This window comes from Actinomyces sp. W5033 (assembly GCF_051303165.1).
Genome location: NZ_JBPPGD010000005.1, coordinates 96,673 through 153,686, shown reverse-complemented (window position 1 = coordinate 153,686; position 57,014 = coordinate 96,673). Strand labels below are relative to the sequence as shown.

Genomic DNA, 57,014 nt, shown 5'->3' with positions numbered 1-57,014 from the left:
ATGCGTATCGCCACCGTCAACGTCAACGGGATCCGTGCCGCCGCCCGCAAGGGCATGGCCTCCTGGATCGAGTCCTGCGCCCCCGACGTCCTGCTCCTGCAGGAGGTCCGCGCCGACGAGGAGACGGCCGCGGCGCTCCTGCCCGGCTACGCCTGCGTCGTGTGGCCGTGCCGGATCAAGGGACGTGCGGGGGTGGCCGTGGCCGTGCGCGAGGACGCCCCCCTCACTGCGGGACAGGTCCGTTACGGAGTCGCCGCACCCGGTGCCGAGGAGCCCGACGTTGACTCCGGGCGCTGGCTCGAGGTGGAGCTCCTGCCCTCAGGGGCCGGGCCGGGGAGCGCCCCCACCCTCACCGTCGTGTCCGCCTACCTGCACTCGGGCCAGCTCGGCACCGAGAAGATGGACCAGAAGTACGCCCACCTCGACCTTGTCGACGCGCGTATGGCGGCACTGCTCGCCCGGGCGGCTGAGGGCGGGCCCCAGGTCCTCATGGCCGGTGACCTCAACGTCGTGCGCTCGCCGCAGGACATCAAGAACTGGCGGCCGAACCACAACAAGGTCGCCGGGGTCATGGACGAGGAGATCGCCCACCTCGAGTCCTGGTTCTCCTCGGGCTGGATCGACGTCGCCCGCGCCCTCGCCCCTGAGGAGCAGGGCCCCTACACGTGGTGGTCGCAGCGGGGCCAGGCCTTCGACAACAACGCCGGCTGGCGCATCGACTACCAGGTGGCCACGCCCGCGCTGGCCGGGCACAGCACCGCCGTGCGGGTGGATCGCGCCGCCTCCTACGCCGAGCGCTGGAGCGACCACGCCCCCCTCGTCGTCGACTACGTCCTGTAAGGGGCGCGAGCATGGGTCTCCTCGGCCGTCGGCGCACCAGCGGCCCCACGCCCCCGCCCTCCGGCGCCCAGGCCGACGGCGCCGCCCGCCTGCGCACCATCCGCGCACGCGTGTCGGGCCAGGTTCAGGGGGTGGGATTTCGCTGGTACTGCACCGAGCAGGCGCAGCAGCTCGGGCTGGTGGGCCGGGTGAGCAACCTGTCCGACGGCGACGTCGAGGTGCTGGCCCAGGGTCCGGCGGACGCGGTCTCGCAGCTCGTGGCCTGGCTCTACCACGGCCCGCGCTGGGCGCGCGTCGACGACGTCCGGATCGTCGAGATGGAGCCGGGCAGCCTGCTGTGGCGGGACTTCCGGCCGGGCAACTGAGCCCACCGGGCGTCCGGCCCTGCCGGGAGCGGGCTCCCACGCAGGGCCGGCCCAGCCGGAGACCGGCTCCCGAGCGGGCCCGGCAGGGTCTCAGCCGGCGAGCCGCTCGGCGGTCTCGACGACGTTCGCCAGCAGCAGGGCACGCGTCATCGGTCCCACTCCCCCGGGGTTCGGGGACAACCAGGAGGCGACGCGATCGACGCCCTCGGCCACGTCCCCCATGATGCGGCCCTTGCCCGTGGCCGGGTCCACCACGCGCGAGACACCGACGTCCAGGACGACGGCGCCCGGGCGCACCATGTCCGCCGTGACGATCCCGGCGCTGCCGGCCGCCGCGATGACGGCGTCCGCACGGCGCACGTGCTCGGCCAGGTCCGCCGTGCCCGTGTGGCACACGTCCACGGTGGCGTTGACGTCCTTGCGCATGAGCAGCAGCCCGATGGTGCGGCCGACGGTGACACCGCGCCCGATGACGCACACGTTCTTGCCCGCGAGGTCGATGCCGTGGCGCGTGAGGAGCTCGACGCAGCCACGCGGGGTGCACGGCAGCGGCGAGGTGATCGGCTCGCTGCCGCGCAGGACGAGACGCCCAAGATTGGTCGGGTGCAGGCCGTCAGCGTCCTTGTCCGGGTCGATGCGCTCGAGCACCGCGTTGGTGTCGATGCCCCTGGGCAGCGGCAGCTGGACGATGTAGCCGGTGCAGGCCGGGTCCGCGTTGAGCCGGTCGATGGCCGCCTCGACCTCGGCCTGGGTGGCCGTGGCGGGCAGGTCCACGCGGAGGGACTCGATACCGACCTCGGCACAGTCGGCGTGCTTGCCGGCCACGTAGCGCACGCTGCCGGGGTCCTCACCCACGAGCACGGTGCCCAGCCCCGGCACGAGACCGCGCGCACGCAGCGCGTCCACCCGCTGCCTCAGCTCGACCTTGATGGCCGCGGCCGTCGCGGTCCCGTCGAGGACCTGGGCGGCGCCCGCCCAGGGGGCTCTCACTGCTCGAGCCCGTCGTAGAGCGGGAAGGCCTCGGTCAGGGCCTCGACGCGGGCCCGCAGGCCGGCCAGCAGCTCGTCGTCGGCCCGGTCGGCGGCGCCGGCGACGAGGACGTTGGCGATGATCTCCGCGACCTCGGTGAACTCGGCGGCGCCGAAGCCACGGGTGGCCAGCGCCGGGGTGCCGATGCGCAGTCCGGAGGTGACACGCGCCGGACGCGGGTCGAAGGGGACGGCGTTGCGGTTGACGGTGATGCCGGCGAGGTGGAGAAGGTCCTCGGCCTGCTGGCCGTCGAGGGCGGCCTCGCGCAGGTCCACGAGCACGAGGTGGACGTCCGTGCCCCCGGTGACGAGGCTGATGCCGGCAGCCTTGACGTCGTCGGCACGCAGGCGCTCGGCGAGGATCGCGGCGCCCTCGACGGTGCGCGCCTGGCGGTCGCGGAACTCGTCGGTCTGGGCGATGCGCATGGCGACGGCCTTGGCGGCGACGGCGTGCATGAGGGGGCCGCCCTGCTGGCCGGGGAAGACCGCGGAGTCAAGCTTCTTGCCCAGCTCCTGGCCACGGCTGGACAGGATCATTCCGGAGCGCGGACCGCCGATGGTCTTGTGCACGGTGGTGGACACGACGTCGGAGTGGGGAACGGGGTTGGGGTGCAGGCCGGCGGCGACGAGTCCGGCGAAGTGCGCCATGTCGGTCCACAGGTAGGCGCCGACCTCGTCGGCGATGGAGCGGAAGGCCTCGAAGTCCAGGTGGCGCGGGTAGGCGGACCACCCGGCGATGATGACCTTGGGACGCTCACGCAGCGCGGCCTCGCGCACCTGGTCCATCTCGATGCGGTGGGTGGTCTCGTCCACGCCGTAGGCGGTGGCGTGGTAGAGGCGGCCGGAGAAGTTGATCCGCATGCCGTGGGTGAGGTGGCCGCCGTGGGGCAGGGCGAGGCCGAGGATGGTGTCGCCGGGGGCGGCCAGGGCGTGCAGGACTGCGGCGTTGGCCTGGGCGCCGGCGTGCGGCTGGACATTGGCGTAGTCGCCGCCGAAGACAGCCAGGGCCCGCTCAATGGCCAGGGACTCGGCGACGTCGACGACCTCGCAGCCGCCGTAGTAGCGCTTGGCGGGGTAGCCCTCGGCGTACTTGTTGGTGAGCACCGATCCCTGCACCTGGAGGACGGCGCGGGGCACGAAGTTCTCCGAGGCGATCATCTCGAGGGTGCCGCGCTGGCGGGCGAGCTCGCCGTCGAGGACGGCGGCGATCTCGGGGTCGAGCTGCGCCAGGGGCATGTTGTTGAGGGCCGTGGGGGCGGTCATGGTTCTCCTTGGTGTCCGGACGTCGCCGGCGTCGCGCGCCGGCAGCTGCGGCATCGGCCCAGGCGGGCGACCAACTGCTCCGTGCCGGTCTCCCGGCAGCGCCGCCGCTCCCCGGTGGTTGGCCCACCTGCGCCAGTCGCGACGACGTGCCCATGCTAGCCTCCGGCGCGTGCCGCCGCGTACCTGCGCCGGCACGCGGGTGCCTCGTGGCCCGAGGGCGCCCGGTGACCCCGAGACCGTCGGTGTCCACCGGGCGCAGGCGGGTACCACGGACCTGGGCGTCACGGCCGGGCGCCCCGGCGAGGCAGACCGCCGAAGGCGGCTACCCTGCGGCCATGACCATCACCGCCGCCCCCGCTGAGGCCGTCGCCGTGGCCGACGCCCAGCACCTCGTCCTGACCCTGTCCTGCCCGGACCGCCCCGGCATCGTCCACGCCGTCACCGGCGCGCTCGCCCGCCGCGGCGGCAACATCACCGAGTCCCAGCAGTACGGCGACAACGAGACCGGCCTGTTCTTCATGCGCGTGACAGTCCTGACCCGTGTGCCGCGCAGCGAGCTCGAGGCGGACCTCGCCGAGCTCGCCGCCACCTACGAGATGACCTGGGCCCTCGATGAGGCCGACCGCCGCGTGCGCACCCTGCTCATGGTGTCCAAGGAGGGGCACTGCCTGTCCGACCTGCTCTTCCGCGCCAAGAGCCAGGGCCTGCCCATCGACGTGGTCGGCGTCGTCGGCAACCACGAGACGCTGCGCGATGTCGCCGAGTTCTACGGTGTCCCCTTCCACTGCGTGCCCGTCACCCGCCAGACCAAGGAGGCAGCGGAGGCCGAGCTGCTGCGCCTCGTCGAGGAGCTGGGAGTCGAGCTCGTCGTCCTGGCCCGCTACATGCAGATCCTCTCGCCCGCCCTGTGCGAGCGGCTGCACGGCAACGTCATCAACATCCACCACTCCTTCCTGCCCTCCTTCAAGGGCGCCAAGCCCTACCACCAGGCGCATGAGCGCGGCGTCAAGCTCATCGGTGCCACCGCCCACTACGTCACCGAGGACCTGGACGAGGGCCCCATCATCGAGCAGGACGTCACCCGCGCCTCGCACGCCGACTCGTCCCTCGTCCTGCAGCGCAAGGGCCAGGACGTCGAGCGCAGGGTCCTGGCGCAGGCGGTCAAGTGGCACGCGGAGCACCGGGTGCTGCTCAACGGCCGGCGCACCGTCGTCTTCTCCTGAGGCCTCGGCCGGGATCAGCGGGGCGGGCGCCTGGGCGCTAGCCTCGGGCCATGACGGCCCTTGACATGCTCATTGACGTCCTGTCCCGCTCCCGCGAGCGCTTCGACCGCGCCCTCGCCCTGCCGCTGCCCGACGACACGCAGGACTGGCACCACACGCCCGAGGAGGCCGCCCAGGTGGTGGTCGCTGACCTCGCTACCCTCGTCGCCTACCTTGACGGCGCCTACGCGCTGGCCAGCTCCTACCTTCGCGGCCTGACACCACAGGTGCTCGACGAGGTCGTCGACCGCTCCTGGGAGCCGCCCGTGACCCGGGCGGTGCGGCTCGCCTCCGTCATTGACGACGCGGCGCAGCACTCGGGGCAGGCCGTCTACACCCGCCGCCTGCTGGGGCTGCCCAGCTGACGCAGGCTCGCGGCCGCGCTTGCCGGGCCCGTTACCCGGCCGGTGACGTCACGCACCGTGTGGGGCCGCAACCCGCGTTGCACGCTCATGTGACGCGGGGGTGCGCCGGATCCGCGTGATTCCGCAGATGCTCAGTTCGGGCTCTTCACATGCCGAGGCTCCCATGTGCACGGGAGAACCTCATGCACATGGGAGCCAGAGGACCGGTGTTCAAGGTCAGAGCGAGCTCCCCGGAATACCGGGCAAATCCTCAGGTTCTCGACGTCACTCCAACACCATGAGCGTGCGCGCGGCCCAGCTGGCACCGGCGGCTGGTGCGGTGACGGCCGCGCCGCCGGGCCTCACTCCACCTCCTGGCCACGGCGCAGGACGGTTACGGGGCGCAGATCGGCGTCGGTGACGACGAGGTCAGCCCTCATGCCCGGCTCGAGGGCACCCACGGAGTCGTCACCGAGGATCTCGGCGCCCTGGCAGGAGGCCGCGAAGACGGCGTCCACAAGGTCAACCCCGCCCTTCCATGTGGTGCGCACGACGTCGAGGAGGTGAGAGGTGCCGCCGGCGATCGTGTCCGTGCCCGCGACGTAGGCGACGCCGTCCTCCACCTTGACGGCCTGGGGACCCAGGACGTAGTCACCGTCAGCCATGCCGGCCGCCGCCATGGCGTCGGTGACGAGAACGACGTTCTCTCGGCCCAGCGTCTCGAACATGTCGAGCACGATGGCCGGGCTCAGGTGGGTGCCGTCGCCGATCATCTCCAGGACGCAGTCACCGCCGACGGCCGCGGCCAGGAACTCCGGCACCGGGCCGGGCGCACGGTGGTGCATGGGACGCATGCCGTTGAACAGGTGGGTGGCCGTCGAACGGCCCGAGCGCACGGGCAGCCCGGCCTCGACGCGGGCCTGGATGCGCTCGGAGGCGTCGGCCATGCCGGCGCGCACCGGGGCCGCCTCGGAGTCGGTGTGGCCGAAGGACGGAAGGGCCCCGCCCTCGATGAGCGCGGCGACGACCCCGTCGTCGCCCGTGACTCCGGGCTTCTCCGGGGCGATGGTCATGGTGGCGACGTGGCCACGGCCGAGCTCGATGAGCTCGCGGGTCAGGGCGGCGTCGGGGTCGATGATGTAGGTGGGGTCCTGGGCGCCGCAGCGCTCGTGGGAGACGAAGGGGCCCTCGAAGTGGATGCCGGCGAGCTCGCCGGCGTCGCACAGGTCTGCCAGGACCTTGGTGCGCTCCTTGAGGACCTCCGGGGCGGCGGTGACGCAGGAGGCGACGAGGGTGGTGGTGCCGTGGCGGCGGTGCTCGAGGACGCTGACCATCGCCTGCTCGGGCGTCTCGGCGTTGGGGAAGGACTCGCCACCGCCACCGTGGCAGTGCACGTCAACGAGGCCGGGCAGGAGGTAGCCGCCCTCAGGAGCGGGGGTGGCGCTGGCCAGGGCCTCGGCGAAGCCGAAGCGCTCGGCGTCCTCGCAGGGGCCGACCCAGGCGATGTGGGAGCCGGACAGGACGAGAAGGCCGTCCTCGATGATCTGGAAGGGGGTGACGACTCGGCCAGTGAAAGCGACGGTGCTCATGGCACGAGCATACGCCCCAGACCGCCAGTTGTCTGACGTCTGACACCCTGTGATGGATATGAGATTCCCCGGAGCGGGAGCCCCGAGCCGCGCGGGTGCCTGCGCTCAGGACGCCATCCGTGCGTCCATGCGCCGCACCGCCCTGTCGACATCGGCCTCCAGGCGCGCCGAGCGCCGCGCCGACCGCTCCCAGATGAGCCCCTGCCCCACCGGCCGCACCGCCACCACGCGCCCACGGTCCACCAGCAGCGGCCGGAATATCCCGTTGGCCGCCGGGCAGATAAGTCGCTCGCCCTGCTCATCCGTGAGGCAGGAACGGTCTTTGTACCCCACGTGCAGCTCATCGAAGGAGGCGAGGAACAGCGTGGCAGCGGCCTGGCGGCGCGAGCCCGACAGGAGGTCCGGCAGGTCCTCGCGCAGGTACATGGTGGTGCCACGCTCGCGCGCCGACGGCGCCCCAGCCCCGTCTCCCGCCATGACGAGGGCGCCGCGGGGCCCCTCCTCCACCCGCGCGCGGGCCAGGGGCACGAGCCCTCGCTCCACCGGGGACGGCTCCCCAGCCGCGTAGCCGACGGCCCTCGTCACCTCGACAGCGTCCTCCAGGGCCTGGGCGGCCTGCGTCAGGGGCAGGGCGGTCCAGCGCGCCAGGTCCGCGGCCGTGACCGGGCCATGGCTCGTGGCGTAGCGGCGGGCGATCTCCGCCAGCGCCGCGCGGTGGCCGGAGCCTCCCCGGGCGCAGCCACCGCTGCCGCCCGGCCCTGACTGTGGTCCCGGCAGGCGCGTGGCGTCCACCACCAGGTGCTCGTTGCCGGCCCGCGGCCCCTGGACGAGGACGCCCTGCCAGTGAAGGCGCAGCAGGAGGTGTCGGCGCCGCCGAGAGCCGGCTGTGACAGAGCCCGGCCCGTCGCCCGGCGCCAGCAGCCCGGCCTCCTGCCAGGCCGCCATGAGCCGGGCCCGGGGCACCGGCCCCTGCTCAACGATGAGCGCCAGGGCGGTCTCAGCCGCCCGGTCCACCTGCGCGGGCGTGAGCCCCAGCTGGGCCTCGCGGGCGTATGCCTGGCTCTCGTAGCGGTGCACCAGGGCCTCGCGCAGCCAGTGGTGGTCCTCAGCCGTGGTGATGTGCACGGTGCCGCGCATGGGCCAGGAGCGCACAAGGCGTCCGCAGGCGAAGGCCGCCTCGACATCCGTCATCCCCGTGCCCGTGGTGCGTGAGAGCAGGGCGTGGGGGACCGCGGAGACCTGCTGGCCCTGGATGGCCAGCTGGCGCCGCACCGCCTCGGTGACCTCGGGCGCGCTGGTGGCGCTCACGAGCCCCTGGGCGACGATCCGCAGGAGGGAGACCTCGCGCAGGGTGGCCGAGGGCAGTGAGGTCAGCGATCCGGTTGAGGTGGCGTTCACGGGGCTCCTGTCGGCAGGTCGGCGCCTGGGAGGTCGGTGGCCCTCAGAACAGGCGGGCCGTGGGGTCGTCGAGGCCTCGCATGGCGTCGTAGTCGAGCACGACGCAGCGGATGCCGCGGTCCTCTGCCAGCACCCGGGCCTGCGGCTTGATGGTCTGGGCGGCGAAGACCCCGCGCACCGGGGCGAGCAGGGGGTCGCGCTCGAGCATGCCGAGGTAACGGGTCAGCTGCTCGACCCCGTCGATGCCGCCCACGCGCTTGACCTCCACCGCCCAGGCGCCGCCGTCGGCGTCGCGCACGAGCAGGTCGACGGGGCCGATGGGCGTGGGGTGCTCGCGGCGCACGGTGCGCCATCCGGCGCCCAGCACCTCGGGCTGGTCCGCGAGGAGCTCCTGCAGGTGGGCCTCCACCCCGTCCTTGGTCAGGCCGGGGTCGACGCCGAGCTCGACGCTGGAGTCCGAGACGATCTCGAACAGGCGGATGATGAGGCGGTCGTCGCTCTTGGCGGCGCGCACCTCCCAGCGGGCGGTGACACCGGCCTGAAGGTCCTCGGCGTCGGGCTCGACCTCGCTCAGGCGGGCGGGCGGGCTCATCCAGTTCAGGGGCTTGTAGGAGCCGCCGTCGGAGTGGACGAGGACCGAGCCGTCGGCCTTGACCATGATGAGGCGGCGCGCCTGAGGCAGGTGGGCGTCCAGGCGGCCGGAGTAGTCCACGGAGCAGGAGGCAATGACGACGCGCACCCGGGCAGCCTACCGGGGCCCGGTGAGTGCGTGGCACGCGGGGCTCGCAGGCGCTCATCCCGGGCGGCGAGGCCCGGCGGCGGGGGCGTTGGCCCCCCGCCCAGGCCGGCCGCGCGCGCCGCTCAGAACAGCCGCGGCTGGCTGGGGGCGGCGGACTCGAGCCAGGACACGAGCGCCGAGTGGGAGTCCTCGAGCATCGCCAGCTCGATCCTCTGGCCGCCCACCGTGCAGCTGACGTCGATGACCCGCCCGTCCGCGCCGCGCGGGCTCGAGGCGTTGACCTCGAAGACCTCGCGGGCCATGCGGTAGCGCGGCCAGGGGCTGAGCGAGACGAGCCGGTGCCAGGTGATGGCATCGTCTCCGAAGGCCGCGAAGCCGCTCATGAGGCGGGCCGATCCGGCCGGGCGCAGCGCGCACTCGAAGGAGCCCACGGCGCCGGCCAGCATCCTGATCCTCAGCAGGAAGGCGAGCACGAGCAGCAGCGCGAGAACCAGCGTCCCCAGCACGCACCACCCGAGCGCCGCCATGTCAGTCCAGGTCCTCGGCGTGGGTGTGCATGACGTGCTCGAAGGACAGGTCGATGTCCTCGGCGGCGCCGGTGATCTCCTCACCGATGCGGTCCGCCGCCACGGTGACGGCGTCGTGGTCCACCGAGCAGAAGCCCCCGGCGACGGCGATGCTCCTGGTGGTGCCGTCAGGCAGCACCACCCGCACAGCGCCACGTCCCAGGAGGGCGAGGATCGGCTGACGGCCGGGAAGGACGCCCAGCTCGCCGTCGTCGAGCGGCACCGACACGCTGGCGGCCTCGCCGTCAAAGGCGGTGCCGCTGCGGCGGGAGACGACCTCGACCCGGAGCGAACGCGATGTTCTCATGGCTGTGCCGTCCGCGCTCAGCCCGCGAGCTCTGCGGCCCGGCGCTCGAGGTCCTCGATACCGCCGATGTTGAAGAAGGCCTGCTCGGGGACGTGGTCGTAGTCGCCGTCGGCAATGCGCTTGAAGGCCTCGATGGTCTCCGACAGCGGCACCGTGGAGCCGGGCACGCCTGTGAACTTCTCGGCCATGTAGGTGTTCTGGCTGAGGAACTGCTCGATACGGCGGGCGCGGTTGACGGTGACCTTGTCCTCCTCAGAGAGCTCGTCCACACCGAGGATGGCGATGATGTCCTGCAGCTCCTTGTTCTTCTGGAGGATCGACTTGACCCGCGTGGCGACGTCGTAGTGCTCCTTGCCCACGAACTCGGGGGCCAGCAGGCGCGAGGAGGAGGTCAGCGGGTCAACAGCCGGGTAGATGCCGCGCGAGGCGATCTCACGGCTGAGCTCGGTGGTGGCGTCCAGGTGGGCGAAGGTGGTCGCCGGAGCCGGGTCCGTGTAGTCGTCCGCGGGCACGTAGATCGCCTGCAGGGAGGTGATCGAGTGCCCCCCGGCCGAGGTGATGCGCTCCTGGAGCTGGCCCATCTCGTCGGCGAGGTTGGGCTGGTAGCCGACGGCGGAGGGCATGCGGCCCAGCAGCGTGGACACCTCGGAGCCGGCCTGGGTGAAGCGGAAGATGTTGTCGATGAACAGCAGCACGTCCTGGTGCTGGACGTCTCGGAAGTACTCGGCCATCGTCAGTGCGCTCAGGGCCACACGCAGACGCGTGCCCGGCGGCTCGTCCATCTGGCCGAAGACCAGGGCCGTCTTGTCGAAGACACCCGCCTCGTCCATCTCGACGATGAGGTCGTTGCCCTCACGGGTGCGCTCACCCACGCCGGCGAACACGGACACACCTCCGTGGTTCTGGGCCACGCGCTGGATCATCTCCTGGATGAGGACCGTCTTGCCCACGCCGGCGCCGCCGAACAGACCGATCTTGCCGCCCTGGACGTAGGGGGTGAGCAGGTCGATGACCTTGATACCGGTCTCGAACATCTGCTCCTTGGCCTCGAGCTGGTCGAAGGCCGGGGGCTGGCGGTGGATGGGCCAGCGCTCAGTGACCTCAAGGGTCTCGCCCTCCTTGAGGTTGAGCACCTCGCCGGTGACGTTGAAGACGTGGCCCTTGGTGACGTCACCGACCGGCACGGTGATCGGCGAGCCGGTGTCACGCACCTCGGTCCCCCGCACCAGGCCGTCCGTGGGCTTGAGGGAGATGGAGCGCACGATGTTGTCGCCCAGGTGCTGGGCGACCTCGAGGGTGATCTCGTGGTCCTCGTCGCCCTCGCCGGTGCCCTTGACGGTGGTCTTGAGGGCGTTGTACATCGCGGGGATGGCGTCCGGCGGGAACTCGATGTCAACGACGGCGCCGATGATCCGGGTGATGCGCCCGGTGGCGGTGGTGGTCTCAGCCATGATGCGTTCTTCCGTGTCCGTGTGGGTGGGGCAGGGGGCCGTGGCTCCCATGTGGTCTGTGGCGGCTACTCGGCTCCCAGGGCGTCTGCCCCCGAGACGATCTCCGTGATCTCCTGGGTGATATCGCCCTGCCGGGCCGCGTTGGCCAGGCGCGTGTAGGTGTTGATGAGCTCCTCGGCGTTGTCTGTGGCCGTGTGCATCGCCTGCTGCCTGCTGGCGAGCTCGGAGGCGGCCGCCTGGAGCAGGGCGTTGCGGATGCGGCTGGAGACGTAGCGGGTGAGCAGGGCGTCGAGGACCTCCTCGGCGCTCGGCGCGAACTCGTAGATGGGCGAGGCGCCGCTGAGCTCGGCGCGCTGGCCCTCAGTGCCCGCGGCGATGTCCTCACGGTTGAGCTCGCCGGGACCATCAACATCGACAACCGTCAGCGGCAGCATGCGTCGGACCTCGGGCACCTGGGAGACCATCGACATGTAGCGGGTGAAGACGATGTGGACCTCGGCCACACCCCCGGCCTCCACTGGGGCGAGGAAGTACTCCAGCAGGAGCGTGGAGACCGAGTCAATGGCCTCCGGGCTGGGACGGTCGGACTCACCCGTCCAGGAGAACTCGACCGGCCGGCCGCGGAAGGCGAAGTAGGAGGCGGCCCGGCGCCCGGAGGTGAAGACCACCGGCTCCTTGCCCTCCTCGACGAGCTGCTCGATGAGCCGCTCGGCCTCGCGCAGGACGGTGGCCGAGTATGCACCCGCCATGCCGCGGTCCGAGGTGACGACGAGCACCGCCACCCGGGTGGTGTCCGTGCGCTCACGGGTGATGGGGTGGTCGAGGTGGGCGTAGGTGCCGACGGCGGCGACCGCCTGGCTCAGGGCGTGGTCGTAGGGACCCGCCTCCTGCGCATCGCGGCGCGCGGCACCGATCCGGGACGAGGCGATGAGCTCCATCGCCCGGAAGACCTTCTGAAGGGTCTGGGTGGACCGGATGCGCTGCTTGTAGACGCGCTGGTTGCCTGCCACGTCAGCCCCTCTTGCGGACGATCCGCTCGACCGTGCGCTCGGCGGGGACCTCGTCCTCCTCGGGGGCGACCTCGCCCGACAGCAGGCGGCCGCCGGCGGCGTAGGACGTGCGGAAGGCCTCGACGTCGGCGCGCAGGCGCTCCTCGGTGGCCTCGGTGAGCTGGCCGGTCTCGCGGATGGTGGCGAGCACGGTCGAGTTGCGGCGCAGGTAGCCCAGCAGGGCGTCCTCGAAGGGCAGGACCTCGGCCACCTCGAGGTCGTCGAGGTAGCCGTTGGTACCGGTCCACACGCTGACGACCTGCTCCTCAACGGGGTAGGGCGTGAACTGGGGCTGCTTGAGCAGCTCCATGAGGCGCTCACCACGGGTCAGCTGCTGGCGGGTGGCGGCATCGAGGTCGGAGGCGAACATCGCGAAGGCCTGCATGGAGCGGTACTGCGCGAGCGTGATCTTGAGCGTGCCGGCGACCTTCTTCATCGCCTTGACCTGGGCGGCGCCACCGACGCGGGACACAGAGATACCCACATCGACGGCGGGGCGCTGGTTGGCGTTGAACAGGTCGGACTGCAGGAAGATCTGGCCGTCGGTGATGGAGATGACGTTGGTCGGGATGTAGGCGGAGACGTCGTTGGCCTTCGTCTCGATGATCGGCAGGCCGGTCATCGAGCCCGCGCCGAGCTCGTCGGAGAGCTTGGCGCAGCGCTCAAGCAGGCGCGAGTGCAGGTAGAAGACGTCGCCCGGGTAGGCCTCGCGGCCCGGCGGACGGCGCAGGAGCAGCGAGACGGCGCGGTAGGCCTCGGCCTGCTTCGACAGGTCGTCGAAGACGATGAGCACGTGCTTGCCGGCGTACATCCAGTGCTGGCCGATGGCGGAGCCGGTGTAGGGCGACAGGTACTTGAAGCCCGCGGGGTCGGAGGCCGGGGAGGCGATGATGGTCGTGTACTCCAGGGCACCGCGCTCCTCCAGGGTCGCACGCACCGAGGCGATGGTTGAGCCCTTCTGGCCGGTGGCGACGTAGATGCAGCGCACCTGCTGGGCCGGGTCGCCGGTGTCCCAGGCGGCCTTCTGGTTGAGGATCGTGTCCAGGGCGATGGCGGTCTTGCCAGTCTTGCGGTCGCCGATGATGAGCTGGCGCTGGCCGCGGCCGACCGGGATCATCGAGTCGATCGCCTTGAGACCCGTCTGCAGGGGCTCGTGGACGGACTTGCGGGCCATGACGCCGGGCGCCTGGAGCTCGAGGGCTCGCCGGCCCTCGGAGGCGATGTCACCCAGGCCGTCGATGGGGCGACCGAGGGGGTCCACCACGCGCCCGAGGTAGCCGTCACCGACGGGAACGGACAGGACCTCGCCGGTGCGGCGCACGGTCTGTCCCTCGTCGATGCCGGTGAAGTCACCGAGGATGACGACGCCGATCTGGCGCTCATCGAGGTTCATGGCCAGGCCGGTGGTGCCGTCCTCGAAGGCCAGCAGCTCGTTGGCCATGACACCGGGAAGGCCCTCGACGTGGGCGATGCCGTCGGCGGCGAAGACGACGTGCCCAACCTCCTCGGCGGCGACCTCGGCGGGCGTGTAGGACTCGACGAACTCGTCGAGCGCGGAGCGGATCTCCTCCGGCCTGATGGTCAGCTCTGCCATCTGTCGTCTCCTTGTGGTGAGTGGATGCCGGTCGGCGGGGTGCGGCCCGGCGGGTGTCTGTGGGTGCGGTGGGCTCAGCCCACCAGGGCGCTGCGCAGCCCCAGGATGGCGGAGCGCACGGTGGAGTCGATGACGGTGTCACGGATGGTGACCTTGACCCCGCCGACCACCTGGGGGTCAACGAGGGTGTTGAGCTCGACCTCGCTGCCCACACGGTGGGCGAGCAGGGCGCTCAGGCGCTCCTCCTGGGCCGTGCTCATAGGCACCGCGGTGACGACGTCGGCGATGACCCGCTGCTGCATGGCGGCGGCCAGCGAGGCGACGCGGCGCAGGTTCGCCGGCACGCCGGCCTCGTTGTAGTGGCGCACGCACCAGGTGAGCAGGCTCAGCGCGGAGGCGCTCAGGTGCGCTGCGAAGACGCGGTGCGCCAGGCGCACACGCGACTCGGTATCGGTGCGGCGCGAGGGGTCGAGGGCAGTGCGCAGCTCGCGGTCACGGGTGAGGACCTGCGTGACGGCGAAGAGCTCCTGCTCGACGGCGCTGATCGTGCCGCCGGCGCGGGCACCGGACAGGACGGCCTCAATGCCGAGGTCGTGCAGGGCGCTGATGAGGTCCACGGGCCTCGACCAGCGTCCACGCACAAGCGCCTGGAGCAGCGCGACGACGCGCTCGTCCACCCGGCCGAGAAACAGCCGCGAGGCCAGAGCCGCCTTGTCCTCGGCCGAGCGCCCGGGGTCCGTCAGCGGCCCGCGCAGGCCGTGGACCGCGATCTGGTGGGCGACCTGGAGGATCTCCTCACCGAGCCTGAGCCCCTCCTCACCGGCGGCGAGCAGGACGGGGGTCCACGCCTGGCCCGCGGCGGCACGGGAGGCGGCGGTGCCGGTGTTCACCGGGCCTCCCCCGCGGCGCCGGAGGCCACCGTGGCGGACTGGGCGTCGAGCTCGTCGAGGAAGCGGTCGATGACACGGCTGGACAGCGCGGTGTCCGTCAGCTGCTCCCCGACGATCTTCTCGGCGAGGGTCGAGGCGAGAAGGCCGACGTCGGTTCGCAGGCTGATCTGGGCGGCCTGCTTGTCGGCCTGGATCTGGCGCCGGGCGGCCTCGAGGAGGCGGGCAGCCTCCCCCTGGGCCTCGGCGCGCGCGGCGGCGACGATCTCCTTGGCCTCGGCCTGGGCGGACTCACGCAGGGAGGCCGCCTCGTGACGGGCCTCCTCAACGATCCGGGCGGCCCTGAGCTCAGCGTCCTTCTGCTCCCCCTTGACCTTCTCGGTCAGGGCGAGGCCCTCCTCGATGGTCCGGGTGCGCTCGTCGAGCACTGCGGTGAAACGGGGCAGGGCGTGCCTCATGAGCACGACAGCGATGAGCGCGACGGCGACCGTTCCCCAGATGAGGTCCGGCAGGTGGGGGATGAACAGGCCGATGCCCTCGGGCGCACCGCTGGCCGGGAGCACGGTGGCGAGCACGGGGCCCGCGGTAGCGATGGTCACGGCGGGACCTTCGGTCAGAAGACGAAGCCGGCGGCGAAGCCGAGCAGGCCGAGGGCCTCGATGAGGGCGGCACCGATGAACATGTTGGTGCGCAGCGCACCGGCGACCTCGGGCTGGCGGGCGGTGCCCTCCTGGGTCTTGGACACGACCATACCGATGCCCAGGGCGGGGCCGAGGGTGGCGAGGCCGTAGCCGATGACGGTGATCGAGCCGGTGATGGTCATGGTGTCTCCTTGTGGTGGTGGCGCCTAGGGGGCGGGAGGGTCGTGGTGGTTGTCAGCCGGCTGGCTGCCGGGCGGGTAGAGGGTCTCGCCAGGTCAGTGGACGTGGACCGAGGACTCGATGTAGACGGCGGTCAGCAAGGTGAAGATGTAGGCCTGCAGGGCGGCGATGAAGGACTCCAGCAGGATGAAGGCGATCCCGGCCGCGAGGGTGACGACCCCAACGGCCTTGAGCTCGGCGGAAGCGTAGACGAAGAGGAAGTTCGTGCCGATGAAGCACAGGCTCAGCAGCAGGTGACCGGAGATCATGTTGGCCATGAGTCGGATGGTGAGGGTCAGCGGGCGCAGCAGCAGGTTCGACAGGAACTCGATGGGGATGATGAGGGGGGCGAGGAAGCCGGGGACGCCGGAGGGCAGCAACGTGCCCTTGAGGAAGCGGCCGACCCCGTTGGCGCGCACGCCCGCGTAGATGAACACGACGTAGGACACGAGGGCGAAGACCAGCGGCATGCCGACGACGCCGGTGGAGGCGATCTGCAGGCCCGGGATGACCCCGGAGATGTTGAGGAACAGGAGCCCGAGGAACATCGTGGTGAGCACGGGGGCGTACTGGGCGCCGTACTTCTTGCCGAGGATCTCCTCGGCGATGTTGACACGCACGAAGTCGATCATCATCTCGAGGACGTTCTGGAGGCGCCCAGGCACGAGCCGGGCGCGTGAGGCGCCGACCCCAAAGAGGAGCACGAGGGCCACCGCCATGATCATGCGGACCATCATGACCCGGTTCATCTCGAGCGGGGTGCCGAGGAAGGCGAAGGGCTCGGGGTAGAAGTCGTCGATCGACGGCGGTGTGAAGCCACCGGCGTCGGACATCGGCAGGCGGGAACCGACGGACACCGTCAGACCCGCTGCGAGGCTCGCGCTCGTGATCACCAGACCTCCTTGTTGATGGGGCGCCGTCGCCTCCCGGGGCGGCCCACGGCAAACCATATCCTAGGTCGCAGGTCCCCGTGCGACGAGGTCAGACCTCACGTCCGCACGGCCTCAGTCCTCGTGGCGGGTGACAGGCTCGACCGTCAGGGCCCGGCCGGCCGTCAGTGTGACGACCTCGACACCGGTGACGGCCAGCAGGACCAGGGCCAGGGGCACGAAGAACCACAGCGGGGCGATGGAGTCGCGGTGCGGCCCGAGCAGGAGCACGACCCCGGCCATGACAGCGACCTTGCCCACGAAGGACAGCATGACGCCGCTGGAGGCGAGCAGGGGGTAGCGGTCCCACGGCACCCACAGGGCAAGGGACGTCAGGGCGGTGATGGCCGCCCCGGCCCCAGCCCCCCACAGTGCGCCGACCCAGGCAGGTCCCCCGGCCACGGCCCCTGCGACGAGGCTGAGGACGGTGAGGGCGGCCCCCACGAGAACCACCCTCAGGGCGGCGGTGCGGAAGACCTGCGCGTGGGTCTGGGCCACGGCACGCGGGGCACGGCTCACGGCTCCTCCTCGTGGGTGTGCCCGGCTGAGGTGGGCCGGCCGGCCGCCCGCCCGCCGCGCAGGACGCGGCGCACGCCGGGCATGAGGTCCGCGGTGACCAGCAGGGCGGCGAGGGCGGCCGCGACGGCGCCCACGGCGACCTGCTGCCAGGGCAGGAAGGCCAGGGCCGCCGCGGGGAAGGAGACAGCCGCGGCCCACACGTACATGACGAGCACGGCCCGGCGGTGGGAGTGGCCGGCGGCCAGCAACCGGTGGTGCATGTGCATGCGGTCGGGGTGGAAGGGGCTGTGCCCGGCACGGGTGCGCCGCACGACGGCCATGACCATGTCCGTCAGGGGCAGCAGAAGGACGGCCAGGGGCAGCAGCACGGGCAGGAACACGGGCACGGCGGTGGTGCCCTCGAAGGTCGCCGGATCGACCTGGCCGGTGACGATGATGGTCCCGGCCGCGGAGATCAGCCCGAGCTGCATGGAGCCGGAGTCGCCCATGAAGATCGTCGCCGGGTGGAAGTTGTGCGGCAGGAAGCCCAGGCACACGCCGATGAGGGCGGCGACGACGGTGGCGGCCAGCGAGGTGTAGGACTCCGGCGAGGTGGTGCGGGTGAGCACGTACACGTAGGCGAAGAAGGCCACCGCGCCGATGCCGATGATGCCGGCGGCCAGCCCGTCGAGCCCGTCGACGAAGTTGACGGCGTTCATCGCCACAACCACCACGAGGACGGTGGAGACGAGGGACAGTCGCGAGGAGCCGATGGTGAGCCCTCCGACGGGGAAGGTGATGAGCTGGACACCCTGCCAGGCCATGAGCCCGGCGGCCAGGACCTGCCCGGCGAGCTTGGTCATCCAGTCCAGGTCCCACAGGTCGTCCACGACGCCCAGCAGGCACACGACCCCCGCGCCGATGACCACGGCCCAGGCGGAGGCGTCGATAGAGGCCTGCAGGTAGGGCACACGGGAGGCCAGGGTGATGGCGGTGGCGAAGCCGACGAACATCGCCACACCACCGAGCCTGGGGATGGGGACGGTGTGCACGTCGCGGGCGCGCACGGGGGTCAGGGCGTTGGACACGAGCGCCACGTGCCGCACGACGGGCACGGTGACGTAGGTGACCGCGGCGGCGATGAGCAGGACGAGGAGGTAGACCTTCACGCGCGCGCTCCCCCGCTCGCAGGTGCCGGGGCGGCGGCGCCGGTCGCCGCGAGGACGGGCTCGAGCACGGCGGCGAGCCGGGCGCGAGGGATGACGCCCTCACGCAGGACGAGGGGGGCGAGGGCGTGCTCCCCGGCCAGGGAGACGATGGTCGAGGGCACGGGCCCCGGGGTGGGGCCGCCGTCGAGCAGGAGGATGTCCGCCCGTCCCAGGGGGCCGGCCTGCCGCCCGGCGTCGGTGACGCGGCCGGGGAAGGCGGCGCGTCCTGAGGCGGCGTCCGTGGCGGGGGACTCACCGGTGGCGTTGGCGCTGGTGACGGCCATGGGCCCGACCTCTCGCAGGAGCGCGAGGGCGAGGGGGTGGTCGGGCATCCGCAGGGCGAGGGTGCCGTGGGTCTCGCCCAGGTCCCAGCCGAGCCCGGGGGCGGCGTCGAGCACGAGGGTCAGGGCCCCGGGCCAGCAGGCCTCCATAAGGGCGCGGGCAGTGGCCGGGACACCGGCGACCAGGCCGTCAAGCTGCTCCGGGCCGGCGACGAGGACAGGGGGCGGCATCTGGCGTCCACGCCCCTTGGCGTCGAGCAGACGACCAACAGCCTGTGCGTCACCTGCGAGGCAGCCGATGCCGTAGACCGTGTCCGTCGGCAGCACGAGCAGTCCTCCGGCACGCAGGTGCTGCGCGCCACGGGCGAGGGCGGGGGCGCTGAGTCGGGGGTCCACATCCCTCATCCTCCCACGACGCCGGCGCCCAGGGCCGCACCGACCTACAGGCTCAGCCGTCGCAGCAGGAGCGCTGCGGCACCGTCCTGGGCGGGCGCCTCCCACACGACCAGGACGTCGCCGTCGGACAGCAGGACGAGGTCGGAGTAGCCGAAGGGGCCCTCGTCGACGGACGCCAGGGGGACCCAGGCCCCCTCGGCGGTGCGCAGGCTCAGACGGCCGGCGCGGCGTGAGGAGGGGTCGGAGGCGTGTGACAGCAGCGCCCGGCCGCCAGGCAGGGCGATGAGCCCGGCGTTGCAGCCGGGGTCGGGCACCTGCGTCTCACGCTGGGCGGGGCACCAGGTGGCGCCGCCGTCGGCTGACACGCTACTTAGGCGGGTGCCGCCGTAGGTGGCGTCGCGGGCGCTCATGAGCACGGTGGCGCCGTCGAGGGCGGCGACGGCGTGCTCGTCGGTGCCGCTGGTGCGTGCGCCCCCGGCCAGGGAACGGCCCGGCTCGGCGACGACGGGCACCGGCCCGCCCAGGCGCCAGGTGGCGCCGTCGTCGTCGGACAGCAGGCACAGTGAGCGCATGAGGACGTCACCGGTGGGCGTGGGGGGCTCGGCGGCGACGACGGGGACGATGAGGCGCCCGGCGCCGGGGCCCGAGGCGAGGACGGCGCCGTGGCCGGAGGCGAGGACGGCGCCGTGGCCGGAGGCGGGGAACAGGACGCAGCCGTGGGCGAAGGCCTCGCCGGGCAGGCACAGGTCGGTGAGGTCGCGCCAGTGCCAGGTGGTGCCGGCGTCGCGGCTCGTGGCGTGCAGCAGGCGCAGGGTGCCGGCCTCGGGCTCCTCGCCCGCCTGCCAGGTGCGTGTGGGCACGTGGGCGCCGAAGAGGCCGACGTCGGTGCAGGCGGCGGCAAGCAGGTGCAGCGTGCCGGTGGGTGCGGCCAGCACGACGGGATCGGACAGGCCCACAAGGCCCGGCAGGACCGCTTCCGGCGGGGCCAGCGGCACAGGGGCGCCCCAGGTGGTGCCGTCGTCGTCGCTCACGCGCAGCCACAGGGAGTTCGGGTTGGGCAGGTCCCCCGGCAGGGCGCCGCCGCTGGAGCGCCAGGCGCCGGAGGCCTCGGGCACCGGCCTGAGGTCGTGGACGAGCAGCAGACGACCGCTCGCCGGGTGGCGCGCGATGCCCGGCACGCGCAGGGCCGCTGCGGCCGTGGAGCGCCCGGTGGGCAGGTCGGCGGCGGTCAGGACGGTCACGGCCCCGGGCCCGGCGGGCCCCGAGGGTGCTGCTGGTGCTGCGGGGGAGGCGGAGGCCTCGGTCATGGTCGGTTCCTCAGGTTGTCAGGCACTGTCAGACGATACGGCGGGCGGCCGCCCAGCGGGTGAGCTCGTTGCGGTTGGACAGCTGGAGCTTGCGCAGCACGGCGGAGACGTGGGTCTCGACCGTCTTGACGGAGATGAACAGCTCGCTGGCGCACTCCTTGTAGGTGTAGCCGCGGGCAATGAGCCGCATGACCTCGCACTCGCGCCGGGAGAGGCGGTCGAGCTCGGAGTCGGCGACGGCGACCTCCCCGGCTCCCGAGCCGAAGGCGTCGAGGACGAAGCCGGCCAGGCGCGGGGAGAAGGCGGCGTCCCCCGCGGCGACGCGGCGCACCGCCTGGGCGAGGTCCTCGGCGGAGATCGCCTTGGTGACGTAGCCACGGGCCCCTGCCCGGATGACGCTGACGACGTCCTCGCTCGCGTCGGACACGCTCAGGGCGAGGAAACGGGTGGCGGGCACGTCGTGGCAGGAGGCGACAACCTCTGCCCCTCCCCCGCCACTGCCTCCGGGCAGGTGGACGTCCAGCAGGACGACGTCCGGGACGAGGGCGTGGACCGCGGCGACGGCGCCCTCGACGTCGTCAGCCTCGGCGACGACCTCGAGGTCGGGGGCGTTGAGGTCGAGCTCGGCGCGGACCCCCGCGCGCACGAGGGCGTGGTCATCGACGACGATGACGCGAAGGCGGCGGGCAGGGACGGCCGGGGACGGGCTTGACGGGGCGGCGACGCTCATGCTGCTCCTGAGGGGGTGGTCGGGACCGAGGGGGGTGTCGAGAGGGCTGAGAGGTCCGGGCGGGCGGGCAGGTCGAGGTGGACCTCGGTGCCCGCCGCCAGGCGGCGGATGGTCGCGGTGCCCCCGTGGCGTCTGAGTCGTCCCACGATGGACTCGCGCACGCCGTGACGGTCCGCCGGGACGGCGTCGGCCTCCTCAAGGCTGAAGCCGGGGCCGCGGTCTCGCACGAAGACCTCGAGCCGCTCGCCGCTCATCTCGGCGTAGACGCTCACGGGCGGCGCCCCGTGCTTGACCGCGTTGGTCAGCGCCTCACGGGCGGCGGCGACCACCACCTCGGTGTCGCGGTCCGGTGCCCGGTCGCCGACGACGACGAGCCCGACCTCCACCCCGTAGCGGTCCTCGACCTCCCCCACGAGGTCGCGCACGGCGTCGGCCGCGGAGGTGCCGACGGCGGGGCGGTCCGTGTAGAGCCAGGTCCGCAGCTCACGCTCCTGGGAGCGGGCCAGGCGGGCGACAGTCTCCGGCTCGTTCGCACGCCGACGGATGAGTGTGAGGGTCTGGAGGACCGAGTCGTGCAGGTGCGCGGCGATATCGGCCCGCTCGGCCTCACGGGCCTCAGCGGCACGCGCCCTGGCCACGGCGCGGCTGGCGGACAGCCACACGGGAGCGAGCACCAGGCCGACGCCGAGGATGAGGGCCCCGCCGGTGAGCAGGCCGGTGAGCAGGACGCGTGGAGGCGTGTCCGCGGCGAGCCACAGGAGGATCCCGACGGCGGTGAGCACGACGCCGCCGGCCAGGCGTAGCACGGCGCCGTGCTCGCGGTCGGGGCCGACAACCGCCTCGACCTGGGACCAGACGAGGGCTGCGCCGGCGCCGCTGACGAGCACGGGCAGGAGCACGGCGCCGGGGTGCAGGAGCCCGTCGCGCCAGGCGAGGGCGAGCAGGGCGGCGGCAAGGAGGGCCCCGCCGCCCAGGAAGGTGGCCTGGCGCGGGCTCAGTCGGCTGGCGCCGCCGGTGGTCTGCAACCGGGCGGCCAGACGCGCCTGGGCGGGCGGGACGCGTCCGGCGGCCTCAGCCCAGGGGTCGCCGGTGGGCACGAGCCCCCACAGCAGCAGGTACAGGACCAGGCCCGCGCCCCCGGCGAGGGCCGCGAGCGCGAAGCAGGCGCGCACGAGGGCGACGCTGGCGCCCAGGTGCGCTGCCACGCCGGCGCACACGCCGGCGAGGAGCCGTCCCGGGCGGGGCTCGCGCAGCAGGGGCGCGGGGGCGGGGTAGCGCGGTGGGCGGCGCAGGGGCAGCCGTCCGGGCGCTCCTGTGGCCGGCGCCCCGGGGGCGGCGGCCACAGGGCCCTGCGCACGCACAGGTCCCGCGGTTGTCCTCATGGGCCTATCGTGTCACGCGCTCAGGGGGACGGCGCCGTCACCGGGGACGGACCAGGGACGGTTCAGGGTGTCCCCCCATCGTCCCGGGGCGGTGGCGGGCGTGAGCATGGGGACATGGACACCACCTCGCTCCCCACCCCCGGGCAGGACGATGCTCCCGCACAGCCCGGTCCCGCACAGCCCGGCTCGTACCAGCGGCCGTTCCAGACGTCGTACCAGGCGCCGTACCAGCAGCACCAGGGCGGTGCCGGCTACCAGCACAGGGGCCCGTACCCCCCGGACGCCGACGGCCCCTCGGTCAGAAGGGGCCCGCTGCGGTCCTTCTTCGCCTCGGTGCGCCGCACCGGCCTGTTCCGCTCACAGGAGCGGTGGGTCGCAGGCGTAGCCGGCGGGCTCGCCCGGCGCCTGGACCTCGACCCGGTGCTCGTGCGCTGCGTGTGGGTCGTGCTCATGATGTTCTCCGGCCTGGGCCTCGTGCTCTACGGCCTGGCCTGGGCACTCCTGCCTGAGGAGCACGACGGCCGGATCCACCTCGAGCAGGTGGCCAGCGGTGACATCAGTGCCGGGCTCGCCGGCGCGGTCGTCGCCTTCATCACCGGTTGCGGCCTGGGCGGGCGCGGCCTGTTCCCCGTCGGGACCTTCCAAGGCTGGAGCACCTTCTCCTACAGCGGGTTGTCCACCACGGTGTTGTGGACCGGGATCATCGTGCTCGTGCTGTGGGCGCTGACGAGGCGGCACCAGGCACCTCAGGCACCGCAGCCGGGTGAGGCGCACGCGGCACCGCAGGCACCGCACGCCGGCACCCCGGAGGGCACTGCGGGCGCTGCGCACGCTGGCGCCACCTTCACCGCGCCCACGACGCCCGTGGCCGCCTCGACCGCGGCCGCGCCCGTCTGGCAGGCCCCCGCCCCGCCTCGGCAGCGGGTGCCCGGCCCCGGCCGGACCCTGAGCCTGCTGGTCCTGGCTCTCGTGATGTTCTCCCTGGCCGCTGTTGGCTGGGCCACCACCTCCGGGCGCCTGGGTCCCCTGAGCGCGCTCGTCGCCTGCGCAGGGGTGCTCACGAGCGTCCTCGGCGCCGGCGTCGTCATCAGCGCCTTCCTCGGACGACGCGGGGGGTGGATGTCCGTGTTCGGTTTCATGACCCTCATGGCCACCGTGCCGTCCCTCGCCGTCGGCTCCGTCATCGGCTCCGTCGGCGCCCTCAACGGGCCCGTACCCCACCACGCGGTCAGCGTCGTCGTCACCGACGCCATGGTCGCAGGCTCGGGCGGGCACCTCGACCTGGGAGGCTACGGAGTCGGCAGCGTCACCATCGACCTCACCGGTCTGTCCGCCCAGGCGGCCCGAGGGGCCACCATCGGTGTGTCCGTCGGCGCCGGCGAGGTGGTGGTGCGCACCCACCAGGGGCAGGCCGTGACGGTCAACGCCCAGGTCGGGGCCGGAGAGGTCAGTGGCGACCTCGCCGAGGCGTGGCAGTCCACCGGTGTTGAGCAGCAGCACAAGGGCTACGCCTGGGCACCTGGCCACCTCGTGGACGGCCAGCGCCTGGTGGAGACCCGCCTGCACGCCGACGGCCTCGAGGTGCGCGCGTCAATGTCCTCCCCCGCCGCCCAGGCCGGCGGCACGGCCGAGGGCGTCCAGGTCCGTGCCCGCGTCGGTGCCGGCAGTGTCAGGGTGGCCGAGCGGCACAACGAGGTCACCTGGTCCGGCTGGGTGTACGACTCCTACTGGGTCATCGACTCCTGGCGCGAGCCGGAGGGAGGCGAGCACGACGGCAGCGAGCTGCCCGTGCCCGGCATGACCTTCCCCGCCGTGTCCTCCGATGACGTGTCGCAGTGCACCGGGCAGATTGCCGACGAGCGTGCCGACGACCTCGTCGAGCAGGACGAGCCCCTGTGGGGGTGGGGTCCTGAGAACCTCGGTGACATGCCGCAGGCGGTGCGCGCCCAGGTTGACGCCTGCGTCCTGAGGAAGATCGAGGAGCACAGGAGACAGCTGCCGCACGACGCCGGCCAGCAGGCTCCGCCCGCCACCCCGACGCCCACCGCCACCCCGGCGGAGGCGACCACCACCCCGTGACCACACGCAACGACGCCGGACGACGCTGACAGGAGACACAAGCATGAGCACCACACCCACCTCCTCACCCACCGAGCCCACTGAGCCCACCGAGGCCCTCCCGGTCACCGAGCCCACCGAGGCACCGGCCGCTCCCGCCGAGCCCCTTGGCCAGCGCCTGAGGGCCGCGCAGACCGGGCCCACCGAGGCCACGGCTGCCTTCACGCGCCCCGCGCCGAGCGCACATGTGGTCGATGGCGTGTGGTCTGCCTCCAGCGCGCCCACGCCGCAGACCCCGCGCGTGGCACGGCCGTGGACGCTCAGCTGGGGAGTGGCGCTCGTGAGCACCGGGCTCATCACCCTGCTCATCGCCCTGGGCGCGCACATCAACCTCGCCACCGCCGGCATCATCGTTCTCGGAGCGCTCGGGGTGCTCCTGCTCGTGCTGGCGCTGCTGCCCCAGCGTGGGGGCTCAGGCTCCCCACGGGACTGAGCCCCGCCCACCGGCCACGGCCAGCACGGGGCCGTCCTCGCCAGTGGTGAGGACGGCCCCGTGTCTGCTCACTGCCCGGTCACTGCCCCTGGCGCGAGCCGTAGACGATGGCGGTGCGCACGCGCTCGGCGGCAGCGGCGCCGAGCAGGTGCTCGACGAGCGCCAGGCCGAGGTCCGTCGCCGTCGCCATGCCCCGGCTGGTGATGAGGTTGCCGTCCACCACGACACCCTCCTCACTGACCTCGACACCCTGCTCAGCCAGCACGTGCATGAATCCCGGGTTCGCCGTCGCTCGGCGCCCGCGCAGCAGGCCCAGCTCTGCCGGCACCGACGGGGCGGCGCAGATGGCTGCCAGCGGCTCCCCGGCCTCCAGGCGCCGGCGCAGCTCGCGGGTCACAGCCTGCGAGGCGCGCAGGTTCGGGGTGCCCGGGATCCCACCGGGCAGCATCACGAGGTCATAGGCCGCCAGGTCCACGTCCTCCAGCAGCACGTCGGCGAGGAAGGTGACGCGGTGCGAGCTCGTCACCTCCAGCGAGCCGCCCACGGCCACCAGGTCCGTGCGCACACCGGCCCGGTACAGGACGTCCACGACGGCCAGCGCCTCGACCTCCTCCAGACCCGGGGCGACGAGGACGGCGACCGTCTGGTCAGTGGCGAGGGCGTCGGGCGTGGGCATGCTTCCTCCTGGCGGTGGCGACGGCCTCGATCGTAGCCCTCGGTCCACGGAGGCGGGCAGAGCCAGCCGTCGCAGCGGCGTCGGGCAGAGCCAGTCACAGCGCCACCGCTACTCGCTGCGCAGAGCCTCCACCGGGTCCTCACGGGCCGCCCTGCCCGAGGGGATGAGCCCGGCAAGCACGGTCAGGCCCACGGAGATGAGCACGAGCACCACCCCGGCGGTCACCGGCAGGTGGGCGATCGGGTAGACCCCGAAGCGCGCCTCCACCAGGGCGTTGGCCGGGACCGACGCCGCCACCGTCACCCCCACGCCCAGCAGGCCCGCCAGCAGCCCCTCGATGACCGTCTCGGCGTTGAACACGTGGCGCACGTCCGAGCGCGAGGCTCCGATCGCCCGCAGCACGCCGATCTCCTTCTTGCGCTCCAGGACGGAGATATACGTGATGATCGCGATCATGATGCTCGAGACCACGAGGGAGATGGCGACGAAGGCGATGAGCATCCAGGAGATGACGTTGACGATGCGTGTCACCGAGCTCATGAGGGTGCCCACGAGGTCCGAGTAGGTGATGACGCGCTCCTCCTGGCCGGCGGCCACGGCGTCGCGGTTGTAGTCCTCGAGGATGGTCTTGACCGCGTCCTTGTCCTCGAAGGACGCGGGGTAGATGTCGATCCGGCTGGGTGAGTCGAGGTCCGCCCAGCCCAGGGAGGCCAGGTTGCCCTCATAGGTGGGCACCGTCCTCGTCATGAGCGTGGACATGAGGGCGGCGAGGTCCTGCTCGTCCATGCTCGGCCGGAACGCCGCGGCGAAGGCCTGCTCGTCGATGCTCATGGCCGAGGACATGGAGGTGGCCAGCTGCTCCATGGCCTTGTCGATCTGGGTGCTCAGGGCCGTCTGGACCGAGGTCATCATCTGGCTCATCGCCGTGGTCACCGTCGCCGTCAGGCGGCTCGACAGCAGGTCCCCGACGGCGCCCGACAGCCGGCTGCCCAGCTGGGAGGCGATCTGGGTCCCGATGGCCGTGGCGGCCCGCTGGGACACGTCCGTGGCGACGGCGGACATGGCCGGGTCCTGCCCCAGCGCGCCCAGCAGCCGCTCGGTGAGCAGGGCGGAGTCGATGGAGGCCGCGGCCGCGTCACGCAGGGGCTGGGCGTTGTCCGGTCCGTCCGGCCGGGAGGGGTCGGCGGGCATCGCCAGGTAGGTGGTGACGAGCTCCCAGACGCTGCGGTCGGGGGTCGAGGGGTCGGCGATGTCGGCCTGCACCTGGTCCTGGACCCAGCGCAGCAGCCCGTCGGTGACGGTGATGGCAGCGGTGGCCATCTGCTGTGCGGCGTCGGGCCGGATGACGCCGTCGGCACCCAGTGCCTGGGTGATGACCGCCTGGTAGTCAACCTCCGCCAGCTGCGGGTAGCGCGCCGAGATGTCGGTGAGGTCCAGGCTGGACAGGTCCACGCCGCTCATGTCCACCGCGCCCACGCTGGAGGTGTCGAGGGCGGACAGGTCGATGCCCGACATGTCCAAGGAGGGCAGGTCGAGCGAGGCGGGCCCCACACCCGACATGTCGAGCCCGGAGAGCTCGAGCTGGAAGGCGTTGGGGTCGATCGTGAAGGCGGCCTGGAGGGCGGAGCCGTCGATGGTGAACAGGGAGGACATGTCGAAGGAGGTGGCGCCCTCACCGGAGGCGAGGTCCTCGAAGGTGCGGCCGGTGAAGACGTCGGTGCCCGGACGCGCGACCTGGTCCTGCACGATCCGGGAGGCGGCCGCCTCCTGGATGACCTGCTGGGTGAGGGCGGGGGTGTAGTACAGGCCCTGACCCAGCAGCGCCGAGTCGTCATTGGCGCGCACGACGCCGACGACCGTCAGGCGCTGGCCCTCGGCGACGAGCCCGCGCATGACACCGGTGTCCTCGGAGTGGTCGGTCCACACCCGGTAGGTCTCGTCGTAGGTGTAGCGGTCGCTGGCGGCCACACGGGAGAAGCTGCGGCCGATGACGTCCGCGTAGGTGTAGCTGCGCACCTCAGCCAGGCCCTCAACGTCCTCGGGGGCCTCGCCGGCGGCGTAGCGCTCCATGAGCGCGTCGAGCTCGGCGTGGTCCCTCAGGCCCAGGGTGTACTCGAGCAGGTCATCCATCCGCCCGGACCCGGGCAGCACAAGGACGAGCTCATCGGCCGCCTGGGGCCAGTGGCCGGAGACGACGTCGTAGCTGCTCTCGTACAGGCCGGAGACGACAGGCAGCTGGTGGAAGGCGTCCACGTTCACCAGGGAGGAGAACATGCTGCCGCTTCCCATGGCCTGGCTCATGCGGGCGAAGGCCTGCTCGGGGTGGAGCTGGACGACGTCGTCCGAGGTGTCCGTCCGGTAGATCTGAGGGGTCGTGTTGTAGGCGTACTCGATGGCCCTCGTGTGGGCGCTGATCCTCCCGCCGTCGCGCTCGAGGAAGGCCTTGAGGGAGGTGAGGTCGTTGGAGCTCTGGGAGTCCATGGTGGCGGTGAAGCCGGGCCGCGTGAGGATGGTGCCCTGTGCGGCGGCGTCATCGTCAGCGCCCGTGGTGAGCACGGAGGTCATGTCGAAGCCGGTGACCTGGATGCTCAGGGGGTAGGAGGACAGGGTCTCCTCCTCGGTGCGGGCGATGTAGGCGTTGACGCCGTTGGCCAGCGCGAGGATCATCGCGATGCCGATGATGCCGATGGACCCCGCGAAGGAGGTCATGAGGGTGCGGCCCTTCTTCGTCATGAGGTTGTCGAAGGACAGGGCGAGGGCGGTGAGGGGACCCATGCGGGTGCGGCGCGGTTCCTTGGCGGCACGCAGCGGCTCGGTGGCGGGGTCCAGGGGGCGCGAGTCGGAGCGCACCCGCCCGTCCGCGAGCTCGACGATGCGGGTGGCGTACTCGTGGGCGAGCTCAGGGTTGTGGGTGACCATGATGACCAGGCGGTCCGAGGCGACCTCGCGCAGCAGGTCCATGACCTGGACGCTGGTGGCGGAGTCGAGGGCCCCGGTGGGCTCGTCGGCCAGCAGGATCTCGGGGTCGTTGATGAGGGCCCGGGCGATGGCGACGCGTTGCATCTGCCCGCCGGAGAGCTGGTTGGGCCGCTTGTGGACGTGCTCGGCCAGCCCCACCCGCTCGAGAGCCTCGAGGGCCCGACGGCGGCGCTCGCCGCGCCGGACACCGGAGAGGGTCAGGGCCAGCTCGACGTTGGCCAGGACGCTCTGGTGGGGGATGAGGTTGTAGGACTGGAAGACCAAGCCGATGCGGTTGTTGCGGTAGGTGTCCCAGTCACGGTCCTTGTAGTCGTGGGTGGACACGCCGTCAATGACGAGGTCGCCCGAGTCGAAGTGGTCGAGCCCGCCGATGACGTTGAGCATCGTCGTCTTGCCGGAGCCAGACTGTCCCAGGACCGCCACGAACTCGTTGTCCCGGAAGGCGAGGGTGACGCCGTCAAGGGCCGTCTGCGTGAGGGAGGCCGTGCGGTAGGCCTTGGTGACGGAGCGCAGCTCGAGCACGGTGCTTCTTCCGCAGTGGTCAATAAAGCTGGTCCCCAGCCTACGGGTGCGGGAGGCCAGGTGACCCCCGCGCTCCGCCCACAGCGGACGCGGCGGGGTCAGTCCCCCAGGGCTGCCCAGGACAGGAAGTCCGTGGTGGCCGTGAGCGCGGACTCCAGCCGCGCCCCCTCGAAGCCGTGCGCGGCGCCGCTCACGCGCTCCAGCCGCGCGTCGGGCAGCAGGGCGGCGGCCTCCTCGGAGACGGCAAGGGGCACGGTGCGGTCCTGCTCACCGTGGACGAGCAGGACGGGAGCCCTGAGCCGACGCAGCGCCGCCTGAGGGTCGAGGTCCCAGGAGTCGAGGGCGTAGCGGCCTGCGAGCACCACGTCCACGCCCTCCACGCGGGTGGTGAAGCGCTCGGGGACCGCCGCCCGGCTGCCGAAGCGTGTGCGCACGTGCTCAGGGGCGCGCAGCGCCGGGTACCACAGGGCCAGGGCGGCGACGCCCGCGGGGGCCTGGGCGGCGGCGAGCACGGCGATGAGTCCTCCCTGGCTGCGGCCCATGAGGACGGTGCGCGAGGCGTCCACACCGGGCCAGCCGACCGCGGCGGCGCGCAGCGCGGCGACGTCGGCGAGCTGGGTGAGGGGGCTGAGCGAGGTCGTCGGCCCGGCTGCCGCTCCCCCGCCACAGCGCAGGGTGGGGGCGACGGCGACGAAGCCCGCCTGCGCGAGCCGACGCGCGAGCGGCGCGGTGCGCAGGCCCGACTCGTTCATGCCGTGCAGGCAGATGGCCAGGGGCCGGCCCACCCCGCTGGCCCCGGCGGGGCGGTGGACGTAGGCCTCGAGCCCGGTGCCGGCCCCGTCCCGGGCGCCGGCGCTCACGCTCACGCGCACCGTCGTGCTCACGACCTCGCCCATGGCACCGCCCCGCTCACCGGTGCTGCTGCTCGCGCTCACCCGTGGTGCTCCCCGCCCACCGCGACCGGGCCGGCCAGGCGCCCGTCCACGGGGAGAGCGACGCCCTCCAGGCGCAGCAGCCAGGCCTTGCGCTCACTGCCGCCGGCGTAGCCGGTGAGGGAGCCGTCGGCCCCGAGGACGCGGTGGCAGGGGACGATGACGCTCACCGGGTTGCGGGCGACGGCGCCGCCCACGGCCCGGGCGGCGCACCGCCGGCCGGTGCGGGCCTCGAGGTCCCGCGCCAGCCCGCCGTAGGTGCGGGTGCTGCCCCGGGGGAGGGTGAGCAGCTCGTCCCACACGAGGTGCTGGAAGCGCGTGCCGGGGGCGGCGAGCGCCGGGCGGGGGCCGGGGTCGCGTCCGGCGAAGTAGGCGTCAAGCCAGGCGAGTGCCTGGGCCAGGACCGCCCAGGCACCGCCGTCGGCAGCACCGCCTGTGCCGGGCGCACCATGAGCACCGCCTCCGGATCGGGCCGCCTGAGGCCCCTGGGCGGCGTCGGGCCCGCCGAGGGCTCGGGCGTCGGTGCCCAGACCGGCCCGGTCATGGCGCTGGCCATCGAACCAGCAGCCGGTCAGGACCCCCTCGGCACGCTGCGGTCCCGCCACGGCGGCCAGCGTCATGGGACCCAGGGGCGAGTCGTAGGAGACGGTGACGGTGCGCGGCACAGGTGCTCCCTCCTGGCGGTGCGGGGCGGTCCCTGGCCGATGCTACTGGACGGTCCCCACGTGCCACGACCGGTGGCGGGGCCTCGGGACGCAGGCCGGGGCCGTCGGCGGATAATGGGCCCGGCCGTCACCGCCGTCCCCGCGCCCTGGAGAACCATGTCCCCCACCGTCCTCGTCTTCCACCCGCACCGTCAGGCCTCGCGCGTCAACGCCGCCCTGGCTGCCAGCGCCGAGGCCGCCGGTGCCCAGGTGCGCTACCTCTACGACCTCTACCCGGACTTCCAGATCGACGTCGCTGCTGAGCAGGCCGTCCTCGAGGTCTGAGCCGGCCGTTGCCCTCGCGCCGCCCGCCTCAGCCCTGGCGGGCCGGCGCGACCCACCGGTCGCCCACGGCCAGCAGGGCCGGCAGGACGAGGAGGATGAGCAGGACGGCGCTGAGCGCGCCGACGGAGATCGTCTGGCAGATCTGGCCGACGGCCGGGTTCTCGAAGAGCCACCCGAGCGCGCCGGTCACGAGGACCATGATGAGACCGCTGGTGAGCACCGTGTGGATGGCACCGTCGTAGGCGCCCGCGAGGGAGGCGACGACGCCCTCGGTGCGCCGGTGCTGACGGTAGTAGGTGGTCAGGACGATGGCGTAGTCGATGGTGGCCCCCATGAGGATGCACTGCACGACGAGCATCGCCAGGTAGTACATGGAGCCAGCCACGAGGCCCGAGGCGGCCACGGTCACGAGCACACCGCACTCGACGAGCAGGACGAGGACCGCCGGCACCACGAGTGAGCGGAAGGTCAGGGCGACGATGACGAAGACCGCCAGCGCCGTCAGCAGGCTGATGCGCAGGTTCTCCGAGGCGAAGCCAGACTGCATCTGCCACACCATGACGGAGGGGCCGACGCTCCAGTGACCGCCGTCCAGGGCCTGGTCGGCACGCGAGCTGAGCTCCTCGATAAAGGCCGTCGTCTCAGGGCTCTCCTCCGGCAGGCCGGTGGTGATGACCATGCGGGAGTGGGACCGCCCGACGAGCGCGGCACGGGCGCGGTCCGCCTCGGCGCTGGCCTGGGCGAGCGCGGTGACCTGCTCCTGGCTCACGTGCCCGGCGTAGACGGGGTCCGTGAGCACGGTGGAGGTGACGTAGGTGAGCAGCGCGTCCGTGCTCATCGTCCACCCCTCCTCCACGGCGGTGGCAGCCGCCCGGTGGAGGTAGAGCGCCTCCAGGGTGGCGGCGTCCACGCCCGGCCCGGCCACGGCCGCAGCGGCCGCCTCGTCCAGGACCACTCCCTGTCCGGCGGCGGCCGCCTGCGCCTGGGCGACCTGGATCCGGGTGAGGGCGGCGGCCATCTCCTCGGGGGTGAGCCCGGCCGTGAGCAGGTCGGGGTCGATGAGCCCGGCGGCCGCGGCGTCGTCGAGCTGGGAGAGCCCGGCCAGGGCGGCGGCCTGGTCCTCGTCGAGCGTAGGGGACGTCCCCTGTCCCCCGGCCTGAGCGGCCTGCAGCTGGTCGGCGTAGGCGGCGAGCTGCGTCACGCTCATCGTGCCGGCCTCACCGCCGTGGTAGCGGTAGTAGATGAGGGCGAGGGACTGCTGGTCCAGGGAGGGGACGCCGTCGGGACGCGCCCGGGAGGCGAGGGAGGCATGCATCTGCTCGACGGTGAGCGGGGCACCGAGGGTGGTGCCGTAGCCCTGGACGGAGCGGACCCGGGCCTCGGCGGCGAGCTGCTGGCCGAGGGCCGTGGCGGCGTCCTCGTCCTCGTTGGAGTAGACGAGGACCACCTGGTTGTCCTTGGCGAAGACCTCGGCGACGGCGTCGTCGCGCCCGAGCGTGTAGGAGGTGGTGACCTGCCCCTGGGCGAGGCCGGCGCCGGCGAGCAGGACGACGAAGACGGCGACGACCCCCCAGCGGCCCCGGTGCTCGGCGCGGGCCAGGCCGCCCAGGTGGGGCTCGAGGAAGGGCTTGGCGGTGCGGGTGATGAGGCCGTCGCACCAGATGAGCAGCGCCGGCAGGAGGGTCAGGACGCACAGCAGGGAGATGAGCACGCCCTTGGCGAGCACGATCCCGAGGTCCGCGCCGACTCGGAAGCTCATGAGGGTGAGCATGAGCAGGCCGGCGAAGGTCGTCAGCGAGGCGGAGGAGACGACGGCGAAGGCCTTGGCCAGGGCCGTCCTCATCGCGGCGGCGGTGGCGCCCGCCTCGGCGTCGGTTCCCGCCTGCCGCTGTGCCTGGCGCTCCTGGCGGTAGCGGTTGGCCAGGATGATCGAGTAGTCCATCGACAGCACCATCTGCAGTATGCCGGCGATGGAGTGGGAGACGTCCGAGACCTGGCCCTGGATGACGTTGGTGCCCATGTTGATGACGACGGCGACCCCGACGGTCAGGAGGAAGAGCAGCGGCTCGATCCAGGAGGCGCACATGAGCATGAGGATGACGACAGCCATGGCGACGGCCGCCACGAGGACCCACAAGGGAACCTCGGAGGCGTTGGAGGGGTTGTCCGTGCTCCACACGAGGCCGGAGGACGCCTGGGCGTCGAGGGCGTCGGTGACCCGGGTGTAGGCCTCGGAGTCGTAACCGCCGTCAATGCTCAGGACGTAGAGGCAGGCGGTGTCCCCGCCCACCTGGGCCACGTGGTACCCGTCCTCGGCGGTGTCAACAGCGCTCACACCGTCGATGGCGGCCAACCGCCCGGCGACGGCCGCCCGCTGCGCCTCGGTGGCGGGGCCGGTGACCATGACGCGCACGCTCGCCGTCTCCTGCTGCGCACCCCACTCGGACTCCATCACCCGCATGCCCACGCGCATCTGGGAGTCGTCGGGCAGGAACTCGCGATGGTCGGTGATGACGTCGACGCGTGGGATGAGCAGGGCGGTCGCCACCGTGAGGAGCGCGAGGAGGGCGACAACGACGCGGCGGTGGTCGACGACGAGTGAGGCGAGCTTGGCGAGCACGGGGCCTCCTGAGGGCAGTACCGGCACTGAGCTCCAGGGTATGCCCAGGCCTGCCGGGCCGGGCCCGGTCGCTCAGCGGTAGGCCTCCGAGGAGGCCTCGTCCTCGTAGCCGGCGACGAGGACGAGGCCGCTGAGGGCATAGGGCCCGCCGATGTAGGGCATCGCCTGGACCAGGGCGGCGGCGACCTTCTGGAGGGTGTTGCCGGCACGCACCGCCCCGGCCACGTGGGGCCGCAGCTGGACAGCCGCCCCGATGGCGGCGGTGGCCACGAGGCTGACAAGCTCGCGGAAGGCGAGGTCGAGCACCCCGCGCGACTCGACCTCGCCGAAGGCGACGGCGGTGAGCAGGTGCGGGACCTGGGTGTCGAAGGGCTCGGGAAGCCCGGCGAGGACCTGCGCGACCTCGTCGCCGTACAGGGGCTGCTGGATCGCGGCGCCGGCCTCGTCGCGCTCCTCGTAGGCCACCGTGGCGGCCGGGGCCAGGGGCAGGGCGACACCGCGTCCGCTGAGCACCTCGTTGAGCACCGCGACTGCGTTGAGCGTCTTGGGGTAGCCGATGTAGGGCTGGCACTGGTAGATGGTCTCGCGCAGCTGCTCGGGCGTGGCGCCCACGCCCAGGGCCGCGCTCAGGTGGGCGCGCAGCTGGAGCAGGGTCTGCATCGAGGCCAGGCAGGTGACCGTGAGGAGCTCGCGCTCGACGTCGGTGAGGACCCCGGTGGAGAAGACCTCGCCGAAGATGTGGTTCTGCAGGGTCTCCATGAGCTCGGGGTCAGTGGGGCTGGGCTTAGGCTGCGCCCCGAAGAGCCGGGTAAAGGTCTCGCGGGCGGCGGGGGTCAGGGGCATGTCGTCTCCAGCTCGGCGGTGGGTGGGGTGCGGGTGGAGCGGGCCCCGTGCTGGCCCGGCCCCCGAGGGCACCGTGCTGGCCCGGCCCCCGAGGGCACCGGGCCAGCGGGTGGGCCGCTCTCAGCGTGCCAGGCGCCAGGCCATGTGCACGACGCGGGCGGCCTGGAGCTCCAGGCGCTCGCGGGTGAGGGTGGCGCCGGACTCGGAGCCTGTGGACAGGGCTGCGAGGACGTCCTGGCGGTCCTCCTCGCAGCCGGGCATGTAGAGCTCGTTGCCGGCTCCGACGGTGGCACCCGCCGCGGCGCGCGGGTGGGCGGCGTCGGTGCGGGTCATGGAGCGCACCACCCAGTCGGTCATGACCAGGCCCTCATAGCCCCACTCCTGGCGCAGGACGGTCTCGAGCAGCTCGGCGGACTCGGAGGTGTGCACGCCGTTGACGAGGTTGTAGGAGGTCATGAGTCCGTGCGGCTGGGCCTCGCGCACGCAGATCTCGAAGGAGCGCAGGTACAGGTCGCGTGCCGCGCGCTTGGAGACCCTGCTGTTGGAGTTGAGGCGGTTGGTCTCCTGGTTGTTGAAGGCGAAGTGCTTGACCGTGACGCCGCGGCCCGGGTGCTGCTGGACGCCGCGGGTGATGCCGGCGGCGATGCGGCCGCTCAGCAGCGGGTCCTCGGAGAAGTACTCGAAGTTGCGCCCGCACAGGATGGAGCGGTGCAGGTTGAAAGCGGGGGCGAGCCACAGGTGGGCGCCGAAGTGCTCCATCTCCACGCCGACCAGGTCGCCGTAGGCGGCGGCGAGGCCGGGGTCCCAGGTCTGGGCGACGGCGGTGCCGATCGGGATCGCCGTCGTGTACTGCTCGTAGGTGGACTGCGGGGTGCGCTTCTCCTCGACGACGCCCAGGGCCGCGAGGGACTCCTCGTCCATGAGGTCGTCCATGAGGCCGCCGAAGGCGTTGCTCAGCGGGAAGGCGCCGCGCTCGTCGACACCGACCTGGGGGGTCAGGCGCAGTCCGGCGGGGCCGTCGGGCAGGACGAGGGGCGGGACGCCGTCGACCCGGCTGGTGGACTGGCCGGCGGCACCGATGAGGGTGGAGGCGGCCTGGCCGATGATGGACTGCTTGTCGGCGGCCTCGGTGTAGTCGCCCAGAACGAGGTAGCTCAGGTCGTCGTCGCTCAGGGTCCGCACGAAGGCGAGCTCCTCGGTGAGGTCGACGGGCTCCTGGGTGTCCTCGCGGCGCAAGTCGGCGGCGGACACGCTCAGGCGCACGACGCCCTCCGGCACCTCGACGGCGACGGGAGCCTCAGGGCGCCAGTCAGTGAAGCCGGGCTCGCCCAGGACGTCGTGGAGGCGGCGCACGACGGCGGTCTCGGCGAGCTCGATGACAGCGGCGGAGCGGGTGGCACGGCTGGAGGTGCCCACGCGCAGCACGTAGTCACCCGCCTCGAGGACGGTGGCGACCTTCGCGGCGTCGTAGGAGGCGAGGTCGGCCAGGTCGAAGCAGACGGTGACCTCGACAGTGGCGCCGGGGGCCAGCTCGGCGGTCTTCGTGAAGCCGGCGAGGGCCTGGTAGGGCTGGTCGAGCTCGCCATCGGGAGCCGAGACGTAGACCTGGACGACCTCCTTGCCGGGGCGGGTGCCGGTGTTCGTCACGGGGACGGTGACGGTCACGTCGGAACCGTTGACGACGGTCGCAGTGTCGCCGAGCGCGAAGCTCGTCCAGCCCAGGCCGTGGCCGAAGGCGAAGAGCGGCTCGGCGCCCACGGAGTCGAGGTAGCGGTAGCCGACGTAGACGCCCTCGCGGTAGTCGGTGTCGTCCTGCTCGCCGAAGGAGCCGACGGCGGGGTAGTCCTCCCAGGCGGCCCAGGTGGTGGCCAGGTGCCCGGACGGGTAGGCCCTGCCGAGCAGGACGTCGGCGAAGGCGTCGCCGGTGGCGGCACCGAGCTGGGACAGGACGAGGATGTTGGCGACGTCCTTGACGGGGCTGAGGTCGACCGGGCCGCCGACGTTGAGCACGAGGAGGAAGGGCTTGTCTCCCGCCTCCAGGGCGAGGATGTCGCGGACCTCGGAGTCGGTGAGCAGGACGTCACCGGCGACGGGGCGGCGGTCGGCTCCCTCCCCGGAGTCGCGGGTGAGGACGTAGATCGCGACGTCGCCGTCGCCATCGAGGGGCAGGTCGACGGCGGGGGCGGGCACGACGGCGCCCATGCCGAAGAAGACGGCGGGCTGGCCTGCGGCCTTGGCCTGGGCCTTGAGGTCGGCGACGAAGGCCTGGTACTGGGCGTCGGCGAGGGCGTCGTAGGCGTCGAGCCAGGCACCGGTGGTGATCTCGAAGCCGGCCCGGGTCAGGCCCTCCTCCACGCCGACGACGTGACGGGAGTTGACGTCGCCGGAGCCGGTGCCGCCCTTGACGGTGCGGCGCACGCCCGCGCCGTAGGCGTCGACGCGGCAGGGTGCGGCGAGCGGGAAGCTGCCGTCGCTGCGCAGCAGGACCATGGACTCGGGGGCGGCGGCCCTGACCGTCGCGAGGTGGTCGATCTCGAACTGTTCCACGGGTGGCTCCTTTGCCGTCGTCGGGGTGCTGGTGGCGGCTCACGAACGCTGGGACCCGACCACACCGAAAATCTTACCGCCCGGTACAAAACGGCGCCAGCCCCGTTCGCCCTCTCCCTCCCGCCCCCTCAACACCCGCCCAACTCCTCGGTTTGCGCTCGAAAGTACGGCAACTAGCCAGGGAGTTCGCGCGCAAACCGAGGAGTTCGAGGACCGGGAGCAGGGGCCGACCGGGGCGGCGCGGTCCGGGGCGTTCAGCCCCGTTCCGCGCGGTACCAGGCGACGGCCAGCTGGGTGCGGTTGCGCAGCCCCAGCTTGGCCAGGCAGGCGGAGATGTGGTTGCGCACGGTCCCCTCGCTCATGGCGAGGCGGTCAGCGACCTCGGTGTTGCCCAGCCCTTCGGCAACGGCCTCGACGACCTCGAACTCGCGCTCCGTCAGGGCCGCGAAGGCACCCGTGCGCCGCACCTCGCGCGCGGCCTCCGCGGTGTCCGCGCCCCTCGCGCCTGCGTCCGCAGGCCCGCCGGGGACGCCCGCCGCCCGTGCCCCCCGGGCCGCGACGCCGCGGGCCAGCACCTCCCCCTCAAGGACGCTCATGCCGGCCATGACGCCGCGCAGCGCCGGGGCGATCTGGGCGATGTCCTGCTTGATGAGGTAGCCGCGCGCCCCCATCGCCAGCGCCCGGGCGATGTACTCGTCGTCGGCGAAGGTCGTGAGGAAGACGATCCGGGCCGTCGGGTCCTCACCGAGCAGCTCCTCGGCAGCGCTCAGGCCGTCGCCCCCGGGCATCTGGATGTCCATGAGGAGCACGTCCGGACCGAGCTCGCGGTAGCGCGCCACGGCCTCCGGCCCGCTGGAGCCGGTGGCGAGGACGTCGATGTCCTCCTCGACGGACAGGATCGTGGCGAGGGACTGGGCGACGAGGGCGTCGTCGTCGACGATGAGGACCTTCACCTGGGCTCCTTCGGGGCGGTGGTGGGAACGTGAGGACCGGTGGGGGCGTTCGGCCTGGGGACGGTCGCCTGGACCCTGAAGCGGGGCGCCCCGCTCACCCACAGGGTGCCGCCGAGCGCCTCGACCCGCTCGCGCATCGAGCGCAGGCCCATCCCCTCGACGACGCCCCCGTCGTCCGCGGCGGCACTCTCGGCCGGCAGGCCGTCGTTGGTGACCACCGCCCGCCAGAACCCGGGGTACTCGGCGACGCTCACCCGCGCCTGGCGCGCCCGCCCGTGCCGGGCCGCGTTCGTCAGGGCCTCGCGCACGACGGCGACAAGGCAGCGCGAGACCTCCGCTGGCAGGTCCTGGCCCACCTCACAGCTCACGCTCACGTCCTCGACCGGGCCGCGCACGGCGAGCACGTGCAGCCCGGTGGCGAGGTCCTCGGCGTCGTCGGACAGGGCGTGGACGGAGGAGCGCATGGCGTCCAGGGCCTGCCCCACACCCGCCCCGACAGCGCCCAGCTCACCCACGAGGCCCGGGTCGTCACGGTGGACAACCTCCAGGGCGCGGACCTGGAACAGCAGCCGGGTGAGCTGGTGGCCGACGCCGTCGTGGATCTCGCGGGCGATCCGGGTGCGCTCGTCCAGGACGGCGGCACGGCTCGCCGAGTCCTGGGCGGACAGCAGGCGGGCGCGCGAGACCGACAGGGCCCTGACCTTCTCCTGAAGGTCGTCGCGCACCCGGTGCAGGTCGGCGAGGCTCGCCTCCGCCTGGGCGGTGCGCGCGCCCAGCAGCGCGGCGAGCGCGACGGCCACCGCGGAGGCCAGGACGTAGGCGGCCGGGACCGAGGCCCCCTCGTCGGCGAACCTGTAGGCACGCGTGAGCACGAGGACGAGCCAGGCCACGGCGGGCAGTGCGAGAAGCCGCTCAACGGCGCGGGCCAGGGGCCCGACCTGTGCCCGCGACAGCACGTACGCGGCAGCGGGGGCGCCGCTGAGCGCCGTCGGGCTCACGCAGCCGATGAGCAGGAGCACCGAGCAGGTCAGGAGGGCCAGGCGCGCCCAGATCCGAGGACCCGTGCGCCGCCCCACCCCCGCCCCACCCACGGCCGGGTGAGCCGCGTGCTCCGCAAGGATGTAGCCGCCTGCGGCGACGGTGGCGGCGAGCATCCAGGCGAGAACCACCTCGCTCGAGCCCCCCAGGAGCACAAGCAGGGTGCAGGCGGACAGCACGACGATCTGGTCCCCGAGCACTCTCACCCACCGATGATCGGCGATCCGAGGGCACCTGCGCAACGACCGAGCCCGCGCGCTGCCCCACCCATGACAACCGTCATGGGCCCCTCCCCCGCCTCGTGACAGCAGGCACTTCCGGGCCCGCCAGCCCGCCGAGGAGCATGGAGACCATGAACGACACACCCACGGGCGAGGCGGCAGCCTCCTCGCCTGAGTCCCCCGCACACCGCCCCGCGGCCCCGGCGCCGGCCGTCCGCATCAGCGGGCTCGTCAAGCGCTACGGCGAGCTCGTCGCCGTCGACGGGCTGAGCCTGACCATCCCCCGCGGCGAGATCCTCGGTCTCCTGGGCCCCAACGGCTCCGGGAAGACGACGACGATCAACTGCCTGTTGCAGCTGCTCACCTACGACAAGGGTGAGATCGAGGTCCTGGGCGAGCCGATGTCCGCCACCGCCTACGGCCTCAAGCGCCGCATCGGCATCGTCCCCCAGGAGGTCGCCGTCCTCGACGAGCTCACCGTCGCAGAGAACGTCGACGCCTTCTGCGCCCTGTACGTCTCCGACCGCGCCGAGCGGCGCCGCCTCGTCGACGAGGCCATCGCCTTCGTCGGCCTGGAGAAGTTCCGCCGCTTCCTCCCCAAGAAGCTCTCCGGGGGCCTGCTGCGGCGCCTCAACATCGCCTGCGGCATCGCGCACCAGCCGGACCTGCTCATCCTTGACGAGCCGACCGTCGCCGTCGACCCGCAGAGCCGTGACTCGATCCTCGACGGGATCCGCCGCCTCAACGAGGCCGGCACGACCGTCATCTACACGAGCCACTACATGGAGGAGGTCGAGCAGCTGTGCCACCGCATCGTCATCGTCGACCGCGGGCGGCAGGTCGCCGCAGGCACCGCCGACGAGCTCAAGGCGATGATCGGCACCGGTGAGCGCATCCGCATCCAGGTCGTCGCCGCCGGGGACCACGGGGCCGGCACACCGGTGGCGGCCGCGAGCTCCGTCGGCGCCCCGGCACTGGGCGAGGACCTCCTGGAGCGCCTGCGCCGCCTGGAGCACGCCCGCACCGTGACCTACGAGGACGGTGAGCTCACCGTCGAGTGCACCAGCGGCGCCCACAACCTCTCCGACGTCCTTACCGTCCTGGCCGAGGCCGGCGTCACCATCGGGCACGTGACGAGCCAGCCGCCCACCCTCAACGACGTGTTCCTTGAGATCACCGGCCGCGAGCTGCGTGACCTGGGCGGGGACGAGGCCTGAGATGCGCACCGTCTTCCGCTACCAGGTCCTGGTCTACCTGCGCGATCCCGTGCTCCTGCTGTGGACCCTGGCCTTCCCCATTCTCATGTCGCTCGTCTTCATGGCGATGTTCTCCAGCATCCAGGACTCGGATGCGATCAGCCCGATGCGCCTGGGGGTCGTCAAGGACACCGCCTACGAGCAGGTCACCGGCCTCGACTCACTCATCAGCTCGGTCTCCTCCTCCGCGCAGCAGGCCGACGGCGACGCGCTGCACCTCATCGACCCGGTCAGCGTCTCCTCCGAGGCCGAGGCCGAGGCCGCCGCCCGCGACGGCGACACCCTGGGCTACCTCGCCGTCCGCGACGGCGAGCCGGTCCTGCGGCTGACCGCCAAGGGAGACGACGACACGACGTCGATAGTCCTGCGCGCGGTCCTCGATTCCTTCGCCCAGGGACGTGCCGAGGGCAAGGCCATCGAGGACGAAGCCACCGCCGTCGGCGAGCGGGTCGCGGCCGCGGCCCGGGCCGGGGAGCAGCCCGCCCCCGAGGACCTCGCCTTCCTGGAGAACCTGTTGGCGCACAAGGACGCGCTGGGCCAGTCGCACACCTGGACCACCGAGCTCACCGTGACCCAGGTGCCGGGCGCCATGGACACGCCCTACTACCTGTCGCTGCTGGCCTTCGCCTGCGGCATGGGCATGAACCCGGCGCTGCTGGCGGTGCGCGCCGTGTCCGTGTCCTCTGGGCCGCTGGGGGCGCGCCGCACGCTCGCAGCGCTGCCGCGCTGGCGGGTGCTGGCAGGCACGCTCGGTGCTGCCTGGGTCGGCATCCTCACGTGCCTCGTAGTCGCCTACGCCTTCATGCGCTGGGTCGCCGGGGTGGAGTTCGGTCCCCGCTTCGCGCTCGGGGTGGTGGCGATCGGTGTCGGCGCCCTCATGGCCTGCATGGCCGGTGCCGCCCTGGGCACCACCAAGGTGGAGCCCGGCATCGTCGCGGCTCTGACCGGGATCCTGTCCCTGTTCACGGGGCTGTTCGGCAGCGCCACGCAGGAGCTGAGCCGGGCCGTGGAGACCAACCTCCCCTGGCTGGCCCAGCTCAACCCGCTGTGGCAGTGCACCCACACCTTCCACTCCCTCATCTACTACGACACTCTCGGCCCCTTCATCCAGGGTTGCCTCACCATGCTCGCCATGGCGACCGTCTTCGGCGCGGTGGCCCTGGTCCGTCTCAGGAGGATGAGCGCATGAGCACGCTACGCACCGCGCTGAGGATCGTGTGGGGCCACCGGGTCCACATCCTCGTCTACCTCGTCATGCTGTCGTTGATCGGCCTCATGACCGGGATGTCCATCCACGACTCGAGCGTGGCCGAGCCGAGCACGGCTACCGCGAGGGTCGCCGTCATCGACCGGGACGACTCGGCCGTCTCCCAGGGGCTGGCCGACTACCTGGAGGGGATCGGCGAGCCCACAGAGCTGGAGGACTCGCGCCGGGCGATCCAGGACGCGACCGCCGACGGGCGGGTGGAGTACATCGTCATCATCCCCAGGGGCTACCAGGACGAGCTCGTCCGGAGCGTCGCTGCCGGTGAGGAGCCGCCCACGCTGGAGACCGTCATCTCCTACTCCTCGACGGCCGGCTCCCTCATGGACGTGCGCACCGGCTCGTACCTGGGGCAGGTGGCGGACTACCTGCGCTCCCTGACCGACGCCCCGGCCGAGGCCGTCGCCCTGGCCCAGAAGTCGATGCAGGCCCAGGGCTCGGCGGAGATCATCGCTCCCACCGCGGCGCCGCTTCCCTCGAGCCTGTCGGTCTTCATCCGGTTCTCGACCTACCCGGTGCTGGTGTACGCGGTCGTCACGATCTCCGTGCTCATGAGCTCCCTGCGGGCCCGTCCGGTGCTCGCCCGCACGACGGCGTCGCCGACCTCCTCGCGCTCGCGCAGCCTCGGGCTGTTGGCCGCCTGCGGTCTGCTGGGGCTGATCGACTGGGTGTGGATCATGGGCCTGGGGCTAGCGGTGTTCACACCGGAGGACCTGTCGGGCTCGGCCCCGCGGGTGGCGATCGTGGCGGTGGCGATGCTGGCCTACACCGCGGTGGCGGTGGCACTGGGCTTCCTCATCGGCCAGCTCGGTCTGGGCACGCAGTGGGCCGACGCGATCGGCAACATCGGCGGGATGGCGATGTCCTTCCTCGCCGGCGCCTGGGTGCCGCTGTCGCTCCTGCCCGACGCCCTGGTGGCGGTGGCCCGGCTCACGCCCGGCTACTGGGCGCAGGAGGCGATCGCGGGAGCCGCCAACGTTGAGACGACGTCGTGGCAGAGCCTGGCGCCCCTGCTGGCGGACTGCGGCCTGTGCCTGCTGTTCGCGGTGGCGATCGCCGTCGTCGCCATGGTGGTGGGCCGCACGAAGGCGCGCGCCGCGCTCTGAGGCAGGGGCGGCGGGTCAGGGCCCGCATCCCGCCCGGCGCGCATCCACCCTGCTCATCGAGTTCGGGGGTGAGGACGCGAGTTCGGGGGTTAATCCCTCGAACTCGGCACCTCACCCCCGAACTCGTTGGCGTCGGTCCCGTGCGTCGGTGCTGGTTCAGCGCGTCGGCGTCGGGATCACTCCCACTCGATGGTGCCCACGGGCTTGGGGGTGAGGTCGTAGGCCACGCGGCACACGCCGGGGACCTCGGCCAGGACCCGCGCGGTGATGCGCTTGAGGAGCGGCCAGTCGAGCTCGGGGACCTCCGCCGTCATGGCGTCGACCGTGTTGACGCAGCGGATGATGACCGGCCAGTCGAAGGCGCGCCTACCGTCGCGCACACCGGTGGCGCGCACGTCGGGAACGACGCAGAAGTACTGCCAGATGTCCAGGCCGGCCGCCTCGATCTCCTCGCGGACGACGGCGTCGGCCTCCCGCAGCGCCTCCAGGCGCTCACGCGTGACGGCGCCCAGGCAGCGCACACCCAGGCCCGGGCCGGGGAAGGGCTGGCGGTCCACCATGGACGCGGGCAGGCCGAGCCTGCGGCCGACGACGCGCACCTCGTCCTTGTAGAGCAGCTTGACGGGCTCGACGAGCTCGAAGTCCATGTCCTCGGGCAGGCCGCCGACGTTGTGGTGGGCCTTGACGCCCTCCTCGGACTCCAGGATGTCGGGGTAGATGGTGCCCTGGGCCAGGAAGCCGACACCGTCGAGAGTGGCGGCCTCCTCGGCGAAGACGGCGACGAACTCGTTGCCGATGATCTTGCGCTTGGTCTCGGGCTCCTCGACGCCCTCCAGCAGGCTGAGGAAGCGGTCCGAGGCGTCGACGTAGACGAGGTTGGCGTCCATGCCCTCGGCGAAGACCTCGACGACCTCCTCGGACTCTCCCTTGCGCATGAGGCCGTGGTTGACGTGCACGCTCACGAGCTGCTTGCCGATGGCCTTGATGAGCAGGGCGGCGACGACCGAGGAGTCGACGCCGCCGGACAGGGCCAGCAGGACCTTGCCGTCGCCGACCTGCGCGCGCACGGCCTTAACGGCCTCGGCGATGAAGGCGTCGGCGAGTTCGGGGGTGGTGATGCGCTCCATGTCGGCCGGGCGGGTGCTGGAGGTGAGGTCCACGGGGTCTCCTTGGTCGGTGGGGTGCGGGCGGGTGCTGCCGCGCTGCCCAGGGGCAAGTGTGCCGCCTCGGCCCAGCGACAGAAAGCCGTGGCGCGGGCACTGGGGGTGGGCATGCGCCGGTCGGCGTCCTGCGCACGGGGCCCTGCACGGGCCGGCCTCGTCGGGGCCCGCAGGCGCCGCCACATGGACCACCTGTCTCCCGATGGATCACCTCCATACGTCCCTCAGGTGATCCAACTGGAAGCAGGTGATCCAACTGGCCCCACGCCCTCAGTGCCGCAGACAGGCCAGTGGGATGACCAGGACGCCGTCGTCACGGCGGTAGACCGTGGCCCCGGCGGTGACGAGCGCGAGGCAGGAATGGCTACGGCTGGGGACCGGCATGTAGACGACGCTGTCGGCCGGCTGCGGGGAGGCGGCGGTTCAGCCAATGGCGCGAGTCGGCCGGTTATCACTGCGTCAGTTGGACCGAATCTGTTGCGTCAGTTGGCCGGGTTTCGTTGCGTCAGTTGGACCGGAGGACGGTGCCGCTAGGGGCGCAGCGCGCTCAGGGGGAAGGTGAGGGCGCCGTCGGGCAGCCGCATGGTCGGCCCGTCCGCGGTGACGACGGCGGTGAAGACCGGCGCCGGGGTGCGCTCGACGTCGATGTCCGCAACGAAGGCCGCCAGCGACGCCTGAGCCGCCGGGATCTGCCGCTGGCCGAGCTTGACCTCGAAGGCGGCCCAGCGTCCGTCATCGAGCTCGACGACGGCGTCGACCTCTTTGCCGGACTTGTCGCGGTAGTGGTAGACGCGTCCGCCCCGCAGCTCGGCGAAGGTCCGCAGATGCTGGATGACCTGGGACTCGAACCACAGGCCCGCCGTGTGCAGGTCCTGCATGAGGCGCTCCACTGAGGTCGCGGTGATGGCCGCCGCCAGGGCGGGGTCCACGAAGTGGAGCTTGGATGAGGTGCGCACGGCGTAGCGCGAGCGCAGATGCGGCGCCCAGGCGGGCTGCTCCTCGATGATGAAGAGCCGCTTGAGCGCGTTGACATAGCCGACGGCGGTCTCTGCACTCAGTGTTCGTGTCGTCACGTCCCTTGCGATGGTGGCGAAGGATGCCTCGGTGGCGATATGGCGAGCCAGTGAGCGCAGCAGCGCATGCAACCTCATCGGGTCGCGGCGCGGCTCCCCGTCCAGCCGTCCCACGTCGACACTGGCGATGTCCTCAACGTAGTCGCGCAGGTGCCGCTGCGCTTGAGCCGTGGACGCGCCGAGGTCGCCCGGCCAGCCGCCATGCACCAGCGCATCCAGGGCCTGACGGACACTCGTGCCGGAGTAGAGAACGACGGCGGGCTCCTCGCCGTCGAACAGCGACCCCAGCGAGACGCGCCCGTCGCCCAGACCGCGTTCGAACAAGGTCATGGGGCGCATCCGCACCTTGGAGATGCGGTGGGCACCGGAGTGCCGCGTCGCATCCTCGGCGGGCACGCAGGAGCCGGTGAGGATGAACTGCCCGGGCCGCCGCCTGACGTCGATCTCCCGGCGAGCCGTGTTCCACAGGACCGGCGCGAGCTGCCACTCGTCGATCAGCCGGGGGGTGTCGCCCTCCAGCAGCAGCGCGGGGTCGAGGTCCAAGGCGGCACGGACCTGCGGCAGGCCAGAGTCCAGAGCCACCTCCGAGGCCGCGTGCTGCCGCCCGGTCATCGTCTTGCCGCAGGCGCGCACGCCCTCGATGAGGATGCCGCCCGAGTACCCCAGGACGTCGTCGACAAGGGCGTCGACGACGCGAGTCCGATAGTCCGTCACTCCCACCGTCCTCCCCTGTCGACGAACGCAACACGACCTCAACCGGCCATGTGGCGCCGCCCAAACCGGTCATGTGGCGCCACACTAACCCGGCAATTGGCGCCATGACAACCGGTCATGTGGCGCCACCCCAACCGGGCATGTGGCGCCGTCCGCCGGCTCGGGGGCGCAGACCCCGGACCGACGACGCCGGTCGAGGGCGGTGGCTCGGGGCGGCGGCACGGCTCAGCGCTGTTGCTTGCGCATCTCGCGGATCGCTCGCGCGAGGCCCGCGAAGTCGACACGGACATGCTCGGTCGGAGTGTCAACGTGGACGCCGTCCCAGCCCACATGCACCTGCTCGCCCTTCCTCCTGTCGTGCACGTGGATGCCGTTGTCGAAGCTGACGTTGACGTAGTCACGGCCGTCGTCGGCGCCACCGTCGTCGGCACCGCTCCAGCGCGCGGACCAGTCGGTGCCGGGCGATGCGGCGGCGTCGGGCACGGCACCGGCGAGGGCGTCGGCGACCTCCTCGTCGACAGCCTCGCGGGCGCTCTCCGCCACGCGCTCAGTCACCGATGCAGCCGACGCCTGGGCATGGCTGCCGGAGGCGGTGGCGCCCCGAGCACCGGGGCCCTGCTCCGGGTCGGCGAAGAGGAGCTCATCGACCGTGACCTCGTAGAGGACCGCGAGCGCAATGAGGTTGTCGGTGTCGGGCGAGGACTCGGCGCACTCCCACTTGGAGACGGCCTGGCGCGAGACCCCGACCCGGGCGGCGACCTGCTCCTGGGACAGTCCGGCCGCGGTGCGGTAGTGGTAGAGCCTCTTGGCGATCTCGATCTTCACGTGTGTTCCTCTCGTCTGGTCGGTCTCGCACGCCGTGGGTGCGGCTTGCCGTGCCGGGCCGTTGTGGGATCCGCTCGTTGCCCAGTGGGTCCGGCGCGGCTCCATACTGGGGTGCCCGAGGGCCCCGGCGCCGCCACCTTTGCCTTGCAATCGTTGACCGCAACCAATAGTTGCGGGCTGGGCGACGTCACTCAGTACCAACCCTCTCGACGACGCGGTCGCATCGTGGTTCGCACAGCGCTACCCGGCCGGAGGGTGACGGCGGGCCCCCGTTCGTCGGAGCGCGCCTCCCGACGACGGCCGGCCGAGCCGCGCTCACGGGCGGATCACCTGTACTCGGACGGATCACCCGTGTGCCGACAACAGGTGATCCGCCGGACCACAGATGATCCGTCGGCGCTTACGTGATCCGCCGGACCGCACGTGATCCGTGGGCCAGGGGCAGTGGCCTCACTCCCACTCGATGGTGGCGGGGGGCTTGCTCGTGACGTCGAGCATGACGCGGTTGACCTCGGGGACCGCATTCGTGATCCGCGTCGAGATGCGGGCCAGCACGTCGTAGGGCAGGCGTGTCCAGTCCGCCGTCATCGCGTCCTCCGAGCTCACCGGCCGCAGGACCACCGGGTGGCCGTAGGTGCGCCCGTCGCCCTGGACGCCCACGCTGCGCACGCCGGCCAGCAGCACCACCGGGCACTGCCAGATCTCGGCGTCGAGCCCGGCGGCGCTCAGCTCCTCGCGGACGATGGCGTCGGCGGCGCGCAGGACGCGCAGGTTCTCGGCCGTGACCTCACCGATGACGCGGATGCCCAGCCCGGGGCCGGGGAAGGGCTGGCGCTCGACGATCTTCTCGGGCACGCCGAGCTCGCGCCCAATGGCGCGCACCTCGTCCTTGAACAGGGCGCGCAGCGGCTCAACGAGCTCGAAGTCGAGGTCCTCGGGCAGCCCACCGACGTTGTGGTGGCTCTTGATGTTGGCGGCGCCCTCGCCGCCGCCGGACTCGACGACGTCGGGGTAGAGCGTGCCCTGGACGAGGAAACGGATCTCGCCGCCGGCGGCCCCCACCTCCTCCATGACGTGCCGCTGTGCGGCCTCGAAGGAGCGGATGAACTCGCGTCCGATGATCTTGCGCTTGGCCTCGGGCTCAGTGACGCCCGCGAGCGCCCCCAGGAAGCGCTCGGACTCGTCGACGGTGATGACGCGGATGCCCATGCCCTGGGCGTAGTCGGTCTCCACCTGCTCGCGCTCCCCGGCCCGCAGCAGGCCGTGGTCAACGAAGATGCAAGTGAGCTGGTCGCCGACGGCGCGGTGCACGAGCGCTGCGGCCACCGAGGAGTCCACTCCCCCACTCAGGCCGCAGATGACGTGGGCGTCACCCACCTGGGCGCGGATGGCATCGACCTGCTCGTCGATGATACTGCCGGGCGTCCAGGTGGCGGGGATGCCCGCGCCGACGCGGAGGAAGTTCTCCAGGGCCTTCTGGCCGAAGTCGGAGTGCATGACCTCGGGGTGCCACTGAAGTCCGAAGAGGCGGCGCGCGGGGTCCTCGAAGGCGGCCACGGGCGTCTGGCTCGTTGAGGCGGTGACGGTGAAGCCGGCGGGGGCGGCCTGGACGGCGTCGCCGTGGCTCATCCACACGGCCTGCTCGACGGGCGTGCCGCTGAAGAGGCAGGAGGCGTCATCGACGCGGGCCGGGGTGCGGCCGTACTCGCGGGTGCCGGTGCGTCCGACGGCGCCGCCGAGGGCCTGCGCCATGGTCTGGAAGCCGTAGCAGATGCCGAGCACCGGGAGCCCTGCGTCGAAGAGGGCCGGGTCGATGGTGGGGGCGCCGTCCTCGTAGACGGAGGAGGGACCTCCGGACAGGATGATGGCCGCGGGCCGCTTGGCGAGCATGTCCGCCACGGGCATGCTGTGGGGGACGATCTCGGAGTACACCGAGGCCTCGCGCACGCGCCGGGCGATGAGCTGGGCGTACTGGGCGCCGAAGTCGACGACGAGGACCGGGCCCGTCTGCGCCGGCTGGGTGGTCGCCTGGGAGGTGGCGTCGGTGTGCGCTGCGCGCTGCGGGGAGGGGGAGGTCGTCACCGGCACAGGATAGCGGCGCGGGCCGAGTGCTGCGGTTGCGCGTCCAGCACGACGTCGAGGTGGACATCATTGTCAGAACAAAGGCATCCTTAGGTGTGTGCGCCCCGCCGGACGGGGCTCATGGACGAACCGCGGCGCAGCCGCCCGGATACGCCCTCTCCCGGCAGGAAGACGATCGATGGCGACCGCGACACTCACCCCGGCACAAAAGCGCCTACGGGCACTGCTCATCAGCACCACGCTGGCCTCCGGTGCCGCCTGGGGCGCGCTCGGCGCGTCCCTCGCCGAGGACGCCAGCACCCGAGCGACGCTGACGGCCCACGGCCTGCTCGACGCCCAGTCGCTGCCAGCCCTCCTACTGGTGCTGGCAGCCCTGCCGCTCGGCTCTGCCGTGGGCGCCCCCGCCCTCGACGTCGTGTCCCACACCTGGGGACGCCGGCCGGCAGCGCTCGCCTGCTCCGCGCTGACCGCGATCGGCTGCCCTCTCGCCGCCTGCGACGGGCACCTGCTGCGGGCGGCCGGCCTCGGCGTCGTCGGTATGGGCCTGGGCGGGTACGCGATCGTGGCCCCCAAGCTCGCCCACGAGCTCGCCGAGCACGGGCACCGTCGGCTCATGCCGCGCGTTCGTGCCACCGCCCCGGCGGGAGCCGGCCTCGCCCTGGCCTGTGGAGCGCTGGGCGCGTGGCTGTCGCCCGGCCACGGCGTGGCGCCCGCCTGGGCGGTCCCCCTGGTCGCGGCGACCGTCTCGTTGCTGCTGGTGCTGAGCCTGCCGGAGACACCGCACTGGTACGCGGCGCAGGGGCGCCTGGAGGAGGCCTACGCGGCCCTGCGGCGGATGGTGGGAAGCCTCGAGGCCGCCATCGGCATCGACCGGGTCATGATGGACACCGGTACCCGGGGCGAGCAGCACCCGCTGGGCCGCGGTGACCTGTCGATCGCGCGGGTGCGCCGCACAGTTGCGGCCGGGCTGCTGCTCGAGCTCGTGCAGGCTCTGCCGCTGGGGCTGGCGGCGCTGTGCCTGGGTCCGCCCCTGCTGGCGCGAGCAGCCGACGCGGACGCCGGATCTGCTCAGGTGCCCGTCCCGCTCGGTGTGGCTGCCGCCCTGGCGGCCTCCTGGGTGGCGGTCGGGCTTGCGGGCACCAGGCGGCGGGGCGACCACCTCGCCTACGCCTGGATCATTGGCGGCGTCGGAGCCTCCGCCTGCGGCGTCACGCTGCTGGCACTGGCCGGCACGATCCACGGATCCGGCCTGGTGGCGCTGCTCACGGGCGTCCTCGTGGTGCTGGTGGCCTGCCAGTTCCTGGCCGTGACACCGGCCTGCACGGGCAGTATCGACCCTCTCGTCCCACCGTGGCTGCTGCGCTCGCAGCGGCGGGCCGCCGCCATGATCAGGCCTGCGGTCCAGCTCGCGTCCGTCCTGGTGCCGGCGCTGCTGCTGGCACTCACACCGGCCCCCGTGGCGCTCGGGGCGGCGCTCGGCTGCCAGGTCCTGTGCCTGGTTGTCGCGGTGGCGACGCTGCCGTGGGCGCTGCGGGCCCTGCGCTGAGGACCCCGAACCGTGAGCGGCAGGCCAGTCAGCTCGGGCGCGCACAGGATGAGTCGGAACGGGCGCGCACAGGGCGGGCACAGGAGAAGCGCCGACCCACCGGGTCGGCGCTCGGCGCCTGCTTCGCGGGCTGTGACCGCCACCGTCTCGCGGTGGCACGGTGCTGCGCGGTCCGCGTCGCCCGCGCAGCTCTGGAGGAGTGGGTCCCGCCCCTCCTCCGTGACGGCTCGACGGTCGGCGGCCTCGCCGACCGGTGAGGTCTCAGCGGGCCGCGAGGGTGATGTCGGTGACGGCGTTGACCAGGGCGAGCATGACAGCGAAGATGCCGGCTCCGATGAGCAGCGGCTCGGAGGTGATGACGGCGCCGACGACGGTCATGATGACAAGCACCGCGGCAACGACCCCCATGCCGATCCAGAAGGTGAGCAGGTCGGCGGCCATGGCCTCGTCCCGGACGGAGGCGGTGGGCTGCGGGGCGGTGACGACGGGGGTGGCGACGGAGTCGATGACGGGAGCGTTCATGCTGGTTGTCCTTCCAGTTCCTGTGCGGAACCGGTCGGGCGGCCCGCACGGCGGTGTGCCCGACCTGACGGTCGGTGCCGACCCGGCTGGCCGGCGGTCACCAGACTAGGAGCAACACCCTCGCTTTGTAAAGACAAAGTATTGATAGGCGCATCACGCCCCAGCGGGCGCCCACCCCGGGGCCGCACCCGCCCAAGAGCGCCCCACCCGCCCCATTGACAGGACAAAACCCTCATCCTAGATTGGCGAGCGCGTCACCGCTGACGCGCGTTACCGCACCGGTTGCACAACATTGCGCACAGAACTGGCCGACCATGGAGGTCGGCGAAGGAGCCACCCGTGAGTACCAAACGCACACTCGGAGTCGGAGTCATCTCCCTGGGCTGGATGGGCCGGCTGCACGCCCGCAGCTACCGGTCCCTGTCCGAGCGCTTCCCCGAGCTGGGGGTCGAGGCCCGTCTGGTCGCCGCCGCGGACCCCATCGACGAGGCCCGCCGAGCCGCCGTCGAGGACCTCGGGTTCGAGCGCGCCTACACCGACTACCGCGAGCTGCTGGCCGACCCGCAGATCGACGTCGTGTCCATCGCCTCACCCAACTTCCTGCACGAGGAGATCGCCCTGGCCGCGGTGAGGGCGGGCAAGCCCTTCTGGATCGAGAAGCCCATGGGCACCAGCGCCGAGCAGTCCCGGACCATCGCCCGGGCAGCAGAGGCCGCCGGCCTGGTCACCTGCGTGGGCTTCAACTACCGGCACGTGCCGGCCATCGAGTACATGCGTGAGCTCATCCGCTCCGGTCAGCTGGGCCGCGTGACCAACGCCCGCGTGTGGTTCATCGCCGACTACAACTCCTCCCCCCTGAGCCCGCTGACCTGGCGCGCCTCGCGCGAGAAGGCCGGTGCTGGTGTCGTGCCCGATCTCATGAGCCACGGCGCGGACCTGGCCCAGTACCTCATCGGCCGCATCACCTCCGTCACGGCCCTGACCGACACCTTCATCACCGAGCGCCCCATCCCCACCAAGATGGGCATCGGCCACTCCGGCTTCGAGATCGGCGACGAGGTCGGCGAGGTGGAGAACGAGGACTACGTCGGCATGCTCGCCCGCTTCGAGGGCGGCGCCGTGGCCACCATGGAGTCCTCTCGTGTGAGCGTGGGCCCGCGCGCCGAGTACGTCGTCGAGGCCTACGGCACCCAGGGCTCCGCGCGCTGGAACTTCGAGCGCCTCAACGAGCTGGAGGTGTGCCTCGACGTCGACGGCGGCCCCACCCACGGCTACCGCCGCGCCATGGCCGGCCCCGCCTGGGGCGAGTGGCACCGCTACCAGCCCGCCATCGGCACCTCCATGGGCTTCGACGACCTCAAGTCCATCGAGGCCGCCCAGTTCGTCCGCTCCGTGCTCACCGGCGAGCAGCAGGCCCCCTCCGCCGCGGACGCCTGGTGCGCCGCAGAGGTCGACGCCGCCGTCGTCGCCTCCGCCGCCGACGGCCAGTGGCACGACGTCGCCCGCGTCGAGGGCCGCACCACCTTCGACGCCTGAGCCACCACGCACCGACCACACCCACGACGCATTGCACCCACACCTCAGGAGAGCACCATGACCTTCCGACTCGACCCCACCACCGCCATCACCGACCCGCACGGCACCACCTGGGGCATGCACCCCATCGCCTGGCGCAACGACGACATCAAGGAGGTCGGTGCCTTCAACACCCTGGAGGACATGCTGCTCGACCTCGCCGACCTCGGTTACCGCGGCACAGAGGTGGCCGGCTGGTTCCCCTCCAAGGAGGTGACCAAGGAGCGCATTGACGCGCGCGGCATCGCGATCGTCGCCCAGTGGTTCTCCTCCTTCATCGTGCGCGACGGCGTCGAGGCCGTCATCCCCGAGTTCACCGAGACCTGCGAGTACCTGCAGTACCTGGGCGCCACCCGCGTCGTCGTCTCCGAGCAGACCGGCTCGGTGCAGGGAATGCGCGACGTGTGCATCTTCACCGACAAGCCGGTGCTCACCGAGGAGCAGTGGCCGGTGCTGGCCGAGGGCCTTAACCGCCTCGGCGAGATCGCGCTCGAGCACGGCCTCGACCTCGTCTACCACCACCACCTGGGCACCGTCGTCCAGACCAAGGCCGAGACGATCCGCCTCATGGAGCTGACCGACCCTGCCAAGGTCTCCCTCCTGTTCGACACCGGCCACGCCTTCGTCGGCGACGGCGACGTCATGGGGCTGCTGGAGGTGACGATCGAGCGCGTCAAGCACGTCCACTTCAAGGACGTGCGCCCCGAGAAGCTGGCCGAGTCCAAGGAGCTGGGACGCTCCTTCCTCGACTCCTTCCTCGCAGGCATGTTCACCGTGCCGGGCGACGGCATGATCGACTTCACCGAGCCCTACCGCTTCCTCATCGACCACGGCTACGACAAGTGGATCCTGGTCGAGGCCGAGCAGGACCCGGCCGTCGCCAACCCGCACGAGTACGGGGCGAAGGCCCGTGCCTACATCGAGTCGAGGCTGTTCACCCTGTGACCTGCGGGGCCGCTTCTGCGGCACCGGAGAGACTCCGGCAGTCGGGCCCCTGGTTCTCCTGGACCGGGGGCCCGACTGCGTCCGCGCTCCACACCGCACGGGGCCCCGGAGCACGTGCTCCGGGGCCCCGTGACAGGTGTCGCGGGCGGCCCGATACCGTCCGGCCTCAGCGCGACGGCCTCACAGGCTCATGTCCACCACGGCTCGGCCCTGGATCTGACGGTTCTTGAGCGCGGCGTAGCCCGCGCCGGCCTCCTCGAGCGGGAAGCGGCGCGAGACGACGTCCTTGTAGTTGATGACGCCGCGCGCGGCGAGATCGACCACGGCGGGCAGGTCCTGGCGGGTGCGGGCACCGTAGGAGCCGATGATCGACTGCGAGCGGCGCACGGTGCGGTTGATCTCCACCTCCGCGGTCTGGACCCCGGCCCCCAGGCCGATGGGGACCATGCGGCCGCCGTCGGAGAGCACGTCGAGGGCGGTCTTCCAGGTGGCGGGGATGCCCAGGGCCTCGAAGGCGACGTCGACGCCCTTGCCGCCGGTAAGGCGGAAGACCTCCTCGCGGGCGTCCTGGGTGACGGAGTTGACGACGGCGGTGGCGCCGTAGCCGAGCATGGGGGCGAGCTTGTCGTCGGAGACGTCGATGGCGATGACCTGGGAGGCCCCGAAGGCGGCGGCGATCTGGACGATGTTGGTACCCACTCCCCCGGTGGCGACGACGGCGACGGTCTCGCCGAAGCGCAGGTCGGCGCCGCGGCGCACGGCGCCGTAACCGGTCATGGCAGCGCAGCCGAGGATGGCGGCGGGCACGAGGTCGATGGTGTCGGGGGCGACGGCCACCGAGGTGGCGGGCACGACGGCGTACTCGGCCAGCCCACCCATGGAGTACATGTAGACCGGCTCGCCGTCGAGGGTCTGAAGGCGGGTGGTGCCGTCGTAGAGGACACCCTTGAGGCGGTTGAGGTCGAAGAAGGGCCCGCACAGCTCGTCGCGGCCGGCGGCGCAGGCGTCGCACTGGCCACAGGGCATGAGGAAGCCGCCTGCGACGTTGTCGCCGACCTTGAGGCCGGTGTGCTCGTTGCCGGGGCCGAGCTCGACGATGGTGCCGGTGACCTCGTGCCCGAGGACGGCGGGCAGGGGGAAGGCGATGGCACCGCCGATGACGTGAAGGTCCGAGTGGCACAGGCCGCAGGCGGCCACCTTGATCAGGACCTCACCGGCCTTGGGGCGCGGGGTGCGGATGGTCTCGACCTCAAGGCCCTTGTCGTGGTCGCGCAGCACGGCCGCGCGCATGGTCTCGGGGATCTGGAAAGCGTCGTTGCTCGTCATGTCTCCACCTCTCTCAGCGGGCGCGCACGCGCCCCTGACTCGTTCGACATGACCAGCCTAACGGAGACCTAGGCGATTTGTAAGGACAAAGTACCTACCTGTTTCGTCCCGAGCAGCCCCACCGGGAACCTCGCCCCCGCACCCCTCACCGTCCGGGACACGGCGCTCGCCCCGTCGGCACCGAGGTGACGGCGGGGCGAGCGTCAGGGGGTCAGCACGTGCCCGGAAAAGGCGTGCTGGTCAGCGGACGACAGCGCTCAGCTGTACTCCTTCTCGAAGCGACGCTCCAGCTCCTCCAGGGAGTGGTACTTCGTCTCGGGGACGAACTTGATGTAGAAGATCAGCGAGCCCACGTTGATGAGGGAGAAAAGCAGGTAGGTCGCAGAACCGCCCAGGGCCTTCATCATGATCGGGAACACCCAGGCCACGAAGGCGTTGGCGACCCACAGGGCCCCGACCGCAAGCCCCATGGCCGTACCTCGGATCTTGCTCGGGAAGATCTCGGCGACGAGCACCCATGTCACCGTGCCGGACTGCTTGGCGAACACGAACAGGCTAACGATGAGCAGCACGAGGTAGGGCGCCCAGCTTGCAGCCCCGACAATGTCGCCGTCAGCGTTCTGGTAGGGCTCGATGAGGAAGAAGAACACGGCGGCGAGCACCGCCAGGGAGATGGCGATCGAGGTCTCCTGGTAGATGCCCACGTGACGCCGGGCGAACTTCGTCACCAGCCACAGGCCGACCGCCGAGCCGATGAAGGACAGGCCACCGGAGACGACATTGAGGGTGATGGCGTCGTCCAGCGGCAGACCCGCGGCCGAGAGGATCTTGGGCGTGTAGTACATCGCCGTGTTGATACCGGTGAGCTGGTCGGCGACACCAAGGACGATGCCAATGACGAGCAGGCGGCGAGTCCAGCGCGTGTTCCAGATCTGGGACAGGCGCCACTTCTCCTGACTGGCCTCCTGACGCTGGTTCTCCAGCATCTCGTCGATCTCCTCAGAGACGGAGCCGTCCTTCTCCTCGTCACGGATCCGCTTGAGGGCACCAATGGCCTCGGGGATGCGCTGGTTGGCGATGTACCAGCGGGAGGACTCGGGCATGAGGCGGACGCCGATCCACAGGGCGATAGCGGGCAACGAGGCGATGACAAGCATGTAGCGCCAGGTCATACCGTTGCCACCGTCGACCATGAGGGCGCCGCTGGTCACCTGGTGGGCGACAGTGTTGGTCCAGTCGATGACCTCACCGTTGGACTCGACGTGCGGGCCGCCGTGCATGCGCGCCAGGGCCGCATTCATGGAGAAGGCCACGAACTGACCGAAGACGATCATCATCTGGTCGACAGCCACGAGCGTGCCGCGGATGCGCTTAGGCGCGGTCTCACCGAGGAAGACGGGGACGGTGACGGAGGCTCCACCGACAGCAAAGCCGAGGATGACGCGGAAGATGTACAGGATCCAGATGTTGGGCGCCACCGTACAGCCGATGGCCCCGAGGAAGAACACGATGGCCAGGAGGCTGATGTTGTGACGGCGGCCGTACATGTCGGAGAGCTTGCCTCCCACCGAAGCCCCCACCGCGGCACCCAGGGCAAGCAGCGCACCGATCCAGCCCTCCTCAGCCGCGGTCAAGGCCAGGCCGTGGGCGTCAGTGGGCAGGTACATGTAAGGAAGCGCGCCCGAGATGACACCCGTGTCATAGCCGAAGAGTAGGGAACCCAGGGTGGCCACGAGGGCAATGAGCCCAAGGGAACGCTTCTTGCCGGATGGCGGAGTGGCGTCGACCAGCGAGTCGAGCTCGTGGCGACCGATCTCCACAGCCAGTTTGGAGGATGAGGACATCCGATTCTCCTTCTGTCGCCTGCCGTCATTGGCAGGTGGTCGGAATTGGGAGGAAGGTGGCCGCACGGGCACGAACCGTCCGCGAGCACGGCGGGTTCGGCATGGGAACACGTTCGCGTGGCGGCCGTCACACAAACGGTGGGGGCTCAGGCGCCCAGCTCTTCGGTCAGCCGGGCGAGCGCAGCCTTGTTGTACTCGCCGGCCTTCTTACGCCCTGCGATGAAGTGCAAGTCTGCCTCCGGGCGGAGCCAGAGGTGGAGGTCAGCACCGGATGCCCACCTCCCGTAGCGGGAGCCCGGCTCAGCCGACCTACGGAACCCCTCCGGCACGGACCTAACCACGTTAGACACGATCAGGTCGAGGGCGACAGCAACCACAAGACTCCTCTCTGTCACACGACAACACTGTAAACGTGGGAAGTATGTCATGACAATTTGTCGCACGCTAGAGGTTCGGGGAACTTCACCGGGTCGTGTGCGGCGCACCACAGCGCAGGCGCGCCGGGGCGGTCCGCACCCGAACCCACGGGCACAGGCCGCCTGGAAGCGGTCAATCGATGAGGTCCAGGCAGGAGTGGGGGGCTCCCCCCACAAAGAGATGCGGGTTGGGGGAAAACCCCCCCGAGAGGTTGG

50 protein-coding genes and 1 riboswitch are annotated in these 57,014 nt (G+C 72.0%); of the genes, 13 read left to right on the top strand and 37 right to left on the bottom strand.

The annotated features are described in order from the left end of the window. Together ACSJJR_RS05040 and ACSJJR_RS05035 are read left to right on the top strand one after the other, a co-directional pair. Complete coding sequence (locus ACSJJR_RS05040) at nt 1-840, top strand: exodeoxyribonuclease III (protein WP_435942401.1); 840 nt, start codon at nt 1-3, stop codon at nt 838-840. An 11-nt stretch (nt 841-851) separates the two neighbouring features. Further along, entirely contained in the window at nt 852-1,205 is a 354-nt protein-coding gene (locus tag ACSJJR_RS05035) for an acylphosphatase (RefSeq protein ID WP_435942400.1), read from the top strand. Nucleotides 1,206-1,295: 90 nt separating this feature from the next. Here the strand turns inward: ACSJJR_RS05035 and ACSJJR_RS05030 are convergent, their stop codons facing one another. Further along, on the bottom strand, nt 1,296-2,195 hold the full coding sequence (locus ACSJJR_RS05030) for a bifunctional methylenetetrahydrofolate dehydrogenase/methenyltetrahydrofolate cyclohydrolase (RefSeq protein ID WP_435942398.1): 900 nt from the start codon (nt 2,193-2,195) through the stop codon (nt 1,296-1,298). Then, the gene (gene glyA / locus ACSJJR_RS05025) at nt 2,192-3,496 is read right to left on the bottom strand and encodes a serine hydroxymethyltransferase (protein WP_435942397.1); all 1,305 of its coding nucleotides are present in this window, start codon (nt 3,494-3,496) and stop codon (nt 2,192-2,194) included. Before glyA ends, ACSJJR_RS05030 begins: the two co-directional genes overlap by 4 nt. Before the next feature lie 49 nt (nt 3,497-3,545). Continuing rightward, nucleotides 3,546-3,646: riboswitch (ZMP/ZTP riboswitch) on the bottom strand. A 185-nt stretch (nt 3,647-3,831) separates the two neighbouring features. Between glyA and purU the strand changes: the two genes are divergently transcribed. Both purU and ACSJJR_RS05015 read left to right on the top strand, forming a co-directional pair. Continuing rightward, nucleotides 3,832-4,719: a formyltetrahydrofolate deformylase gene (gene purU / locus ACSJJR_RS05020; RefSeq protein ID WP_435942395.1), complete on the top strand. Its 888-nt coding sequence runs from the start codon at nt 3,832-3,834 to the stop codon at nt 4,717-4,719. A gap of 50 nt (nt 4,720-4,769) precedes the next feature. Next, nucleotides 4,770-5,123, top strand: a complete 354-nt coding sequence (locus ACSJJR_RS05015) for a mycothiol transferase (RefSeq protein WP_435942393.1) — start codon at nt 4,770-4,772, stop codon at nt 5,121-5,123. 341 nt (nt 5,124-5,464) lie between these two features. On the opposite strand, the gene ACSJJR_RS05010 is transcribed toward ACSJJR_RS05015, so the two are convergent. The 18 genes from ACSJJR_RS05010 to ACSJJR_RS04925 all read right to left on the bottom strand — a co-directional run bounded on the left by ACSJJR_RS05010 (nt 5,465) and on the right by ACSJJR_RS04925 (nt 22,273). Beyond that, nucleotides 5,465-6,691: an N-acetylglucosamine-6-phosphate deacetylase gene (locus ACSJJR_RS05010; RefSeq protein WP_435942392.1), complete on the bottom strand. Its 1,227-nt coding sequence runs from the start codon at nt 6,689-6,691 to the stop codon at nt 5,465-5,467. A 105-nt stretch (nt 6,692-6,796) separates the two neighbouring features. Further along, a complete protein-coding gene (locus tag ACSJJR_RS05005) occupies nt 6,797-8,089 on the bottom strand; it encodes a DNA glycosylase AlkZ-like family protein (protein ID WP_435942390.1) in 1,293 nt (430 codons plus the stop codon). 43 nt (nt 8,090-8,132) lie between these two features. Then, complete coding sequence (nucS, locus tag ACSJJR_RS05000; RefSeq protein ID WP_435942388.1) at nt 8,133-8,828, bottom strand: endonuclease NucS; 696 nt, start codon at nt 8,826-8,828, stop codon at nt 8,133-8,135. Between the two features lie 122 nt (nt 8,829-8,950). After that, nucleotides 8,951-9,355, bottom strand: a complete 405-nt coding sequence (locus ACSJJR_RS04995; RefSeq protein WP_435942387.1) for a DUF2550 family protein — start codon at nt 9,353-9,355, stop codon at nt 8,951-8,953. 1 nt (nt 9,356) lies between these two features. Then, nucleotides 9,357-9,701 (bottom strand): F0F1 ATP synthase subunit epsilon, encoded by a 345-nt coding sequence (locus ACSJJR_RS04990; protein ID WP_435942385.1) that lies wholly within the window; start codon nt 9,699-9,701, stop codon nt 9,357-9,359. Nucleotides 9,702-9,718: 17 nt separating this feature from the next. Continuing rightward, nucleotides 9,719-11,152, bottom strand: a complete 1,434-nt coding sequence (gene atpD / locus ACSJJR_RS04985; RefSeq protein ID WP_435942383.1) for a F0F1 ATP synthase subunit beta — start codon at nt 11,150-11,152, stop codon at nt 9,719-9,721. Between the two features lie 65 nt (nt 11,153-11,217). Then, nucleotides 11,218-12,162 carry a F0F1 ATP synthase subunit gamma gene (locus tag ACSJJR_RS04980; protein WP_435942382.1) on the bottom strand — a complete coding sequence of 315 codons (945 nt, stop codon included), beginning with the start codon at nt 12,160-12,162 and terminating at the stop codon, nt 11,218-11,220. Between the two features lies 1 nt (nt 12,163). After that, nucleotides 12,164-13,795: a F0F1 ATP synthase subunit alpha gene (gene atpA, locus ACSJJR_RS04975; RefSeq protein WP_435942381.1), complete on the bottom strand. Its 1,632-nt coding sequence runs from the start codon at nt 13,793-13,795 to the stop codon at nt 12,164-12,166. 74 nt (nt 13,796-13,869) lie between these two features. Continuing rightward, nucleotides 13,870-14,685 carry an ATP synthase F1 subunit delta gene (atpH, locus tag ACSJJR_RS04970; RefSeq protein WP_435942379.1) on the bottom strand — a complete coding sequence of 272 codons (816 nt, stop codon included), beginning with the start codon at nt 14,683-14,685 and terminating at the stop codon, nt 13,870-13,872. Then, nucleotides 14,682-15,281 (bottom strand): F0F1 ATP synthase subunit B, encoded by a 600-nt coding sequence (locus ACSJJR_RS04965; protein ID WP_435942378.1) that lies wholly within the window; start codon nt 15,279-15,281, stop codon nt 14,682-14,684. The genes atpH and ACSJJR_RS04965 overlap by 4 nt, the downstream gene beginning before the upstream one ends. Nucleotides 15,282-15,295: 14 nt before the next feature. After that, on the bottom strand, nt 15,296-15,499 hold the full coding sequence (atpE, locus tag ACSJJR_RS04960; RefSeq protein ID WP_435942448.1) for an ATP synthase F0 subunit C: 204 nt from the start codon (nt 15,497-15,499) through the stop codon (nt 15,296-15,298). A 99-nt stretch (nt 15,500-15,598) separates the two neighbouring features. Next, the gene (atpB, locus tag ACSJJR_RS04955) at nt 15,599-16,435 is read right to left on the bottom strand and encodes a F0F1 ATP synthase subunit A (protein ID WP_435942377.1); all 837 of its coding nucleotides are present in this window, start codon (nt 16,433-16,435) and stop codon (nt 15,599-15,601) included. Between the two features lie 111 nt (nt 16,436-16,546). Beyond that, on the bottom strand, nt 16,547-16,990 hold the full coding sequence (locus ACSJJR_RS04950; protein WP_435942376.1) for a hypothetical protein: 444 nt from the start codon (nt 16,988-16,990) through the stop codon (nt 16,547-16,549). Further along, nucleotides 16,987-18,138, bottom strand: coding sequence for an MraY family glycosyltransferase (locus ACSJJR_RS04945; protein ID WP_435942374.1), 1,152 nt, complete (start codon nt 18,136-18,138; stop codon nt 16,987-16,989). Before ACSJJR_RS04945 ends, ACSJJR_RS04950 begins: the two co-directional genes overlap by 4 nt. Continuing rightward, a complete protein-coding gene (locus ACSJJR_RS04940) occupies nt 18,135-18,863 on the bottom strand; it encodes an L-threonylcarbamoyladenylate synthase (protein ID WP_435942373.1) in 729 nt (242 codons plus the stop codon). Before ACSJJR_RS04940 ends, ACSJJR_RS04945 begins: the two co-directional genes overlap by 4 nt. 35 nt (nt 18,864-18,898) lie before the next feature. Beyond that, on the bottom strand, nt 18,899-20,161 hold the full coding sequence (locus ACSJJR_RS04935) for an exo-alpha-sialidase (protein WP_435942372.1): 1,263 nt from the start codon (nt 20,159-20,161) through the stop codon (nt 18,899-18,901). A 28-nt stretch (nt 20,162-20,189) separates the two neighbouring features. Continuing rightward, nucleotides 20,190-20,891, bottom strand: a complete 702-nt coding sequence (locus ACSJJR_RS04930) for a LuxR C-terminal-related transcriptional regulator (protein ID WP_435942371.1) — start codon at nt 20,889-20,891, stop codon at nt 20,190-20,192. After that, nucleotides 20,888-22,273, bottom strand: coding sequence for a PspC domain-containing protein (locus ACSJJR_RS04925; protein ID WP_435942370.1), 1,386 nt, complete (start codon nt 22,271-22,273; stop codon nt 20,888-20,890). Before ACSJJR_RS04925 ends, ACSJJR_RS04930 begins: the two co-directional genes overlap by 4 nt. Nucleotides 22,274-22,387: 114 nt before the next feature. Between ACSJJR_RS04925 and ACSJJR_RS04920 the strand changes: the two genes are divergently transcribed. Next, a complete protein-coding gene (locus tag ACSJJR_RS04920; protein ID WP_435942369.1) occupies nt 22,388-24,352 on the top strand; it encodes a PspC domain-containing protein in 1,965 nt (654 codons plus the stop codon). Nucleotides 24,353-24,395: 43 nt separating this feature from the next. Next, nucleotides 24,396-24,824, top strand: a complete 429-nt coding sequence (locus ACSJJR_RS04915) for a hypothetical protein (RefSeq protein ID WP_435942368.1) — start codon at nt 24,396-24,398, stop codon at nt 24,822-24,824. 79 nt (nt 24,825-24,903) lie between these two features. Here ACSJJR_RS04915 and ACSJJR_RS04910 read toward each other — a convergent pair whose 3' ends face one another. From ACSJJR_RS04910 to ACSJJR_RS04895, 4 genes are all read right to left on the bottom strand, one after another. Then, complete coding sequence (locus ACSJJR_RS04910) at nt 24,904-25,500, bottom strand: DJ-1 family glyoxalase III (protein WP_435942367.1); 597 nt, start codon at nt 25,498-25,500, stop codon at nt 24,904-24,906. A gap of 108 nt (nt 25,501-25,608) precedes the next feature. Continuing rightward, complete coding sequence (locus ACSJJR_RS04905) at nt 25,609-29,001, bottom strand: ABC transporter ATP-binding protein/permease (RefSeq protein WP_435942366.1); 3,393 nt, start codon at nt 28,999-29,001, stop codon at nt 25,609-25,611. 98 nt (nt 29,002-29,099) lie between these two features. Beyond that, a complete protein-coding gene (locus ACSJJR_RS04900) occupies nt 29,100-29,936 on the bottom strand; it encodes an alpha/beta hydrolase family protein (protein WP_435942365.1) in 837 nt (278 codons plus the stop codon). Further along, nucleotides 29,933-30,598 (bottom strand): methylated-DNA--[protein]-cysteine S-methyltransferase, encoded by a 666-nt coding sequence (locus tag ACSJJR_RS04895; protein ID WP_435942364.1) that lies wholly within the window; start codon nt 30,596-30,598, stop codon nt 29,933-29,935. The genes ACSJJR_RS04900 and ACSJJR_RS04895 overlap by 4 nt, the downstream gene beginning before the upstream one ends. A 156-nt stretch (nt 30,599-30,754) precedes the next feature. Between ACSJJR_RS04895 and ACSJJR_RS04890 the strand changes: the two genes are divergently transcribed. Next, nucleotides 30,755-30,922, top strand: coding sequence for a hypothetical protein (locus ACSJJR_RS04890; protein WP_435942363.1), 168 nt, complete (start codon nt 30,755-30,757; stop codon nt 30,920-30,922). A 28-nt stretch (nt 30,923-30,950) separates the two neighbouring features. Here the strand turns inward: ACSJJR_RS04890 and ACSJJR_RS04885 are convergent, their stop codons facing one another. From ACSJJR_RS04885 to ACSJJR_RS04865, 5 genes are all read right to left on the bottom strand, one after another. Then, the gene (locus ACSJJR_RS04885; protein ID WP_435942362.1) at nt 30,951-33,542 is read right to left on the bottom strand and encodes an MMPL family transporter; all 2,592 of its coding nucleotides are present in this window, start codon (nt 33,540-33,542) and stop codon (nt 30,951-30,953) included. A 72-nt stretch (nt 33,543-33,614) separates the two neighbouring features. After that, nucleotides 33,615-34,385, bottom strand: a complete 771-nt coding sequence (locus tag ACSJJR_RS04880) for a carboxymuconolactone decarboxylase family protein (protein ID WP_435942361.1) — start codon at nt 34,383-34,385, stop codon at nt 33,615-33,617. Nucleotides 34,386-34,505: 120 nt separating this feature from the next. Next, entirely contained in the window at nt 34,506-36,932 is a 2,427-nt protein-coding gene (locus ACSJJR_RS04875) for a glycoside hydrolase family 3 N-terminal domain-containing protein (RefSeq protein WP_435942360.1), read from the bottom strand. A 254-nt stretch (nt 36,933-37,186) separates the two neighbouring features. Beyond that, nucleotides 37,187-37,885, bottom strand: coding sequence for a response regulator (locus ACSJJR_RS04870; RefSeq protein WP_435942359.1), 699 nt, complete (start codon nt 37,883-37,885; stop codon nt 37,187-37,189). Continuing rightward, nucleotides 37,882-39,129, bottom strand: a complete 1,248-nt coding sequence (locus tag ACSJJR_RS04865) for a sensor histidine kinase (RefSeq protein WP_435942358.1) — start codon at nt 39,127-39,129, stop codon at nt 37,882-37,884. The genes ACSJJR_RS04870 and ACSJJR_RS04865 overlap by 4 nt, the downstream gene beginning before the upstream one ends. A 137-nt stretch (nt 39,130-39,266) precedes the next feature. Between ACSJJR_RS04865 and ACSJJR_RS04860 the strand changes: the two genes are divergently transcribed. The 3 genes from ACSJJR_RS04860 to ACSJJR_RS04850 are packed head-to-tail and all read left to right on the top strand — an operon-like array spanning nt 39,267 to nt 42,770. After that, nucleotides 39,267-40,361, top strand: a complete 1,095-nt coding sequence (locus ACSJJR_RS04860) for an ABC transporter ATP-binding protein (RefSeq protein WP_435942357.1) — start codon at nt 39,267-39,269, stop codon at nt 40,359-40,361. A 1-nt stretch (nt 40,362) separates the two neighbouring features. Continuing rightward, the gene (locus ACSJJR_RS04855) at nt 40,363-41,589 is read left to right on the top strand and encodes an ABC transporter permease (RefSeq protein WP_435942356.1); all 1,227 of its coding nucleotides are present in this window, start codon (nt 40,363-40,365) and stop codon (nt 41,587-41,589) included. After that, nucleotides 41,586-42,770, top strand: coding sequence for an ABC transporter permease (locus ACSJJR_RS04850; protein WP_435942355.1), 1,185 nt, complete (start codon nt 41,586-41,588; stop codon nt 42,768-42,770). Before ACSJJR_RS04855 ends, ACSJJR_RS04850 begins: the two co-directional genes overlap by 4 nt. 176 nt (nt 42,771-42,946) lie before the next feature. On the opposite strand, the gene guaA (ACSJJR_RS04845) is transcribed toward ACSJJR_RS04850, so the two are convergent. The 4 genes from guaA (ACSJJR_RS04845) to guaA (ACSJJR_RS04830) all read right to left on the bottom strand — a co-directional run bounded on the left by guaA (ACSJJR_RS04845) (nt 42,947) and on the right by guaA (ACSJJR_RS04830) (nt 48,624). Further along, a complete protein-coding gene (gene guaA, locus ACSJJR_RS04845) occupies nt 42,947-43,930 on the bottom strand; it encodes a glutamine-hydrolyzing GMP synthase (protein WP_435942354.1) in 984 nt (327 codons plus the stop codon). 530 nt (nt 43,931-44,460) lie between these two features. Beyond that, on the bottom strand, nt 44,461-45,717 hold the full coding sequence (locus tag ACSJJR_RS04840) for an ATP-binding protein (RefSeq protein WP_435942353.1): 1,257 nt from the start codon (nt 45,715-45,717) through the stop codon (nt 44,461-44,463). Between the two features lie 225 nt (nt 45,718-45,942). Next, nucleotides 45,943-46,542, bottom strand: coding sequence for a helix-turn-helix transcriptional regulator (locus tag ACSJJR_RS04835; protein ID WP_435942352.1), 600 nt, complete (start codon nt 46,540-46,542; stop codon nt 45,943-45,945). A gap of 450 nt (nt 46,543-46,992) precedes the next feature. Further along, nucleotides 46,993-48,624, bottom strand: a complete 1,632-nt coding sequence (gene guaA, locus ACSJJR_RS04830; protein ID WP_435942351.1) for a glutamine-hydrolyzing GMP synthase — start codon at nt 48,622-48,624, stop codon at nt 46,993-46,995. A gap of 178 nt (nt 48,625-48,802) precedes the next feature. Here guaA (ACSJJR_RS04830) and ACSJJR_RS04825 point away from each other — a divergent pair, with 178 nt between their 5' ends. Further along, nucleotides 48,803-50,170, top strand: a complete 1,368-nt coding sequence (locus ACSJJR_RS04825; protein WP_435942350.1) for an MFS transporter — start codon at nt 48,803-48,805, stop codon at nt 50,168-50,170. A gap of 261 nt (nt 50,171-50,431) precedes the next feature. Here the strand turns inward: ACSJJR_RS04825 and ACSJJR_RS04820 are convergent, their stop codons facing one another. Beyond that, nucleotides 50,432-50,692, bottom strand: coding sequence for a mandelate racemase (locus ACSJJR_RS04820; protein WP_435942349.1), 261 nt, complete (start codon nt 50,690-50,692; stop codon nt 50,432-50,434). A gap of 339 nt (nt 50,693-51,031) precedes the next feature. Between ACSJJR_RS04820 and ACSJJR_RS04815 the strand changes: the two genes are divergently transcribed. Both ACSJJR_RS04815 and iolE read left to right on the top strand, forming a co-directional pair. Beyond that, nucleotides 51,032-52,228 (top strand): Gfo/Idh/MocA family protein, encoded by a 1,197-nt coding sequence (locus tag ACSJJR_RS04815; protein ID WP_435942348.1) that lies wholly within the window; start codon nt 51,032-51,034, stop codon nt 52,226-52,228. A gap of 57 nt (nt 52,229-52,285) precedes the next feature. Then, the gene (gene iolE, locus ACSJJR_RS04810) at nt 52,286-53,212 is read left to right on the top strand and encodes a myo-inosose-2 dehydratase (protein ID WP_435942347.1); all 927 of its coding nucleotides are present in this window, start codon (nt 52,286-52,288) and stop codon (nt 53,210-53,212) included. Nucleotides 53,213-53,392: 180 nt separating this feature from the next. On the opposite strand, the gene ACSJJR_RS04805 is transcribed toward iolE, so the two are convergent. From ACSJJR_RS04805 to ACSJJR_RS04795, 3 genes are all read right to left on the bottom strand, one after another. Next, entirely contained in the window at nt 53,393-54,538 is a 1,146-nt protein-coding gene (locus ACSJJR_RS04805; RefSeq protein WP_435942346.1) for a zinc-binding dehydrogenase, read from the bottom strand. Between the two features lie 257 nt (nt 54,539-54,795). Beyond that, nucleotides 54,796-56,382: an MFS transporter gene (locus ACSJJR_RS04800; RefSeq protein WP_435942345.1), complete on the bottom strand. Its 1,587-nt coding sequence runs from the start codon at nt 56,380-56,382 to the stop codon at nt 54,796-54,798. A 146-nt stretch (nt 56,383-56,528) separates the two neighbouring features. Beyond that, nucleotides 56,529-56,777: a hypothetical protein gene (locus ACSJJR_RS04795; RefSeq protein ID WP_435942344.1), complete on the bottom strand. Its 249-nt coding sequence runs from the start codon at nt 56,775-56,777 to the stop codon at nt 56,529-56,531. Nucleotides 56,778-57,014: the final 237 nt, after the last annotated feature.

Excerpts from the sequence above, each read along its gene's own strand:
- ACSJJR_RS05040 (WP_435942401.1), top strand. The coding sequence starts at position 1 with ATGCGTATCGCCACCGTCAACGTCAACGGGATCCGTGCCGCCGCCCGC.
- ACSJJR_RS05035 (WP_435942400.1), top strand. The coding sequence starts at position 852 with ATGGGTCTCCTCGGCCGTCGGCGCACCAGCGGCCCCACGCCCCCGCCC.
- glyA (WP_435942397.1), bottom strand. The coding sequence starts at position 3,496 with ATGACCGCCCCCACGGCCCTCAACAACATGCCCCTGGCGCAGCTCGAC.
- purU (WP_435942395.1), top strand. The coding sequence starts at position 3,832 with ATGACCATCACCGCCGCCCCCGCTGAGGCCGTCGCCGTGGCCGACGCC.
- ACSJJR_RS05015 (WP_435942393.1), top strand. The coding sequence starts at position 4,770 with ATGACGGCCCTTGACATGCTCATTGACGTCCTGTCCCGCTCCCGCGAG.
- ACSJJR_RS05010 (WP_435942392.1), bottom strand. The coding sequence starts at position 6,691 with ATGAGCACCGTCGCTTTCACTGGCCGAGTCGTCACCCCCTTCCAGATC.
- ACSJJR_RS04995 (WP_435942387.1), bottom strand. The coding sequence starts at position 9,355 with ATGGCGGCGCTCGGGTGGTGCGTGCTGGGGACGCTGGTTCTCGCGCTG.
- ACSJJR_RS04990 (WP_435942385.1), bottom strand. The coding sequence starts at position 9,701 with ATGAGAACATCGCGTTCGCTCCGGGTCGAGGTCGTCTCCCGCCGCAGC.
- atpD (WP_435942383.1), bottom strand. The coding sequence starts at position 11,152 with ATGGCTGAGACCACCACCGCCACCGGGCGCATCACCCGGATCATCGGC.
- atpA (WP_435942381.1), bottom strand. The coding sequence starts at position 13,795 with ATGGCAGAGCTGACCATCAGGCCGGAGGAGATCCGCTCCGCGCTCGAC.
- ACSJJR_RS04940 (WP_435942373.1), bottom strand. The coding sequence starts at position 18,863 with ATGAGGGATGTGGACCCCCGACTCAGCGCCCCCGCCCTCGCCCGTGGC.
- ACSJJR_RS04935 (WP_435942372.1), bottom strand. The coding sequence starts at position 20,161 with ATGACCGAGGCCTCCGCCTCCCCCGCAGCACCAGCAGCACCCTCGGGG.
- ACSJJR_RS04930 (WP_435942371.1), bottom strand. The coding sequence starts at position 20,891 with ATGAGCGTCGCCGCCCCGTCAAGCCCGTCCCCGGCCGTCCCTGCCCGC.
- ACSJJR_RS04925 (WP_435942370.1), bottom strand. The coding sequence starts at position 22,273 with ATGAGGACAACCGCGGGACCTGTGCGTGCGCAGGGCCCTGTGGCCGCC.
- ACSJJR_RS04920 (WP_435942369.1), top strand. The coding sequence starts at position 22,388 with ATGGACACCACCTCGCTCCCCACCCCCGGGCAGGACGATGCTCCCGCA.
- ACSJJR_RS04915 (WP_435942368.1), top strand. The coding sequence starts at position 24,396 with ATGAGCACCACACCCACCTCCTCACCCACCGAGCCCACTGAGCCCACC.
- ACSJJR_RS04910 (WP_435942367.1), bottom strand. The coding sequence starts at position 25,500 with ATGCCCACGCCCGACGCCCTCGCCACTGACCAGACGGTCGCCGTCCTC.
- ACSJJR_RS04890 (WP_435942363.1), top strand. The coding sequence starts at position 30,755 with ATGTCCCCCACCGTCCTCGTCTTCCACCCGCACCGTCAGGCCTCGCGC.
- ACSJJR_RS04880 (WP_435942361.1), bottom strand. The coding sequence starts at position 34,385 with ATGCCCCTGACCCCCGCCGCCCGCGAGACCTTTACCCGGCTCTTCGGG.
- ACSJJR_RS04860 (WP_435942357.1), top strand. The coding sequence starts at position 39,267 with ATGGAGACCATGAACGACACACCCACGGGCGAGGCGGCAGCCTCCTCG.
- ACSJJR_RS04855 (WP_435942356.1), top strand. The coding sequence starts at position 40,363 with ATGCGCACCGTCTTCCGCTACCAGGTCCTGGTCTACCTGCGCGATCCC.
- ACSJJR_RS04850 (WP_435942355.1), top strand. The coding sequence starts at position 41,586 with ATGAGCACGCTACGCACCGCGCTGAGGATCGTGTGGGGCCACCGGGTC.
- ACSJJR_RS04825 (WP_435942350.1), top strand. The coding sequence starts at position 48,803 with ATGGCGACCGCGACACTCACCCCGGCACAAAAGCGCCTACGGGCACTG.
- ACSJJR_RS04820 (WP_435942349.1), bottom strand. The coding sequence starts at position 50,692 with ATGAACGCTCCCGTCATCGACTCCGTCGCCACCCCCGTCGTCACCGCC.
- iolE (WP_435942347.1), top strand. The coding sequence starts at position 52,286 with ATGACCTTCCGACTCGACCCCACCACCGCCATCACCGACCCGCACGGC.
- ACSJJR_RS04805 (WP_435942346.1), bottom strand. The coding sequence starts at position 54,538 with ATGACGAGCAACGACGCTTTCCAGATCCCCGAGACCATGCGCGCGGCC.
- ACSJJR_RS04800 (WP_435942345.1), bottom strand. The coding sequence starts at position 56,382 with ATGTCCTCATCCTCCAAACTGGCTGTGGAGATCGGTCGCCACGAGCTC.